Here is a 56,366-nt window from a genome sequence, read left to right on the forward strand (position 1 = left end):
CCCATGCGAGAGTAGGGAACTGCCAGGCATCAAATCAAGCACGAGGCCATCCGCAAGGATGGCCTTTTTGCTTTGGGATAAATTTATAAGAAAGCTTAAGCTCAGGGTACAAAACCATTAATCCAGCAGGCATAGTTAACTGTCAGGCAGGAAAGCCTGTGTATAAAAACGCATACTATCCTCCTCCTTTCTGATCTTTTCCCTTTCCTTCCTGTTACCGGCCTTATACAACCACGGCATTTCGGCAAATCTATGACTTTTCAGTTAACCAGCGCAGGATAAAAGCCGCGATATGCTGCGGCTGATTAAGATCTAACTCAGGAATGCCAGCCGTTACCGACCTGTTGCTTGCAAGTGCAATAACATGTTGATCAATAAGATCATCTATTGGCTTACCCACCTCAGCGCGGTAAAGGGCAATTTTGGGAACAGGCTCGTGTTTGAACCCTTCCACTAAAATGAGATCGATCTTGCTGCTGTCAAAACGGCTGGCGAGAGAGAAGAGATCCGGCTCCGTAGCCTCCTCTGGCGTCTCCGTCATCAAGGCCCAGCGCTGGGAACTGGCAACCATCGTTTGTAAGGCACCCGCCTTACGCAGCTCATAGCTGTCTTTGCCTGGCGTATCGACATCCACATTATGATGGCTATGTTTAATCAACCCTACCCGGACTCCCTGTTGCGTCAGTAAAGGGATCAGTTGTTTGAGCAGTGTTGTTTTTCCTGTGCCGCTGTAAGCGACAATACCCAATAACGGCACTGTCATCGTGTTCTTTCCTGTAGATCTGAAGGCGTATTGATATTTTGAAACGCCTGCGGCTGCTCGCGGAAATAAACGGCCTGTGCTTCAGCTTGTTCAAAAAAGAGCATCAGCTTACGGTCGCCCCGTTGAAGGAATTGCTCAAGGGGTTGTGCAATGCGCCGATGCAACAGGCATAACGTCGGATGCGCGCGTACACCATCATGGGCATAAACGGCTGCTGCCTGCTGACGCCCCGACCATAAACGCGCAATCAAATCGGTTGGCAGAAAAGGGACATCACAAGGCACAAAAGCGACCCACTCCGTCTCACTCTTTTGTAGCCCGGTTAATATGCCCGCCAGCGGCCCCGCAAAGCCGGGAAAGGTATCGGTATAGGCAGGATAAGCCTGGCGATACTCAGCCAGATTGCGGTTAGCACTGAGGATGATTGTTGTCAGCTGCGGCTGCAGGCGGTCTGCGACGTGCTGATAAAGGGGTTTGCCATGTAGAGGGAGTAACCCTTTATCATTTCCGCCCATGCGGGTCGCCTGCCCGCCGCAAAGTATGACCCCGGTGATCGCTGTTGGTATCACGTCATCGCCTCCTGTTCACTGATATTACAATTGTAACGCCATGCGGGTCAGGGGGAATGATTTACTTTTATTGACAACTCCTGCCCTTTTACTCGAAGGGCATCCCTGCTACTTTGTCCGTTTCCTCCAGAGAAAGGGCATTGTCATGAATAGCCATCGGATCAATGAACTGATTGCGTTGCTTCAGCCGGCATGGGAAAAAGACGCCGATCTTAATTTGCTGCAATTCCTGCAAAAGCTGGCACAAGAGAGTGGTTTTCAGGGCAAAATAACCGATATGACAGATGACACCTTAATTTATCATCTTAAAATGCGGGGCAGCGCGCAGACTGAGGTTATTCCCGGCCTGAAAAAAGACTACGAAGAGGATTTTAAAACAGCTATTTTGCGGGCCCGCGGCGTCATTAAAGAGTAATGACAGTGCCTTTCCCTATTAAACGTTTCACCCCATGAGCCTATGACGACAACCCCTGCCTTTAATTTCCATGCCCTGACGCCGGATCTCATTCTGGATGCATTACAGCATGTGGGTCTTTATGCCGAATCCGGCCTGACTGAACTCAACAGCTATGAAAACCGGGTTTTCCAGTTTATGGGAGAATCCCGTCAGCGCTACGTCGTAAAATTTTATCGGCCGGAACGGTGGAGCGAAGCGCAATTGCGTGAAGAGCACGCCTATGCAGCAGCGTTAAATGAGGCGGAAATCCCGCTCATTGCTCCATTGTCTCTTGCCGGTGATACCCTGAACGCTTATCACGGTTACTTTTTTGCGGTGTTCCCCAGCGCAGGCGGCCGGCAATATGAAGTAGATAATCTCGATCAGCTGGAGATGGTAGGGCGTTATCTTGGCCGTATCCATCAGATTGGCAGCCAGGACGTGTTCAAGGCGCGCCCAACCCTGGGGCTGGATGAATATGTGATCCATCCCCGGCAGGTACTGGAAACGTGCGCACTTATCCCCGATGGTCAGCGCCACGCCTTTCTGGCGGCAGCAGACAACCTTATCAACGCGATTCAGCAGCACTGGCATACCCAGTGGCAGCCATTGCGTCTGCATGGGGATTGCCACCCCGGGAATATCCTGTGGCGTGACGGCCCCTGTTTTGTGGATCTGGATGATGCGCGTAACGGGCCTGCGGTACAGGATCTCTGGATGCTATTGCATGGGGATAAGGCGGAGCAACGGATCCAGCTCGACATCCTGCTGGAAGCCTATGAAGAATTCAGCGGGTTTGATCAGCGTGAACTGGCACTGATTGAGCCGCTGCGTGCCATGCGGATGGTGCATTATCTGGCCTGGGTGGCGCGTCGCTGGGAAGATCCTGCGTTCCCACGCAGCTTCCCGTGGATGACAGAGGGAAGTTTCTGGGAGCGCCAGACGGCGGTTTTCAGGGAGCAGCTTAACCAATTGCAGGAACCGCCTCTGCAATTAACGCCTATGTATTAATAGTCATATCAACGGAGAACAAGGAATTATGAAGAAGATATTTTTAGCGTTGGTGGGAATGGTGCTGGCATTCAGTGCTTCGGCCGCGCAATTTTCAAATGGGGATCAATTCGTCACCCTGGATAAGCCGGTTTCGGGAGAGCCGCAGGTACTGGAGTTCTTCTCGTTCTATTGCCCGCACTGCTACCAGTTCGAAAAGATTTATCATATCTCTGACACCATTAAAAAGAATCTTCCTCAGGGCACCAAAGTGACCAAATATCACGTTGAGTTCCTTGGCCCGTTGGGTAAAGAGATGACGCAGGCGTGGGCAGTGGCAATCGCCCTGGGCGTAGAAGAGAAAGTTGCCCCGCTGATGTTTGATGCCGTGCAGAAAACCCAGGTAGTACAGACGCCGGATGATATTAAAAAAGTCTTTATTCAGGCCGGTGTGACCTCAGAAGAGTATGACTCTGCCTGGAACAGCTTTGTAGTGAAATCCCTGGTTGTACAGCAGGAAAAAGCCGCAGCTGACATGGGCCTTCAGGGTGTGCCTTCCATCTTTGTTAACGGCAAATATATGGTCAAAAATGATGGCCTGGATATGAGCTCGATGGATATCTACAGCAAGCAATACTCTGATGTTGTGAACTTCCTGCTGACGCAAAAATAATATCCCTGTGATGACATTGAAAATGCCGGATTATCCGGCATTTTTTTATGGCGTCATAACGTTGCCCTGACTCGCTATTTTTATACGCTTCCCGCTCATCCCTCTGTTCCCGTAACCCGATTGCCGCCTGCTGCTGTGTTGATAAATAAGCCGTGTTAACAAGAGCCACAACAGAAAGAAAATATGAAAAGGAGTGTCTGCGGCTGGGGAAAAGCGCATTAATTGCACCGGCGCTTATTTAACCGTTTCAGGCAAAACGGAAATCTGTATAAAGTTATATCCACATTGGCTATAACGCTAAAAAAAGCGATCCTGGCGTTTTGATCTCACATAGTTTTATGATTTATAAGCTAAAAAACCAAATAACGCCGGGTAAAATACCCGGTGTCGCATTTGCGTGATCTTTTATGCACAAAGTTATCCACAATATTGATCCTGCGGATCAGTGCGCAAATGATCGGATTGATCGGGGCGTCAGGCCGCCAAAGGTTCGCCTTTCTCGCCAGCTATGGCATCCTTAGTAGATTGACCGATGACGAAAAGAGTCGCTATGGCACATATTGCAGAAAATCCCCTGATCCTGGTTGATGGGTCCTCTTACCTCTACCGCGCCTATCACGCCTTCCCACCGTTGACCAACTCCGCCGGTGAGCCGACGGGCGCGATGTATGGCGTGATCAACATGCTCAAGAGCCTGTTGCAGCAGTACCAGCCCAGCCATGTCGCCGTGGTGTTTGATGCCAAGGGCAAGACCTTCCGTGATGAACTCTTTGCTGAGTATAAATCGCACCGCCCGCCGATGCCGGATGACCTGCGCGCCCAGATCGCCCCGTTGCATAATATGGTGAAAGCGATGGGGCTGCCGTTGCTGGCGGTCTCCGGCGTGGAAGCGGACGATGTGATCGGCACGCTGGCCCTGCAGGCGGAAAAAGCCGGCCATGCAGTGCTGATCAGTACCGGGGACAAAGACATGGCCCAGTTGGTCACACCGAATATCACGCTGATCAACACCATGAATAACGCGATCCTCGGCCCTGAAGAGGTGATCACCAAATACGGCGTGCCGCCGGAATTGATCATCGATTTCCTGGCGCTGATGGGCGACTCCTCCGATAACATTCCGGGCGTGCCGGGCGTGGGTGAGAAAACAGCACAGGCGCTGCTGCAAGGCATCGGTGGGCTGGATGCGCTCTACAACAATCTGGAGGGCATCGCCGGCCTGAGCTTCCGTGGCGCGAAGACCATGGCGGCGAAGCTGGAGCAAAACAAAGAGGTGGCCTACCTCTCCTACCAACTGGCTACCATCAAGACCGATGTGGAACTGGATGTCACCTGCGATGAGCTGAATGTCATGGCCCCGGCCACGGACGAACTGCGTGCGCTGTTCCAGCATTATGAGTTCAAACGCTGGGCCAGCGATCTGGATGCCGGCAAATGGCTGATTAACAAAAAAGCCCCAACGTCAGGCAGCCGTGGCGCGGATGAAATCGACATCGATGTGCCGGTGCCGGAGGTAGAACGCGCCCAGCTGGCGCAGGATGAGTACGTGACCCTGCTGACCGAGGCGGAACTGGATGCGTGGCTGGAGAAGCTCTCGGCGGCAGAACAGTTCGCGTTTGATACCGAGACCGACTCCCTCGATACCCTGACCGCGAATCTGGTGGGCTTGTCTTTTGCTATCGAGCCAGGAAAAGCGGCTTATCTGCCGGTTGGCCACGATTACATTGATGCGCCCGATCAGCTTAATCTCGACCTGGTGCTGCAAAAGCTCAAGCCGCTGCTGGAGAGTGAAAAAGCGCTGAAAATTGGCCAGAACCTGAAGTTTGATCAGGGCGTCCTGAAGCGCTACGGCATTGAGCTGCGCGGTATCGCCTTCGATACCATGCTGGAATCCTACGTGCTGGACAGCGTCTCCAGCCGCCATGACATGGATACGCTGGCCGATCGCCATCTGGGCCATACCACCGTCAGCTTTGTTGAGATTGCCGGCAAAGGTAAAAATCAGCTCACCTTTAACCAGATTGCGCTGGAAGAGGCGAGCCACTACGCCGCGGAAGATGCGGATGTCACTCTGCAACTCCATCAGGCAATGTGGCCCAAAATTGAAGCCAGCGAAGGGCTGCCGAACGTCTTCCGTGAAATCGAGATGCCGCTGGTGCCGGTGCTGTCCCGCATGGAGCGAACCGGGGTATTAATCGATAAGTCGATTCTGGCAGCGCATTCGGTGGAGCTGACCGGGCGCCTGGGCGAGCTGGAAAGCAAGGCGCACGAACTGGCGGAAGAGCCGTTCAACCTGTCGTCCACCAAGCAGTTGCAGGCGATCCTGTACGACAAACAGAAATTGCCGATCCTGAAAAAGACGCCGGGCGGCGCGCCGTCCACCAATGAAGAGGTACTGGCCGAACTGGCGCTGGATTACCCGCTGCCGAAAGTGATTCTCGAATACCGCAGCCTGGCGAAGCTCAAATCCACCTATACCGACAAGCTGCCGCAGATGATCAACCCGGCCAGTGGCCGGGTGCACACCTCGTATCATCAGGCGGTCACGGCCACCGGGCGGCTTTCATCCAGCGATCCGAACTTGCAAAACATTCCGGTGCGCAATGAGGAAGGGCGGCGCATCCGCCAGGCGTTTATCGCGCCGGAAGGGTACAAGATCGTGGCTGCGGACTACTCCCAGATTGAGCTGCGCATCATGGCGCACCTCTCGCAGGACAAAGGGCTGCTGGAGGCCTTTGCGGCCGGTGAGGACATCCACCGTGCCACGGCGGCGGAAGTGTTCGGTATGTCACTGGAGAGCGTCACCGGTGACCAGCGCCGCAGCGCCAAGGCGATTAACTTCGGCCTGATCTACGGCATGAGCGCCTTCGGCCTGTCGCGCCAGCTGAACATCCCGCGCAACGAAGCTCAGCGTTACATGGACAAATACTTTGAGCGCTATCCTGGCGTACTGGCCTATATGGACCGCACGCGTAAACTGGCTGCGGACAAAGGGTATGTCACCACGCTGGACGGCCGCCGGCTCTACCTGCCGGACATCAACTCGAAAAACGCCATGCGCCGTAAAGGGGCGGAACGTGCCGCGATCAACGCCCCGATGCAGGGCACCGCCGCTGACATCATCAAGCGTGCGATGATCGACGTGGACGCCTGGCTGCAACAGCAACAAGACCCGCACGTCCGGATGATCATGCAGGTGCACGATGAACTGGTATTTGAAGTGCATGAGTCTGTGCTGGACGAGGCGTCAGAGAAGATCCGGTCGCTGATGGAGCAGAGCATGCAACTGGACGTGCCGTTACAGGTCGAGGTTGGGGTAGGGGAAAACTGGGATCAGGCGCACTAAACGGCCATAACCTAAGCATTTTTTGTAATTAAGCTACATCATAAGCAGAAGATATGACGATATATGCCGCAAAAACGCCGGATATTGTGTAAGTAAACTACAAAAATTTCTTTTGCCCTTTGAAAAAATGTTGTAGAGTTAGCGGTGTAGGGTACAGAGGTAAGATGTTCTATCTTTCAGACCTTTTACTTCACGTAATCGGATTTGGCTGAATATTTAGCCGCCCCAGTCAGTATTGACTGGGGCGTTTTTTATTGGGCAAAACGCAGCCCGCCTGCCTTTTTCCGGCAGCTATAAAAAAAGACAGCACACCGGCTGTCTTTTTTTGTCTCAGGGCTTTTGCAACTACGCTTCTTCGTCACCCATTTCATCGGCAACGGCCGGCGGCAGCTCGCTGAACCAGGTGTCCAGTTTCTGGCTCAGTTTATCGACGCCAATCTTCTTCAGCGACGAGAACGCCTCTACCTGAATATCACCCATGAACGCCAGTACCGCTTCGCGCACCATGTTCAGCTGCGCCTTACGCGCACCGGATGCCAGCTTATCCGCTTTGGTCAGCAGCACCAGCACCGGCAGATCGACCGCCACGGCCCACTGAATCATCTGCTGATCGAGGTCTTTGAGCGGGTGGCGGATGTCCATCAGCACCACCAGGCCTTTCAGGCAGTTACGCTTTTGCAGGTATTCACCCAGCGCTTTCTGCCATTTACGCTTCAGCTCTTCCGGGACTTCGGCATAGCCATAACCCGGCAGGTCAACCAGGCGCAGGCCCGGCTGTAGCTCAAACAGGTTGATCAGCTGAGTACGGCCCGGCGTTTTACTGGTACGCGCCAGGCTCTTTTGGTTGGTCAGGGTGTTCAGCGCGCTGGATTTCCCCGCGTTGGAACGCCCGGCAAATGCAACTTCAATGCCTTCATCCGCAGGCAGGTGCCGGATGTCCGGAGCACTGGTGACAAAGTGGGTCACCTGATAGTTATAAGTTCGGCTGGTCAAAATGTGGTCTCCGTAAGGCTAAATATCTCTGGCTGGCGATTATAACTGCATCGTTACTAAAAGCGGCATGTTTGTGGGTTTTAATCCCTGTGGGCGGCGTAAATGCAGGCATTTTGCGGGTGGGCTGTAAGCGATCGGCTATCCGGTGTGGCAGCATTCGCTGATAATAGCGAGAGCGTTAAAGATAATGTTAATAGTTTCATAGAATTAGGTAAAACACCTGAAATAGCAGCCATCCAGGTGGGGTGGAGACAGGAAGCGTTTGCCGTAAAGTATCCGGTAACAGGACGCGCAGGCGCGCAGCCTTCCCATCAGGAAGCGGGGAGGCCAGGGAGAGCAGACAAGGCGTGTCACCTGTTGCCGGGAGGGCAGCATCAGAGGGAAGCGCACCGGGATGTGCAGGCAGGATGCAGTGGAAACGGCCGGTAAAGGATGATGCCGGTACGGGGAGCACGCAGGGACGGGGCGTAACAGGGAGGTGCCTTCTGCCCGGATAAAAAGGAATTTTGCCGGGCGGCAGGGCAAAAACAGCGCTTCCCTGATAAGGAAGCAGATAAAAAGGCGCCGGGACCTCCTGCCGCCTTTTTTCTTTGCCCGCTTTCTGCTAGATTCCGCCGCAATTCTATACTGAAATGATTTCCCCCTGAGAGCAGAAGCCATGAACCAGCCATCCAAAATGCCCCGTGCAAAAGCCGCGGCCCCGAACAGCAAAAATAAGAAAAAAAGCCGTGCCGAGCTGGATTTAGAAGCCCGCGATCGTAAGCGCCAGAAAAAGCGCCGCGGCCACGCGCCCGGCTCTCGCGCAACCGGGGAGACCGAACAGAAAAAAACGGCCACCCAGGAAAAACGTGACCCGCGTTTAGGCAGCAAAAAAGCGGTGCCGCTGGTGGTCGAGACGGTGTACGGCAACACGCCGAAAAAAGCCGCCAGGCCGCAGAAAGAGGCCAAACCGCGCCTGTCACCGGAAGAGGAATTGACGCTGCTGGAGAACGACCCGCGTCTGGATGCCCTGCTGGATAAACTGGACGACGGCGAAACCCTGAACGCGGAAGATCAGGCATTTGTCGATCAGACCCTGGATCGTATTGATGTGCTGATGGAACTGCTGGGCATTGAGCTGGGCGACGACGACGATGACATCATCGACGAAGACGAGCCGAAAGAGGACATGTACCAGCTGCTCAAGCGTGGAACCCCGAAAGACACTCACTGATTCATGGCCTGGATTATCCCGGTAATAACCCTGCTGCTTATGTGTTATATGGTGGGGTTATTGGGTAAACTGTGGCGGCTCTCGCAACGTAAAGCCCGTTTGCGCAGCGCTACCGCGGCCAGGCAGGTGAACCGCTCACCGCTTCCCCGACCCGGTAGGCAACGATACCGGAAGGAGTGAATGAGATGTCTGAGCAGGCTGTTATCTGGGATTCCGCCCTGATCCAAAAGTATAACCAGTCAGGGCCGCGTTATACCTCCTACCCGACGGCGCTGGAATTCCATCAGGATTTCGGCGCCGCTGATTTTCAGCGTGCCGCGGCACGTTACCCCGATCGCCCCCTCTCGCTGTACGTCCATATCCCGTTTTGCCATAAACTCTGTTATTTCTGCGGCTGCAACAAAGTGGTCACGCGCCAGCGGCATAAAGCTGAACAGTATCTGGTGCGGTTAGAACAGGAGATCCGCCAGCGCGCGCCGCTGTTCCGGGGCCGCCGGGTCAGCCAGTTGCACTGGGGCGGCGGCACGCCGACCTATCTCGACAAGGCGCAAATCAGCCGCCTGATGGCCCTGCTGCGTACTCACTTTACCTTCCTGCCGGAGGTTGAGCAGTCGCTGGAAGTTGACCCGCGCGAAATTGAGCTGGATGTGCTGGATCACCTGCGGGAAGAGGGCTTTAACCGCCTCAGCATGGGCGTACAGGATTTTGACAAACAGGTGCAGCGGCTGGTTAACCGCGAACAGGATGAAGCCTTTATCTTTGCACTGGTGGCGCGGGCGCGTGAACTGGGCTTCCGCTCAACCAACATCGACCTGATCTACGGCCTGCCGAAGCAGACGCCGGAGAGCTTCGCTTACACCCTGCAACGGGTAGCGGAACTCAGCCCGGATCGCCTGAGCGTCTTTAACTATGCCCACTTGCCGTCGCTGTTTGCCGCCCAGCGGAAAATCAAAGAGACCGATCTGCCGGATGCGGCGCAGCGCCTGGCGATCCTGCAACAGAGCATCGCCTTCCTGACGCAGTCGGGCTATCAGTTTATCGGTATGGATCATTTTGCCCGGCCGGATGATGAACTGGCGATCGCCCAGCGCGAAGGCAAGCTGCACCGCAATTTCCAGGGCTACACCACCCAGGGCGATACCGACCTGCTGGGGCTGGGGGTGTCGGCCATCAGTATGCTGGGGGACAGCTACGCGCAGAATGAAAAAGATCTCAAAGCCTATTATGCGCGGGCAGAAGCCGGGGGCGAGGCACTGTGGCGCGGCCTGACGCTGACGCAGGATGACTGCCTGCGGCGGGATGTGATCCGCACGCTGATCTGTAACTTCAGCCTGGCGTTTGCCCCGCTTGAACAGCAGTACGGCATAAGTTTCCGGGATTACTTTGCCGAGGATCTGGCGCTGCTGGCACCGCTGGCCGGGGATGGGCTGGTGGCGCTGCGGGAGGACGGGCTGAAGGTGACGCCGCGCGGGCGGCTGTTGATCCGTAATATCTGCATGTGCTTTGACCGCTACCTGCGCCGGCAGGCACGCCAGCAGCAGTTCTCACGGGTGATCTGACGCCTGCCGGATAAAAAAACAGCCGCATCAGCGGCTGTTTTTTCATGTAAAGAGGTTTACCCGCGCGTCACACAACGCCGCGCGGTGCGCTTACTCCATGCCCAGCTCTTTCAGCTTGCGCGTCAGGGTGTTGCGGCCCCAGCCCAGCAGGCGCGCGGCCTCCTGTTTATGCCCCTGGGTATGGCGCAGGGCGGTGGTCAGCAGGGTGCGCTCCATCTCCGGCTGCGCCTCAGAGAGCAGGTTCTGGTGGCCGGAACGCAGGGCGCGATCGGCCCACTGTGCCAGCAGCGTGGCCCAGCTGTCCGGCAGGCTCTGGCCGCCGCTCTCCGGAGGGCTGGTTTCAAACAGCTCACTGGGCAGGTCCTGAATCAACACCTCCTGCCCGGCGGCCATCACCGTCAGCCAGCGGCAGGTGTTCTCCAGCTGGCGGACATTGCCCGGCCAGGGCAGGCGCGTCAGGGCCGTTTCCGTCTCGGGGTGCAGGTTTTTGGCCTCCACCCCCAGCTCTTTGGCGGCATCCTGCAGGAAGTAACGCGCCAGCCGCGGAATATCCTCACGGCGGTCGCGCAGCGGCGGCAGATGCACGCGGATCACATTCAGGCGGTGGAAAAGGTCTTCACGGAATTTCCCTTCCTGAACCCGCAATTCCAAATTCTGGTGCGTCGCGGCGATGATACGTACATCCACCTTGACCGGCGCATAGCCGCCGACGCGGTAGAATTGCCCATCCGCCAGCACGCGCAGCAGGCGGGTCTGCACATCCAGCGGCATATCGCCGATCTCATCCAGGAACAGCGTGCCGCCGTCGGCCTGTTCAAAGCGCCCCTGACGGATCTGGTTAGCGCCGGTAAACGCCCCTTTCTCATGGCCGAACAGCTCGGACTCAATCAGGTCTTTTGGGATCGCCGCCATATTCAGCGCGATAAACGGCAGCTTGGCGCGCGGGCTGTGGCGGTGCAGCGCGTGGGCCACCAGCTCTTTGCCGGTGCCGGATTCGCCGTTAATCAGCACGCTGATCGACGAGCGTGACAGGCGGCCGATAATGCGGAACACATCCTGCATCGCCGGCGCTTCGCCGATGATGTCTGCCGTCGGGCCGCTCACCGGCTGGCTGCGCGCCGGCTGTTGCTGCTCCTGATAGTGGCTGATGGCGCGCTCAACCAGTGCCACCGCCTCATCAATATCAAACGGCTTCGGCAGGTAATCGAATGCCCCCTGCTGATAGGCGCTGACTGCCGCATCCAGGTCGGAGTGGGCCGTCATGATAATCACCGGCAGCATCGGGTGGCGCTGTTTAATCTGTTTCAGTAATGCCAGCCCGTCCATGCCGGGCATCCGGATGTCAGACAGCAAAACGTCAGGGGTTTGGGTGGCGATGGCATCCAGCACATCGTTGCCGCTTTCAAAAGTGGTGCAGCTTAACCCCGCTCCAGTGAGCGCGCGTTCAAGCACCCAGCGGATGGAGCTATCGTCATCGACGATCCAGACTATCCCTCGTTGCATAGCAAACCTCACTGGCGAATAGGCAGGAACACCGAAAATTCGGTATGTCCCGGCCAACTGTTAAATTCAATCTTCCCTGAATTCTGGTCAACCAGATTCCGTGCAATGGAGAGGCCAAGGCCGGTGCCGCCTTCGCGGCCGCTTACCATTGGATAGAACAGCGTATCCTGCAACAGGGAAGGCACACCGGGGCCGTCATCTTCAATATCGATACGCGCTGCCAGGCGGTAACGCACGCCATGCAGAGTGATCTGGAAGGCGGTACGGGTGCGGATGGTAATGGTGCCGCCCTCTTCACCCAGTGCCTGAAGGGCATTGCGGGTGATATTGAGCAGCACCTGTTCAATCTGGTCGGGGTCGTGCGCCAGCTCCGGCAGGCTGGGGTCATAATCTTTGATCAGGGTGACGTTGTCCGGCTTCTCCAGCGACACCAGCTGGCAAACGCGCTCCGCCACCTGATGGATGCTCTGGGTAATGTGCTGCCCCGGCCGTTGCGGCCCCAGCAAACGGTCCACCAGATTCCGCAGGCGGTCGGCCTGTTCGATAATCACTTTGGTGTACTCATTGAGGGCGGGGTCGGGCAACGCTTTTGACAGCAGCTGTGCCGCGCCGCGTAAACCGCCGAGGGGGTTTTTAATCTCATGGGCCAGCCCGCGGACCAGATCGCGCGCGGCAACCTGTTGGGCGTGCTGGAGCTGTTCCTGGCTCAGCCGCCGCAGGTTGTCCATCGGGGCGAGTTCCAGCAGGATAAAGCCTTCCGGTAACGCCTGGGCGGTCAGCGAGAAGATATGTGCGCGACCATCCACCACCAGCGTGGCTTCATTATCGGTGAAACCTTGCCCGGCATTCAGGCTTTCGCGCATCAGGTCGATATTGAGCGAGAAGTAACCCAGTAAATCCGGCAGGGGGGTACCAAAAAGTTTGCGCGAACTCTGCGCCAGCAGTTGCTGGGCGGCGGGGTTGGCGTAATGAACGGCTAACTCTTCATCCAGCAGCAGAATGCTGTTGATAAGAGAATTCAGGATCTGCCCAGCATCGGGCAGCTTGCCAGTTGCCATAAAGCAGTCTCCTGCATCGGTATAGGGCGCGTCGCCTGACCATGAGGTAAAAGGTTACCGGATGGCGGCGCGTTGCGGGAAAGAGCGTGGAGAAAAAAGCCCATCCGGAGATGGGCTGAAAGTTTCCACGGCAACAAAAAATCGTCTTACTCAGCGTGGTTAAACGCAGTCGTTTTTAAACGCTGTAATAGAGTTCGAACTCAACCGGGTGCGGCGTCATGCGCACGCGGTCCATCTCTTCTTTACGCAGGTCGATGTACGCATCGATGGAGTCATCGGTGAATACGCCGCCGCGGGTCAGGAATTCGCGGTCTTCGCTCAGGCAAGCCAGCGCTTCTTCCAGAGAACCGGCCACTTTTGGAATTTCTGCTTCTTCTTCCGGCGGCAGGTCATACAGGTTTTTGTCCATCGCGTCGCCCGGGTGGATTTTGTTGATGATGCCGTCAAGGCCGGCCATCAGCAGGGCAGCGAACGCCAGGTACGGGTTGGCAGCCGGGTCCGGGAAGCGGGCTTCGATACGGCGCGCTTTCGGGCTGGCCACTACCGGGATACGGATAGAGGCAGAACGGTTACGGGCGGAGTACGCCAGCATCACCGGTGCTTCATAACCCGGGACCAGACGCTTGTAGGAGTTGGTGGTCGGGTTGGCGTAGGCGTTGATCGCTTTTGCGTGTTTGATGATGCCGCCGATGTAGAACAGCGCCATTTCAGACAGGCCGCCGTACTTGTCGCCGGCAAACAGGTTGTTGCCGTTTTTGGACAGCGACATGTGGCAGTGCATACCGGAGCCGTTATCACCGAACATCGGTTTCGGCATGAAGGTTGCAGTCTTGCCGAAGGCGTGGGCCACGTTGTGTACCACGTATTTGTAAATCTGGATCTCGTCCGCTTTCTTGGTCATGGTGTTGAAGCGGGTTGCCACTTCGTTCTGACCGGCGGTCGCAACTTCGTGGTGGTGGGCTTCAACCACCAGGCCCATCTCTTCCATGGTCAGGCACATGGTGGAGCGCAGGTCCTGAGAGGAGTCAACCGGCGGCACCGGGAAGTAACCCCCTTTCACTGCCGGGCGGTGGCCTTTGTTGCCGCCTTCGTATTTGGTCGCAGAGTTCCACGCGCCTTCGATGTCGTCGATCGCGACATGGGAGCCGGAGATGCTGCTGCCGAAACGCACGTCGTCAAACAGGAAGAATTCCGGCTCCGGCCCGAACAGCACGGTGTCGGCAATGCCGGAGGAGCGCAGGAACTCTTCCGCACGCTTGGCGATGGAACGCGGGTCGCGGTCATAGCCCTGCATGGTGCCCGGCTCAAGGATGTCGCAGCGAATAATCAGGGTAGATTCTTCGTAGAACGGATCAAGCACCGCAGTGCTGGCATCCGGCATCAGAACCATGTCTGACTCATTGATGCCTTTCCAGCCACCGATGGAGGAACCATCAAACATCTTACCTTCTTCGAAGAAGTCGGCATTCACCTGGTGGGATGGAATGGTGACGTGCTGTTCTTTACCCTTGGTATCAGTGAAACGCAGGTCTACGAATTTCACTTCATGCTCATTCAGCATCGTCAAAACGTGTTCAGCGGACATACTAGTTTCTCCCGGATTTTTTTGTCGTCGTGGAACGAATACCGTAACAGACTGGCGGCTCACCTTTTGTAAGGCGTTTTCACCCTGATCAGACTTTTTTCGCTCTGCCTGAATCTAAGCGAGAAGTGTGCCAACTTTTCCAAGTGCCGAAATATCCCTCTTTTCGTGCCTTTCTGCTCCGGGAAGTATGCACCATAACGGGTTTTTTGCACTAAAATAGTGCATATGAGCAAAAATCGTGCGCTGTTTTGGTGCGCAATCGGCTCATTTTGCGATCATTGCACCGTGAAAGGGATCACAAACTAACCGGACTCAGGTTGTTTTACACAGAGTGCTGTGATCTTGTTTAGTAGCTCGCTTAATACGTGTACAATAGCGCGTTATTTCTAAATGCCTGAGGCAAAGCTGTGATCGAAAATTTGCGTAACATCGCCATCATCGCGCACGTTGACCATGGAAAGACCACCCTGGTTGATAAACTTCTGCAACAGTCCGGTACCTTTGATGCCCGTACCGAAGCGACTGAGCGCGTGATGGACTCCAACGATTTGGAGAAAGAGCGTGGGATTACCATCCTCGCGAAAAACACCGCCATCAAATGGAATGACTACCGTATCAACATCGTTGATACCCCAGGGCACGCCGACTTCGGTGGTGAAGTAGAGCGCGTCATGTCCATGGTGGATTCGGTGCTGCTGGTTGTAGACGCGATGGATGGCCCTATGCCGCAAACCCGCTTCGTAACCAAGAAAGCCTTTGCCCATGGTTTGAAGCCGATTGTAGTTATCAACAAAGTTGACCGTCCTGGCGCGCGTCCTGACTGGGTTGTGGATCAGGTGTTCGACCTGTTCGTTAACCTCGACGCGACCGACGAGCAGCTGGACTTCCCGGTGATTTATGCGTCTGCGCTGAACGGTATCGCCGGCCTGGATCACACCGACATGGCTGACGACATGACCCCGCTGTACCAGGCGATTGTTGACCGTGTATCCCCACCGCAGGTTGAAGTTGACGCGCCGCTGCAGATGCAGATCTCTCAGCTGGACTACAACAACTACCTGGGCGTGATCGGCATCGGCCGTATCAAGCGCGGTAAAGTGAAGCCGAACCAGCAGGTCACCATCGTGGACAGCGAAGGCAAAACCCGCAACGCGAAAGTCGGTAAAGTGCTGGGCCACCTGGGCCTGGAGCGTATCGAGACTGACGTGGCTGAAGCCGGCGACATCATCGCGATCACCGGCCTGGGCGAGCTGAACATCTCTGACACCATCTGTGACACGCAGAACGTGGAAGCGCTGCCGGCACTGAGCGTGGATGAGCCGACCGTGACCATGTTCTTCAACGTCAACACCTCACCGTTCTGCGGTAAAGAAGGTAAGTTTGTGACGTCGCGCCAGATCCTGGAGCGTCTGAACAAAGAGCTGGTGCACAACGTGGCACTGCGCGTTGAAGAAACCGAAGACGCTGACGCATTCCGCGTATCCGGCCGTGGTGAACTTCACCTGTCGGTACTGATCGAAAACATGCGTCGTGAAGGTTACGAGCTGGCGGTATCCCGCCCGAAAGTTATCTTCCGCGAATTCGAAGGCCGTAAGCAGGAGCCGTTCGAAAACGTGACCCTCGACATCGAAGAAACCCACCAGGGTTCTGTGATGCAGGCGATGGGTGAGCGTAAAGGCGACCTGAAAAACATGGACCCGGATGGCAAAGGCCGCGTACGTCTCGACTACGTGATCCCAAGCCGTGGCCTGATCGGCTTCCGTAACGAATTCATGACCATGACTTCCGGTACCGGTCTGCTGTACTCCACCTTCAGCCATTACGACGACGTGCGTCCGGGCGAAGTGGGCCAGCGCCAGAACGGCGTACTGATCTCTAACGGCCAGGGTAAAGCAGTGGCCTTCGCCCTGTTCGGCCTGCAGGATCGCGGTAAGCTGTTCCTCGGCCACGGTGCGGAAGTCTATGAAGGCCAGATCATCGGTATTCACAGCCGTTCCAACGACCTGACCGTGAACTGCCTGACCGGTAAGAAACTGACCAACATGCGTGCGTCCGGTACTGACGAAGCGACCACCCTGGTTCCACCGCAGAAAATGACGCTGGAACAGGCTATCGAGTTCATCGATGACGACGAACTGGTAGAAGTGACGCCGCAGTCAATCCGTATCCGTAAACGTCACCTGACCGAGAACGACCGTAAACGCGCCAGCCGTGGCCCGAAAGACGCGTAAGCGTTCGCCACTTCAGCCGTTACAGTAAACACAGGGCACCTTCGGGTGCCCTGTTTTTTTTGTGCGCGGCCCCGCCCGGGCAAACTTTCCCCGCTTCTGCCACACCGGTGCCTGTTCAGGTCTACACTTTCCCGCTACAGTGAGAAACCGCATCGCAACATCAGGAGTGTGCCATGTTGTATATCTTTGATTTAGGGAATGTGATTGTTGATATCGACTTCAGGCGTGTACTGGGGGTGTGGAGTAATCTGAGCGGCGTGCCGCTGGCATCACTGAACGCCAGCTTCTCAATGGGCGACGCTTTCCACCGCCATGAACGCGGCGAAATCAGTGATGAGGACTTTGCCGTCCAGCTCTGTAACGAAATGGGTATAGCCCTGAGTTATGAGCAGTTCGCTACCGGCTGGCAGGCGGTGTTTGTCGGGCTGCGCAAAGAGACCATCGCCATCATGCACCGGCTGCGCAGCGAGGGCCACCGGGTGGTGGTGCTCTCCAACACCAACCGCCTGCACAGCACCTATTGGCCGGAGCAGTACCCGGAAGTCCGCGCCGCGGCCGATGCCATCTACCTGTCGCAGGAGATCGGTATGCGCAAGCCGGAGCCGGGCATCTACCAGTATGTGTTACGCCGTGAGGCGGTGACGCCGGAGCAGGCGGTCTTCTTCGATGACTCGCTGGATAACGTCGAGGCCGCCCGCGCGCTGGGTATTGAGGGTGTGCTGGTCACCGATGCCGGCACCGTCCCGGCGTACTTTTCCTGAGGCGTGCTGGCCTACTGTCCGGAGCCATAAGGCCTATGGTGAAGTTAAGGTTTAACCCTGCGCGCACGCTGGCGGCCTTTCGCTTCAGCGTGCGCTACCTGAAAATCCTGATCAAACGCATCGAGCATGATGACCTGCTGCTGCTGTCGGGTCATCTGGCTTATGTCTCGCTGCTGTCACTGGTGCCGCTGATCACCGTGGCCTTCTCCCTGCTCTCGGTCTTCCCGGTGTTTTCGCAGATCAGCGCGCAGGTCAGAAATTTCATTTTTGCCAACTTCATGCCCGCCGCCGGCAATAACCTCCAGCGTTATCTGGAGCAGTTTATGTCGAACACCAGCCAGATGACGGCCATCGGGGCCTGCGGGCTGATTGTCACCGCCCTGTTGCTGATTGCGGCGGTGGACAGCGTGCTGAACAAGATCTGGCGCAGCGAGAAGACGCGGCCAATCGTCTACTCCTTCGCCGTCTACTGGATGGTGCTCACGCTGGGGCCGCTGCTGGTGGGGGCGAGCGTCGCCATCAGCTCCTATCTGCTCTCACTGAACTGGATGAGCGCCGAGGGGATGCACAGCGTCATTGATCAGTTGCTGCGGGTGCTGCCGCTGCTGCTCTCCTGGGGATCGTTCTGGCTGCTCTACAGCCTGGTGCCGACGGTGCGCGTCGCCGGGCGGGATGCGCTGATCGGCGCGCTGGTGGCCGGCATCCTGTTCGAGCTGGGTAAGAAGCTCTTTTCGCTCTATATCACCCTGTTTCCCACCTACCAGCTGATTTATGGCGTGCTGGCGGTCATCCCGATATTGTTCCTCTGGATCTATGTCAGCTGGTGTATCGTGTTGGTCGGGGCAGAAATCACGGTATCGCTCGGCGAGTACCGTAACCTGCGCCGCAGGCGGGACAGCGAAGTCATGGTTTTCAAAGAGGAGAAGTAGGGCGTTATGATTGCATTGATTCAACGGGTGTTACAGGCCTCGGTCACCGTAGAAGGTGAGGTGTGCGGCGAAATCGGGCCGGGCCTGCTGGTGCTGCTGGGCGTGGAGCAGGGCGACGATGAGCAGAAAGCCGCGCGCTTGTGCGAGCGGGTCATCGGCTACCGCATCTTTGGCGACGAGAACGACAAGATGAACCTGAATCTCCGCCAGAGCGGCGGCAGCCTGCTGGTGGTGTCGCAGTTTACCCTGGTGGCCGACACCCAGAAAGGGATGCGCCCGAGCTTCTCACGCGGCGCGGCACCTGCCGAGGCGGAGCGGCTCTATCACTACTTTACCGGCCAGTGCCGGGAGCAGGGTATCCCGACCGAAACCGGGCGCTTCGCCGCAGACATGAAAGTCGCGCTGGTGAACGACGGGCCGGTAACCTTCTGGTTACAGGTATAGCCCTATCGATCGATAACAACAAGAGACCGGGCAGCCGGCGGTTCTGATTAGCGAATTCAATGAGAGACTGTGTCTATGTATCACCTGCGAGTACCTGTTACTGAACAGGAATTGAAAGAGTACTACCAGTTCCGCTGGGAGATGTTACGCAAGCCGCTGCATCAGCCGATCGGCTCGGAAAAAGATGCCTACGACGCGATGGCCCACCACCAGATGGTGGTGGATGAGCACGGGAAAATCGTTGCTGCCGGGCGGCTCTACATCAACGCGGACAATGAAGCCTCGATCCGTTTTCTGGCGGTAGACCCGGGCGTTCAGAGCAAAGGGCTGGGCACGCTGGTGGCGATGACGCTGGAGTCCGTGGCGCGCCAGGAGGGCGTAAAGCGGGTGGTGTGCAGCGCACGCGAAGATGCGGTCGAGTTCTTCGCCTCGCTGGGCTTTGTGAACCAGGGCGAAATCATCGCACCGCAAACCACGCCGGTGCGCCATTTCCTGATGATCAAACCGGTGGCGACGCTGGATGACATCCTGCACCGGCCCGACTGGTGTGGGCAACTCCAGCAGGCGTGGTATGAACACATTCCGCTCAGTGAAAAAATGGGCGTGCGCATCAGCCAATACACCGGCCAGCGCTTTGTGACCACCATGCCCGAAACCGGCAACCAGAACCCGCACCACACCCTGTTCGCCGGCAGCCTTTTTTCCCTGGCGACGCTCACCGGCTGGGGGCTGATCTGGCTGCTGTTGCGTGAGCGCCACCTGGGCGGCGCGATTATCCTGGCTGACGCCCATATCCGTTACAGCAAACCGGTCAGCGGGCGGCCGCGGGCCGTGGCGGATCTCGGCTCCATCAGCGGTGACCTCGACCGCCTGGCGCGCGGCCGCAAGGCGCGGGTGCAGCTCGACGTGGCGCTGTTTGGGGATGAGGAGCAGGGGGCAGTGTTTGAAGGCACCTACATCGTGTTACCGGCCAAACCCTATGAACCGCTGGAAAAAGGCGGGTCGGAGCTGGGCGCTCCCTGAGGCGCAGGTATAGCAGGTATAAAAGAAAACGGGTGGCGCAGGCCACCCGTTTTACGTTGTGTCACGCCATCAGGGTGACGGCGTCAGGTTCTGCGGCAACAGCAGGTTTTGCGGCAGTGGTTCTGCTGCCGGGGCGGCCGGGGCCGGGGCAGCGCCGGTAACGGTGCCGTTGACCATCTGCTGGGTGATCTGCTGCCCCTGGGCGTCAGTGGCGGACAGGCGGCCGTTCAGCCCCGCTTTCAACGGCGTGCCGGCAGCGAGTTGCCCCTGTAACTGCACCTGGAATGAGCCGTCACCGCCGGCAGGTGCTGACGGCCAGCCCCAGTTCTGCACCAGCGACAGCGGCACCGCGCGGCCCGTCAGCGTGGCGCTGAACAACCGTTGCGGCTGCTGGCCCAGCGTGGCGGTAGATTCCAGCAACCCCGCCTGGGTAAAGGCGCTCAGCTCCGTCACGGCGATCTGGTCAGCATCTGCCGTCAGGCTCAGGGAGGGGCGGCGGACATCAATCTTATTGAACGTCGCCTCGCTGGCATTCAGCGTCAGTTTTCCGCCCCAGATCCCCCACTGGTGATCGCGCGCCAGCACCAGATCGTTGCCGGTGCTGTCCAGCGCGGTCAGCTGGAACGGGAAGTCCGGCGACACATCAATAATCAGGTTGCGGTTGGCGGTCAGCTTGCTGACGGAGACCCCGGCCAGCCAGCCCGGCAGCGGCTTCATCCACAAGGCCTGCCAGTCGCCGGGCAGGGTATATTCCAGCGCGGCCACCACCAGCTCATCCAGCTGTAACTGCCGGTCGGTGCGCGACCAGTGGCCGGTGGTGCGCAGCAGGCCATTCTGCCAGCGGGTGCTCAGCTGTTTCAGGGTAATGCCCTGCTGGTCAAACGCCAGGTCCACAATCGGGTCAGTAAAGTGCAGGCTGCCGTTAATCAGGTCACTGGCATTAAAGGCAATGGAACCGTCCTCGCTCTGCCAGTCGCCATGATCAAAGGTCATATTCTGCAGGGTGACGTCGAGATCGTTAAAGGCCCAGTCCGGCCCCTGCAGGCGCGCGTCGATCACATCCAGCCGTTGCAGGGTGATTTTCGGCAGCGCCTCAAAATCCTGCTGGAAAGTCGCCAGCGGATGCGGGGATTGCAGGCGGATGTTGCTCAGGCGCAGGTTGTTGATATTCCAGGAGCCGTCCGCTTCGCGGCTGGCGTTGGCGGTTAACTGGCCGCGGGAGAAATCCGCACCAACATTATTCAGCAGCAACCGGTTCTGCTGGATGCGCCCCTGCACCAGCACCTGCGAGGCGGGGATATCATTGAGGGTCAGCTCACCGGCGCTCAGCTGGAACTCCGCATCATTGCCGAGCACCTGGCCCGGCGCGGGGTGCCACGGGGCGATACCGGCGTCAACCTGCCGGGCCGTCACGGAAAGCCGGTCAATCCCGGCCACCAGTTGCATATTACTGAGTTGCAGCAGATTGGCCTGCACCGGCAACAGGGCATTGGGGTTGCTGAGGTTCAGGCTGCCGTTGCGCAGCGTCAGGCGATCGAAATAACCCGGCTGGCTGAACTGTTGCCAGTCGAGGCCAAGGCTCACCTCACCGGCGTTCAGCATCTCCGGCTGGTTGGCACGCGCCAGCCGGACATCTTTCAGCGTCAGGGCCGACGGTGCCGACCATGAGTGACTGATTTTCCCTATTGTAAGCCGGTAGTCACTGTTCGCGCTGACCCAGCGGCTGACCCACCCCGCCGCCCACTGGGTCTGCATCACCACATACCCCAGTACGATCACCAAAACACACAGCAGCAATACGGTCAGCAGCAGCTTTCCGAGAAATTTCATCGCCCAATCCACGTCGCCCAAAAAGTTAACCCTGTTTATGCCGTAATCAGCCGGTTATCACAAGAGCGCCGCGAAACACAATTCATAAAAAACGGCCGATGTGTGAACACACCGGCCGTAGAGAGGCGGGCAGGGCGGGGCGTTATTTTTCCTGCGGGAAGATCAGGTTCAGGACAATCGCCGTGATACCGCCGGCGGCAATGCCGGAAGAGAACAGGTTTTTCACCCAGTCCGGCGCGAACTGCAAAATCAGCGGTTGCTGCGAGACACCCAGCCCGACCGCCAGCGACAGCGCGATAATCATGATCGCCCGGCGGTTCAGCGGCTCGCGTGACACGATGCGCACACCGGAGGCCGCGATGGTACCGAACATTACAATGGTCGCTCCGCCCAGCACCGGCTCTGGAATGTGCTGCACCAGCGCACTGACGCCGGGGAACAGGCCGAGTACCACCAGCATCAGCGCCACCACAAAACCGACATAGCGGCTGGCGACGCCGGTCAGCTGGATCACGCCGTTATTCTGGCCGAAGCAGGAATTTGGGAAGGTGTTAAACACCGCCGAGAGCAGGGAGTTCAGGCCGTTTGCCAGTACCCCGCCTTTGATGCGCTTCATATAGAGCGGCCCGGACACCGGTTGCTCAGAGACATCTGACGTCGCGGTAATGTCCCCGATGGTTTCGAGCGACGTCACCATAAAGATCAGCATCAGCGGCAGCAGCAGGCTCCAGTCAAAGCCCAGCCCGTAGTAGAGCGGCATCGGCAGCACCACCCAGGCGGAGGGCGCGCTCGCGGCTGCGGTGGCCGGCAGCATATCCATTGCCCAGGCCAGCAGGTAACCCACCAGCATGGCGATCACCAGCGACGCCACCCGCAGGTAAGGGTTACGCTGGCGGTTAAGCAGGATAATCACCGCCAGCACCGCCGCCGCCAGCAGCAGGTTTTTCGGCGCGCCGAAGGTGTGGTCACTCATCGCGCTGTAGCCGCCGCCAATCGAGGTCAGCCCCACCTGAATCAACGACAGGCCGATGATCATCACCACAATGCCGGAGACCAGCGGCGTGATGATCCGGCGCGCCAGATGCAGGAAGCGGGAGAGCACAATCTCGGTGCAGGAGGCGACCATCAGCGTGCCGAACAGCGCCGCCATCATGGTCGGGACATCCGCGCCGCCGTTTTTCAGCGCCATACCGCCCATGATCAACGGGCTGACGAAGTTAAAGCTGGTGCCCTGAATCGATAGCAGCCCGGAACCCACCGGCCCCCAGGTTTTGATTTGCAGAACAGAGGCGAGGCCGGAGGCAAACAGCGACATGCTGATGATGTGCTGCGTATCCTGCGCCGGCAGGCCGAGCGCCTGGCAGATCAGCAACGCCGGGGTGATCACCGCGACAAACATCGCCAGCAGGTGCTGGCAGGCGGCAAACAGGGTTTGCGGCAGCGGCGGCCGGTCTTCAAGCCGGTAGATCAGTTCACTGTTACGGGAGGTGGCGGCAGCGGCGTTATCCCGCTCAGCGGTTTGCAGGCTCATCATGGTTTCCTGGGCGGCAAAGGGGGCATTTTAATGATCCCGCCCGGCAAAAAGCAAACGTTTGCCATGCAGCGCAGAGGAAATTTTCCCCGCCTGAGCCGGTGGGTCACCGGGCATTACCCTTGCTTTTAGCGTGGCTTTGGGTTTTTAATCCCTGCGGCTTACCCCTCTCTTTTTGTGGGTATAACAATAATAGATTGATATAGCGAATATTTATCATTTCCCGGGAGCGCTTTTATGATTGAACTTGATACCTTCGGCACGTTGGTTGCCGCCACGCTGGTGTTATTGCTGGGGCGCAAATGCGTCCAGTCTGTGCCGTTGCTCAACCGCTATACCATTCCTGAGCCGGTGGCGGGTGGGCTGGTGGTGGCGCTGGCACTGTTGGCGGCCAAACAGTGTTTTGGCTGGGAGCTGACATTCGATAACGCCATGAAAGAGCCGCTGATGCTGGCGTTTTTTGCCACCATCGGCCTGAATGCGGACATCAGCAGCCTGCGGACAGGCGGCAAAGCGCTGTTCTCCTTCGTGGGTGTGGTGGTAGGGCTGCTGCTGGTGCAGAATCTGCTGGGCATCGGGCTGGCAGCCCTGATGGGGCTGAACCCGTTGACCGGGCTGCTCTCCGGCTCGATTACCCTCTCCGGCGGCCACGGCACCGGTGCCGCCTGGGGCAAAGTCTTTACTGAGCGCTACGGGTTCAGCAGTGCCACGGAAGTGGCGATGGCATGCGCCACCTTTGGGCTGGTACTGGGCGGGCTGATTGGCGGCCCGGTGGCGCGCTACCTGGTGAAACACTCCGCCACGCCGGAGGGCTGCCCGGAAGATCTCGCCACACCCAGCGCCTTCGAAAAACCGCTGGCCGGCCGCCTGATTACGCCGCTGGTGCTGATCGAAACCATCGCGATGATCGCCATCTGTCTCTCTGCCGGCAGCTATCTCGCCCGGCTCCTGCACGGCACGCCCTGCGAATTGCCTACCTTTGTCTGCGTGCTGTTTATCGGTGTGGTGCTCAGCAACCTGCTCGCCGCGACCGGGCTGTACCGGGTATTTGACCGCGCCGTCTCGGTGGTGGGGAACGTCAGTTTGTCGCTGTTCCTGGCGATGGCGCTGATGAGCCTGAAACTCTGGGAGCTCTCTGCGCTGGCGGTGCCGATGCTGGTGATCCTGACGGTGCAGACGCTGGCGATGGCGCTCTATGCGGTGTTTGTCACCTACCGGGTGATGGGGAAAAATTATGATGCGGCGGTACTGGCGGCCGGGCATTGCGGTTTCGGGCTGGGGGCGACGCCCACGGCGATCGCCAATATGCAGGCGATCACCGGGCGGTTTGGCCCGTCCCATCTCGCTTTTCTGATTGTGCCGATGGTAGGCGCATTCTTTATCGATATCGCCAATGCGCTGGTGATTAAACTGTTTCTGATGCTGCCGGGGATCTGACCCCCGGCTCAGGCGTTGGTATAGCGGGCGCGCGCCGGCAGCCAGCGCTCGATCAGTGCTTTGGCATGTTCCGGGTAGCGCTGGTGGATGTGGCGCGCCACGCGCTGCACTTCCGGAATCATCGCCTGATCGCGCAGCAGGTCAGCGACTTTGAACTCGGCGCTGCCGGTCTGGCGGGTGCCGAGCAGCTCACCCGGCCCACGGATTTCCAGATCCTGCTGGGCAATGACGAAGCCGTCATTGCTGTCCCGCAATACCTGAAGGCGGCGCTGGGCGGTTTTGCTCAGCGGCGTTTTGTAGAGCAGCACACAGTGGGAGGCCACCGCGCCGCGGCCCACGCGGCCGCGCAGCTGGTGCAATTGCGCCAGCCCCAGCCGCTCCGGGTTTTCGATAATCATCAGGCTGGCATTCGGCACATCCACGCCCACTTCAATCACCGTAGTGGCGACCAGCAGCTGAATCTCACCCTGTTTGAACGCCTGCATCACCGCCTGCTTCTCTTGCGGCTTCATCCGGCCATGCACCAGCCCGATGTTCAGGCCGGGCAGCGCCTCTTTCAGCCCTTCCCAGGTTACTTCCGCGGCCTGCGCTTCCAGCATTTCGGACTCTTCAATCAGGGTACAGACCCAATACGCCTGCCGCCCCTCCTGCTGACAGGCCCCTTTCACCCGCTGAATAATCTCCTCACGGCGGGTATCGGGAATGGCCACGGTCGTTACCGGCGTCCTGCCCGGCGGCAGCTCGTCGATCACCGAGGTGTCGAGGTCGGCATACGCTGTCATTGCCAGCGTCCGCGGGATGGGGGTAGCGGTCATGATCAGCTGGTGCGGGTGGAAGCCCTGTTCCAGCCCCTTTTCCCACAGCGCCAGCCGCTGGTGCACGCCAAAGCGGTGTTGCTCGTCGATAATCACCAGCGCCAGGCCATTGAACTGTACCTGCTCCTGGAAGATGGCGTGGGTGCCCACCACCATCGACACCTGTCCGGAGGCGATCGTCTCCTGCTGGGCCTGGCGCGCCTTGCCTTTCTGCTTGCCCGCCAGCCAGCCCACCTGGATGCCCAGCGGCTCAAACCAGTTGCGGAAGTTAGTGGCGTGCTGCTCTGCCAGCAGTTCGGTCGGGGCCATCATGCCCACCTGTTTGCCCTGGGCGATCACCTGCAAGGCGGCGAGCGCCGCGACCAGCGTTTTACCGGAGCCGACGTCACCCTGAACCAGCCGCATCATCGGGAAACCGCGCGCCAGATCCTGCTCAATCTCTGAGACCACCCGCCGCTGCGCCCCGGTCGGGCTAAAGGGCAGGGACGCCAGGAAACGCTGCGTCAATTGGGTGTCGTGGGGGATCGGTAACGCCTGATAGCTCTGCGCCCCGGCACGCACATCCAGCATACTGAGGTTATGCGCCAGCAGCTCTTCCATAATCAGGCGGCGCTGGGCCGGGTGCTGCCCCTTTTCCAGATCTTCGAGGCGGATGTCCGGCGGCGGGCGGTGCAGCGTATGCAGCGCCTGCGGCAGGGAGATCATCGAACGGCGTAACTCTTCCGGCAGCAGCTCGGCAATCGGCACCGTCTCCAGCAACTCCAGCGCCTGATCGGTCAGCTTGCGCAGTGTCGCCTGCCGGATGCCTTCCGTCGCCGGGTAGACCGGCGTCAGCGACGTCTGCAGAATCACTTCGCTGTTCTCGCCCTGAATACGGTACTCCGGGTGGATAATCTCTGCGCCGTGGTGGCCGCGTTTGATCTCCCCATAAGCCGTGACCCGGCGGCCGTTGGCCAGGCTGTTTTTCATGGCCGCATTGAAGTTGAAAAAACGCAGGGTCACGACGCCGGTGCCGTCGCTGATTTGGCAGGTCATCATCCGGCGGCGGCCGAAGCTGATGTCCGTGCGCAGCACTTCCCCCTCTACCGTGGCAAAAATGCCGGGCAGCAGGTCAGTAATCGGGTAAAGGTGGGTACGGTCTTCATAGCGTAACGGGAGGTGCAGCAGCAGATCCTGAAGCGTTTCCAGGCCGAGCTTTGCAAGCTTGCCCGCCTGGCTGGCGCCAACCCCGGAAAGGGAGGTGAGCGGAATGGCATCCAGCAGGCGGCCTTCCATTCAGCGCTCCGTGGACTGCATCGCGGCCCACCAGGCGGGGTCTGCCACGATCTGGCCGGTTTCATCCAGCGCCGGGCGCGGCAAGCCTTTGCGCTTTGCCACATTTGCCAGCACCGGGTAGCCGCCTTCAAACAGCAGACGCTGCTGTTCGTCGTCATCCAGCATACAGGTGTCGCGGTGGTACATACCGGCGTTCTGGCGCTGACGCTGGGCCTCATAGAGGATTAACGCCGAGGCCACGGAGACATTCAGTGACTGCACCATACCGGCCATCGGGATAATGATGTCGCGGTCGGCCAGGGCCAGCGCTTCCGGCGTGATGCCGGTTTTCTCCTGGCCCAGCAGAATGCAGGTCGGGCGGGTGTAATCAATCTCGCGGAAATCCACAGCGTGGTCAGAGAGGTGGGTGGCCAGCACCTGCATGCCCTGGCTTTTCATGCAGGTCACAGCGTCGGTAATGGTTTTGTGGGTTTGCACCTGCACCCAGCTGTTACTGCCGGCAGCGGAAGAGACCAGCGTGCGCATGCGGTCGGTGGGCCAGACCGCATGAATCTGATGCACACCCACCGCATCGGCCGTGCGGATCACGGCCGAGACGTTGTGGGGCTTATGAACCTGCTCCATACATACCGTGAGATCCGGTTGTCTGGCAGTCAGCATTTCGCGGATTCGCGCGTATCGTTGTGGGGTCATCAGCCTTAGTTTCGGTTTCGGTTTACTCTGATCACATCCGGCATAATACGAATCTTACGCATCACATTCGCCAGATGAATACGATCACGCACGGTCAGGCGGATAAAGGCGCTGTAAACCCGGCCATCACGCTCTTCGGTGCTCAGGCTCTGGATATTGGACTCCGCCGCGTTAATCGCCGCCGTGAGGTTCGCCAGTGCGCCCTGATGGTTGAACATATCCACTTTGATTTCAGTGATAAATTCCTGATCCAGCTCCTGATCGTCCCACTCCACCGCCATGAATTTCTCAGGCTCTTTCTGATAGCCGCGGATGTTGCGGCACGACTCATGGTGGATCACCAGCCCTTTACCGGGGCTGACGTGGGCGATGATCGGGTCACCCGGGATCGGGCGGCAGCATTTGGCAAAGGTAATCAATACCCCGTCCGCGCCTTTGATCGGCAGGTTGCGCATACCGGTCGGGCCGATGGTGGTGTGGTCACCCAGCAGATTGGTAGCCACCACCACGCTCATGGCGTTCCCGAGGCCGATTTCCGCCAGCAGATCATCCATAGAGGCAAGGCGCATCCGCTCCAGCTCGCGCTGGATATTCTCTTCCGGGATGTCCGACAGCTTGCGGCCATTGCCGAGGGCATGGTTCAGCAGGCGGCGGCCCAGCGACACGGAGTCGTCACGCTTGAGGTTCTTAAGCATCTGGCGGATTTTGGCGCGCGCTTTGGAGCTCACCACAAAATTGAGCCAGGCGGCATTCGGGCGGGCGCCCGGTGCGGTGATAATCTCAACCGTCTGGCCGCTGCTCAGTGACTGCGACAGCGGGTAAGGCTGCCGGTCAACGCGCGCGCCCACGCAGGCGTGGCCGATATCGGTATGCACGGCATAGGCAAAGTCCACCGGCGTCGCGCCGGCCGGTAACTCCACAATGCGCCCTTCCGGGGTGAAGACGTAAATCTCATCCGGGAAGAGATCGGATTTCACGCTTTCAATGAATTCAAACGAACTGCCTGCGCTCTGCTGCAACTCCAGCAGGCTTTGCATCCAGCGCTGCGCCCGGATTTGCGCCGTGGTGCCGGATTCGCCCTGTTCCTTATAGGCCCAGTGCGCAGCCACCCCCATTTCGGCCATCTGATCCATATCCTCGGTGCGGATCTGAACCTCAACCGGTACGCCGTGCGGGCCGATCAATGAGGTATGCAGGGATTGGTAGCCGTTGGCCTTGGGAATGGCGATATAATCTTTGACCCTGCCGGGGCGCGGCTTATACAGGCTATGGGCCTGGCCGAGCACGCGGTAGCAGGTATCAACTTCTTTCACGATGACGCGGAAGGCGTAAATGTCCATGATGGAGTGAAAACGCTGCTCTTTCAGGTGCATTTTGCAGTAGATCGAGTAGAGGTGTTTTTCACGCCCGCTCACGCGGCATTCGATGCCGGCTTCCGTCAGCCGCCCTTCGATTTCAGCTAAAATCTTCTGAATCATCTCCTTACGGTTGCCGCGGGCCGCTTTGACGACCTCTTTAATCACGCGGTAACGGTTCGGGTACAAGGCTTCAAAACCCAGCTCTTCCAGCTCGGTTTTCAAATGGTGGATACCCAGCCGGTGGGCCAGCGGGCTGTAGATCTCCAGCGTTTCACGCGCGATGCGGCGGCGCTTGTCCGGCCGCAGCGAACCGAGGGTACGCATGTTGTGCGTCCGGTCGGCCAGCTTGATCAGGACGACGCGGATGTCCTGCACCATCGCCATGATCATCTTGCGGAAGTTTTCCGCCTGCGCTTCTTTCTTATCGCGGAATTTAAGCTTATCCAGCTTAGAGACGCCCTCAACCAGTTCAGCCACGCTTTTGCCGAACAACTGCTCCATATCCTGATAGGTCGCAGGCGTATCTTCGATGACGTCATGCAGCAGGGCCGCCATCAGCGTTTCGTGGTCGAGGCGCATTTCCGCCAGAATGCAGGCGACCGCCACAGGGTGAGTAATGTACGGCTCACCGCTGGAGCGGGTCTGACCTTCATGCGCATCACGCGCAACGAGGTATGCCTGTTTGAGGCGCTTGATCTGCTCCTCGGGCAGGTATTTTTGAATCAGCAGATTCAGGCTTTCAAACAGGTACAAGGTCTTTTACAACTCCGATTAACGGCGGCCTTCGGCGATGGCGGTCACAGCCTGAATTTCAGCGGCTTCCTGCTCTTGCTGTTCCTGACGATCGCGCACATCGAGAATCTGGTTATTGATCAGACCTTCTTCGATTTCACGCAGGGCGATAACGGTGTACTTGTCGTTCTCTTCCGGAACCAGCGGATCTTTACCGCCTACCTGAATCTGGCGCGCCCGACGAGCAGCGACCAACACCAGGTCAAAACGGTTACCAATTTTCTCTACAGCGTCTTGAACAGTTACGCGTGCCATATAAGTGCTACTCCACAGGTGACGAAATGACTGGGCATAATACTGAAAGTGACTTCAGTCTGCCAATAATTTGGTGATTAAACCGTCATACTTGAGCTTTTGGCGGCCCAGACGCAGACGTTCAGCGCGAATAATGGTTTTTAAATCCAGCAGGGCCAGATCAAAATCATCATTAACGATCAGGTAATCGTATTCGGCAAAGTGTGTCATCTCCGCGACGGCTTGCGCCATGCGTTTGGCGATGACTTCTTCGCTGTCCTGGTTGCGGCCACGCAGGCGGCGCCCCAGCTCCTCTTTCGACGGCGGCAGAATAAAGATGCTGCGCGCGTCCGGCATTTTTTCCCGGATCTGCTTGGCACCCTGCCAGTCGATATCCAGAAACACATCAACACCCGTTTTCAGGACTTGCTCAATCGCGGCCCGTGAGGTGCCGTAATAGTTGCCGAACACCTGCGCATGCTCAAGAAAGTCATCTTGCTCAATCATGTCGCAGAATTCTGCTTCAGACACGAAAAAGTAGTGCTCCCCGTGCTTTTCGCCCGGGCGCATGGCGCGGGTGGTATGGGAAACAGAAACCTGGGTGTCGTAAAGCGGTTGTGTTTTCAGCAAAGCCTGAATCAGGCTGGATTTCCCTGCGCCGCTGGGGGCAGAGACAATATATAACGTGCCTTGAGCCATAGGTGATGTTTCAGCTGTAACGGTTGATATGTTGATGCGGAAGAGAATGTCTCCGCACAGTATACACGGCTACCCGCCCGGATGCAGCGTTCGCGTTTATTTACCGGAAACTCCCGGTTTGCGCTATCGGTTCTGCCGGATAGCCGAGGCATCCCGCAAATAAAATATCCCCTTTGCAGGATGGCATTTATTGTTTCGGCCCCGCTTCCAGAACCGCCCTCTGCTGCTCGCCCTTTTGCCGTAACGGGCGTTAACTCCCGGCAAAAGGAGGGCGCTATGCGTTTATTATTGATACTGATAGGAATAGGGCTGGTGTATGGCGTGGTACCGGCGCGCGCCTCTGTGGATTGCCCGGCGTGGGACAACGCACGGCTGACCCGGGAGATCGCGGCGCTGAGCAGCCGGCTGGCGGCGTGTGACACCGCCTATTACCAGCAGGGCATCAGCCTGATAGAGGATACGCTTTATGATCAGTTGCGCCAGACGCTTGGGGAGTGGCAGCAGTGCGCGGGCAGCCCACCCGATGCCCCCACGCTGGCGGCGGGTAAGGTGCCCCACCCGATAGCCCATACCGGCCTGAAAAAAGCCGCGGACGCCACGGCCCTGAAAAAGTGGATGGACGGAAAACAGGGGTTATGGATTCAGCCCAAAATAGATGGCGTGGCGGTGACCCTGATTTACCGCCACGGCAGGCTGGTGTCCGCTATCAGCCGGGGTGACGGCCTCCGGGGTCAGGCATGGACGGCGCAGGTGCGCCGGATGGGCAGCGTGCCGCTGACCCTGCCGCCCGGGAGCCGCTGGCAGGATGTCACCCTGCAGGGTGAAATTTTCCTGAAGATGACCGGTCATCAGCAGTCGGCACGAGGCGGCCTCAATGCCCGTAACCGGGCGGCCGGGTTATTAATGCGTCGTGAGGCCGCGCCGGAACTGCAGCAACTCGGCTTTTTTGTCTGGGAATGGCCGGACGGCCCGGCAGAGATGGCGGCGCGCCTGCATGCATTGGCGGAACTGGGTTTCCCGCTGACAGCCCGTTATACCCTGCCGGTTACCGGCTTCGCGCAGACAGAGGCGCAGCGGGAGCAGTGGTTTAACGCCCCGTTGCCCTTTGTCACCGACGGCGTCGTCATCCGCGAAGGGCAAAGCCCGGCAGGGCGCTATTGGCGTAATCAGCCTGCGGGCTGGGCCCTTGCCTGGAAATACCCTCCCGCCCGCCAGACGGCAGCGATCCGCACCATTGAGTTTGCCGTCGGCAGAACCGGGAAAGTGGCCGCGATTCTTAACCTCCACCCCATACAGCTGGATGACAAGCGGGTCAGCCGCGTCAATATCGGTTCACCATCACGGCTGAAACAGTGGGATCTGGCAGAAGGGGATCGGGTGATCATTGCGCTGGCGGGGCAAGGCATCCCGAGGCTGGAAGGGGTCGCTTGGCGGGTAAAGGATCGCAAACCGGTGGCGTACCCCGATCCGCACCGGTTCACGCCCTTCACCTGCTTTACCCTGACGCCGGAATGCCGGGAGCAATTTCTGGCGCGGCTGGTCTGGCTCAGCGGGCCGCATGGCCTGGCGCTGGCCGGAATGGGGCCGGAGAGCTGGCGAAAACTGCTCGACAACGGAAAGCTGGCGTCGCTGACAGGCTGGCTGCAGCTGAGCCGTGATGATCTGGCCGCAGGGGCCGGGTTCAGCCTTAAACAGGCGGAAAAAATGTATGCCAGCCTGCAACTGGCCCGGCAAAAAAGCCTGAGGCAGTGGCTGAGTGCGCTGGGGTTGCCGCCCTATGCGTTGAATGCCCTGAGCGGCGGCAGCTGGGCGTCGATCTCCCGGCGCACGGAAGATGACTGGCATGCCCATGCCGGGATTGGTAAAAAACGGGCCGCGCACCTGTGGGCGTTTCTGCATCACCCCCCGGTTACGGCCCTGATTGCCGGGCTACAGCAGCAGGGTGTCACGGCATTTATGCCGGAAACGCCTGACAGGCCGCGGGTGACAGTTAATAGGGGCTGGCCACCGGGCGGACCACCAGCTCACTGACGTCCACATCGTCCGGTTGTTCAATGGCGTAAGCGATCGCCCTTGCAATGGCATCGGGTTTAATGGCCACGCTGCGGAAAGTGTCCATCGCCTGCCGGGCGGTGTCATCCGTGATGGTGTTCGCCAGTTCCGATTCCACTACGCCGGGGTAGACCACGGTCACGCGCAGCGTATCGGTCTCCTGCCGTAAACCGTCAGAGATGGCGCGCACGGCATATTTCGTGGCGCAGTACACGGCGGCAGTAGGGGACACACTCAGCCCGCCAATTGAGGAGATGTTAATAATGTGGCCGCGCTGTTGTGCCTCCATCACCGGCTGGGCGGCGGCAATACCGTGCAACACGCCGCGGATATTGACGTCAATCATCTGGTTCCACTCATCCACCTTACGTGAGGAGAGCGGCGACAGTGGCATGACGCCGGCGTTGTTGATCATGACATCCAGGCGGCCAAACGTGCTCATCGCCAGCGCCACAAATGCTTCGACCTCTTCCAGGCGGGTGACGTCCAGCGCCTGGCCCCAGGCCTCACCGCCTTGAGCGCGAATCTCATCGACCAGCGTGTTCAGCCGATCCATACGGCGTGCGCCGACAATGACCCGCGCGCCGCGTTCCGCCAGCAAACGTGCCGTTGCTTCGCCGATGCCGCTGCTCGCGCCGGTGATGGCAATCACTTTGTTCCTGATACCGGTCATAGGTGTCCCCTTTCAGAAAATGGAAAAAAACAGACGTTGACGCTGTGTCAACAGGGGGGATGATAGGCGCGCCGGGCTGGCTGAAAAATACCCATACCTCTCTGCCTGTTGCCTATTCCTCTCAGGCTGACCGGGCGCGGATACACATGGCTGCTATGCTTTTTGCATCAATGACCTATTTCAACAGAGAGACATCAATGAGTAATCACGCACGTGTGGCAGTTATTACAGGGGGATCGGCGGGTGTTGGCCGGGCCACCGCTCTCCATTTTGCTCAGGAAGGGTTTGATGTCGCCATACTTGCCCGGGGGGAAGAGGGGCTGCGCAGCGCCGTTGAAGAACTTGAGGCTTACGGTGGCCGGGTGTTGGGGCTGCCGGCAGATGTTTCTGATGCTGCGCAGGTGGAACGTGCGGCCGATCGGGTTGAAAACGAACTGGGTCCTATCGATGTCTGGGTAAACGTTGCCATGAATACGGTGATCGCCCCGGCCAACGAGATGACGGCTGACGAATATAAGCGCGTCACTGACGTCACCTACCTTGGGGCGGTCAACGGCACGCTCGCCGCCCTGAAGCGGATGAAACCGCGCGACCACGGCACGATCGTGCAGACCGGCTCCGCGCTGGCCTACCGCTCTATTCCGCTGCAATCCGCTTATTGCGCTGCCAAAGCGGCATTACGCGGCTTTACCGATTCGCTGCGCAGTGAGCTGATCCATGACAAAAGCCGGGTGCGCCTGACAATGGTGCACCTGCCGGGCATCAATACCCCGCAGTTTGAATGGGCACGTAATAAACTCAGCCATCGCGTGCAGCCCGTTCCGCCGATTTACCAGCCGGAGGTGGCCGCACGCGCGATTTTTGACGCCGCCAGACGTGCGCCGCGCGAGATCTGGCTCGGCAAAGCGACGCTGCAATCGATCCTCGGCAACATGTTATTCCCCGGCATGCTGGACAAACTCCTGGCGAAACAGGCCTACAGCGGGCAGATGACGGAAGAACCAGAGACCCCCTTGCGCCCGGATTATCTGTATGAACCGGTGGAGAACCTGCACCGTACCCACGGCCGTTTCAGCGGGCAGGCCAAAAACAAGGCGATCTCCGTGGATTCCCATATGGTAGGGGTAACGGTGCTGGCGCTGGCCGGGCTGGGCATCGCCGCCCTGACGCGACGCCGTAAAACCAGACGCTGATCTACAGCAGGCAATAAAAAGCCCGCCGGGGAGGCGGGCTGGTGCGGTACGTAAACGTGCGGGTTACCTTCAGGAAGGTTACTCGATGTTCTGAATCTGATTATTGAGTGAACATCCTTAGGGCGCTTGAAGAAAGGGATTGTAATTTTGGTTATTCTCAAGAGGTACACTCATGTGTACACCAAAAAACCGTGTGCATGTTAAATTTTATCTTTTCCTAGCAGACCCTGGTGAAACATGGCTAATACCTGCCTACGTTCATCAATTCGTTGTACTGTCTCTCTGAGATAAGAAATGGGATTCCAGCTATTCCATGTCCTTTGAGGCAGACCAGCCCTGTCTCGTAGATCTGACGCAATAGCGTAAGCTTTTAAACCTAACCTTGCATATTCGTATTGGCGTGTCTCAAACGACAAGTTGTCATCAGGTGGGGAAGACTCTTCAAAATCGTTTCTAATGGTTTGGTCAGCGTAAGTTTGCTGTAAAGCTAAATCATGAACTTGGTATATTAAGTTAGGCCATAATGACTTCCATTCGCCTTTTATGCCTGAATAATCTAGCTTAGGTTCATCTACTTGAGCTCGCAATCCTCCATCCTTGTCGCGCTGCCCGAGCCATGTGCCATCATCACCGGCAACTGAGGCGCATTCTGAAGCAAATTGGTCTAAAAGCAAAACTAGCTGCACAGTAACATGAGCCCTTTCGGCTTTCCGTTTTAAGAACGCCGATATTGCCTCCTTTAAGATGGTAACAATTAACGTAATTATCACCCCCAGTAGTACCGCACCGCCTTTCTCCCAGCTCATTAACGATCATCCTTTAATGGAAGGTAAGCCATTATCAATGCTCACATATATATAAGCAAAAACATGTCGTTCAGTTGGTTCAGTTGGTTCAATTTGTAAATTTTATTGTTTTGTAAGGATTAATTATAAAAAAATGAACTAACACAACCCAGAATTGAACCAACAAAGCCTATCAGGTGAACCAACAAAAGTGAGTGTCTTACACCGTCTTACGGTGATAAAATGTTCACCTCTCCTCTGATTCTGGTGGCCTATGAGCAAATCCCTTTCCGTGACCTTCCGTCTGCCTGCCGAGCTAAGCGAGGATTTTACCGATGCTGTTAGCGCTGCTGGTGGTGATAAAACCGCATGGCTTGTCGATGCCATCAGGCAAAAGCTTAGCCGGCCAGAGAATAACTCTGACGCGCGCATAATGGCGCTGGTGGAGAGAATGGAGTTGGCTGCCGCAGCACTTATTGGCGGGAAGCAGGGCATACCTCCTTTGCCGTACGATGAGCCAGCTGTAATTAGTATCGTCGAAGAAGCTATCGCGCAGGGGTTCGATAACGGGCGTATTATCGCAGAACGTATTAACGAGGCTGGGTATCAGACGAAAGCAGGAAAAGCATGGGATAAGGACATTTACAGCGCTTGGAAGAGAAGATGTAGATAGTAAAAAAGCCCTCAATTGAGGGCCTTAGTGCATATGGGCTAATTCTTTTACCAATTCAGGTATGAAACCAGCTTTCACTGGCTGGCCCTCTAATCCCAATTTTGGGTAAACCTCTCCACCAATCCCAGGCGTGACTTCCCCTGTAGATTTGTCTTTCACGGAATCCTGAGCAAAATAAACAAATTTAAACTTTTTGCTTATGTTTGACGGAAATTCACTTATCAGAGAGGCCTCAGAATTTTTGTGCATAACTGGAGAAACGATGTAGATCGTTTTGGCTTTAACTTGTTCAATGACCTCAAGAAGGTTCGTCCTTACAACACAGCTTCCCGAAATAATTGATTTTACAACCACGAGTTGATTAGCTTTTTCATAGCCTGGCTCCAAAAATTTATGAACGATTGGAGCCACGCTAGTGCCGTTCTCAAGCGAATAATGGTTGTTCCAAAAAACCGCCGTCTTTGCAATGTGGCCATGCTTGAGTTCGCTCAGCACGCCGCGGGAAAGGTAATCGGCATCTTCAGCAGTCGATACGACTAAGCATTTTGCTGAGCTTGGAATCAATGGAGAAATAATCTCGCCCAGCATCGAGCCCAGCTGCGTCATCGCAGCTTGATACTCTTCCGGATTGACATCACTTCTCAAAAGGCTTTGAAGCGCAGCTTTAGCACCATCATTGGCGTATTGGCTAAAGCTTCTGTTTTCGGGAGTGGCCATATGTCCCTCCTCACCTCATCTCAGTTCCAGTTTCAAAGCTTCAAACAAAGCTTTGCTTAGTAAAATCAGTAAGCGACTGCAAAAACACTTCCACTTTCTTAGTGCTTAGTAAAGCTTCCTGCAACTCACGATCGATATCCACAGCATTTGGCACAGATATCTTCAATCCATTGTAGCTTACGTAAACGACGCCGGATTCTACACTAGCGTAACAGCCATTGAAAGTCGCACATTTTTCCATCAACCAACCCGGCACTTCCCGTTCTGGTAACAATGCATGGAAGATGTTCGGGCGAGACATTCTTTTTGCCTCTCCTACAATATCGCCCACTGTACGCTGTGCTTTAGAGCTGCTAGTTGCCCATGCACTGTGAATGATTTTAAAAGCGGTATCAAGTGTCTGAAGATTATCATCTGCACAGATTGCTTTTAAATCGTCACGTAAGGGCTTATGGGCCAGTATGAGCGAACTAGAACTTTCAAGATATGGGAAGTGTTCGCAAAAACAGTACTCACGCATACTCAAAGGTATCTTTTTGATGTTGTTTTGCCGCTTAGCCCTCGAACTAACTAGCAAGACATTTTTAGATGTTTTTGCGCCGTGATAGTCCAAGTCAATAATTTTTTGATATGAACAGCGTTCTTCAATGTCCTTTGTCCATGATGCCGTAGGGCCAGATGAATTTTTTGCTTGGTAGTTGGTTTTTTCATGTAAATCATGAATTTTGTAGCAAATGTCGTCTACAAAGGCGACTTCTTGAGCGGATACTGAATAATTATCGAAATTCGAATTATGGATTGAAGCTGCTACAGCTGAGCAGATTTTTGCAACTGCAAAGTAAGATTCATATCTGCTTCCTTTTTCGTTACTGGCACCACCAGTTCCAATCTTCTCTAATTTTTTTCTCAAATCAGAGCCCAGACTATCCTCGACAAAATCAGCAACAGACAATTGTTCACCTATGATTGCGTAAGAGGTTAAAGGAGCGCTCATTAAGACATATGAGGCCTTAAACAGCTATCATAAAAGTATTCGTTTAGTGATAGTTATTAACTATAGACTGACATCAAATCATGTATTTACACAATGATTAACATAACCTTAGAGTAACCTATAGTAAACGCAGCCGATATTTTTTATCGTCACATAAAAGCACAATATACACATGTATATTTCACTACTGGTATCGTTATCGCCTGGCTACAGGTCTTCTAGTAATACTCTGCTTATGACACTTTTTAGCCTATAGGACTCGTCCAGCTCCTATTCTGACATAAATTTGATTAGTAATCAGTATGTTAAACTCATCTCGGCATTGGCTGGCGGTTTAGATAACTGAGACTTGCTGGAGTATGAGAGCAGCCAGCCAAGGGCAACCCATAAGCCTCCAGTCCCCGCTTCAATAACTGAGCTACTTCATCGTTATGTAGGTCATAGAAGGCTTGCACTATCTCGCCTGGTTCTCCAATGGCGGACATAGCTTTGAAAGAGAGCCAAAAGAAGTAATCTGTCTGGCCAGTTGTAACCACACACTCGCCGAAATCTTTCAATGGTGCCATCTGATCTCTCATTAATTTTCTGTTTTCACTGTGTAGTCATTCAAAAAATCATTTCTGCAAGTTTTCAGCCTTTTCTCGCTGCCAGCGCCTGTAGCCTTCCAGTTGGCGGGCTTTTCCTTCCGACGTTAATGCGCCAGTACTATGACCGCCGTGATATTTGCAGCGACCATTGGTGCTGATGTCAGTGCGTTTGCACGGCGTTCCTGCTCTGGTCTTAGCTCCGCATGGTATGTGGCGTATTTCTTCAGGCATCGGCTCATAATGGGGCTTCATATCATGCCTATAGCCTGACGCCCGCCAGCGTTCAAAACGCTCCCTGCTGCGTTGATGGTACGCTTTCAGCTGCTTCAGGAGTAACGCTCTACTCTCCATCTCGTTTCATCTCAAAGTTAACTTTTGTCAGGTATGCATGGGGTAGGGCAAGCAATGCGACCTACAGCCGCGAACCCAGTGCGAACTCAGGAACTTTCACGAGCCAGTTTTTCTGCGATCGCCTGGCGTACGAACTCTGCCCGGTTACCAAAGCAGGGATGGCTGTAATCGCCACCACGGCGTTTAATCATGCTATCCACCTTATCTACCAGTTCATTCTCCACGGTGACTATCAGGCGGCTAGTGGGCGCACCGTTAAAGTACCGGTTAACCTGTTTTTTCGTACTGACTGGCATCTCTCGCTTACTCCCTCGCGTGTGCGCGCGTATTGGTGTGTTAATCATCAAAGTTCATCGCTATCAACTTGACTAAACTCAACAGGATCGCGTCCCTGCGATGCTAGTGAATGTCATTTTCTAGGCTGAATCATTCCCTTGGGCCGCGTGCTTTGCTCTTTAATCTCATAGAGCGCAACCTGTTTCATATTTTTGATGATCCAAGCCTTTGTAGCGTCATCAATTCCGCCAGTGGTCGTGATGTGGAAATGATTTTCCTGCTGAATGTTGGTCCCACTTCCACCAGCGCCGGACAAATCGCGATTGCTGATAACAGAGCCGTTATCACCCGGAATCATGTACTGGCTGCCATTGCTGGCTTTGAAGATTTCGGGCTTGCCTCCTTCACCAACGCGATACATTGAGTTGGCCTGGACAGGGCCGCCGTGCTCACGGGCTCCAGCCACTGCTAAACCTTTAGAAGCCATCAATGCTGTGGAGTAAGCTGTTGTGCCCACGGTTGAAGCAGTGCCCATAGTAGCGATCGAGGCGCTCACCGCTGCCGGCCCCCACATGCCTGCGGCGGCAGTAGCCTGCGTTGCTGTTGCCCCGAGTGCTGCTGAAGCTGCCACCTGTCCCATCAGCATGTTTTTCACATACTGTAGGCCCATCTCCACCAGCCCACTGACAACGCTATTGAGGATTGTGCTGCCAATATTGGCAAACGCTTCGCTAAGATTCTGTGTGCCGTTCAACAGGCCAGTAATGGCATTTGTAGCCCCACCTTGAAGAGAATCCACTGCGTCTGCCAAAAGGCTATTGGCGGCGTTCTGGTTGCGGTATAGCTCCCACTGCGCGTCTGTCCGCTGTTGCTCATATTGAACATTGGCCGCATTCATCAGAGCTAATCCTTGCTGCTCTGTGATTACTTTCTGTGCAGTGAATTGTTTGATCAGTTCAAGTTTTTCAGCGTTTTGGTTTGCGAGCTGTTGGACCGGATCGACCTCACCAACGGCCTGTTGGGCTGGCGAGACAGTTTGTTGTGAGCGAATTTTTGCCAAATTAACTTGGTGCTGTTGCTCAAGTCTCTCTGACGTAGCGTTGTATTGCGCCTGAGTCGTTTTCTTTGCTGATAAAGCAGCATTAAGGTCATCTACATCCTGCTTATAACTCACATTCTCTTTCGTCTCTGGAAGGAGTTTTTCTGCTGCTGCCTGAGCTCTAATAGCATTAGCGGTGTCCCATATTTCACCTCGATACTTACCAGCCAATGCGATCTGCTCTTTTGTGGCATTCTTACCCAATGACTGCTGTGCGGTCAAAATGGCTTGTTCGCGGCTCAATGCCTGTGTTGAGTCAGAAGTCAGTAAAGATTGCTGCCTCAGGTTTTCAAGCTTTTGAGCGATCGACTCAGTTTGTGTTTCTGCCTTCTTAGATTCGCGATTGTTTTCCTGGCGGCTTGCAGTGTTGCGCTCTGTTTCTGCGTACTGAGCCTCCAAGACTCCCACCAGCTTATTACCCTTCTCAATGCCAGCATCCTCAGCATCATACTGGGCCTGTAACTTGGCCCTGGCTTCTCCCTCAAGCTTGGATAATGCTAAGCGCCTCTCTGCATTTTTTATTAGCTCTTTAGCTTGGCTGGAGATCTCTGGTTCTTGCGGCTTGGGAGTATCGCTAGCTTTTGATTTAAGCTGCTCGAGCACTTCCATCGTGGAGACCATCGCTGTAATAGCTGCCGAGCTAGCGTTAGGTATTTTCTCCATGAGGTTGTGCGCAAGCACCTTAAAAGCAGCATTCGACTCCCTAACTTTCTGATTTAATTCTTCCTGAATTTGCCCCTGCTTCTTGAGCGTCGAGCCAAGTAACGTTGAAGTGCTATCAACATCAGATGACGCTTTATCCAATGCTCTCATAGAGTCAGTCAGTCGCTTTTGCGCATCATTAACCACTTCGAGTGGCGCGCCAGAATGCCTCAAACCATTAAGTTGGCGCTGGAACTCAGAAACACTATTTCTCGCTTTATCTTGTTCCTTTGTCTGGTCAGCAAGCTTTTCTTTCAATGCGTCTACTGCCTCGGCAGTTTTTGCAAGATTGCCTTTCAGCTGTACCTGACTCATTTCTTTCATTTTGGAAATGACTGTATCCAGTGTGCTGGCGAATTCGATGCTTTCCTGACGTGCCTGCTGCGCTTTCTGATAAAAATAATAGAGACCCGCCGCCGCAATAACAGCCACACCACCTGGCCCACCAATCAAAGCCAGAGCGCCTCTTGCAAGCCCTCGAATCGTTGTTGTAGCTGCTGTCGCTGCCGCTGTGGCTGTGCGTGTCGCCGCCCCCTCAGCAAGCTGGGTTTCCGCGTGGGTGGCTGACATCTGAATAGCTATTGATTTCTTTGCAATCAGATTATCGAGGGCAAATGCTTCTGCCGCTGTTCCCTTAGCAACGTTGTATTCGGTCTGAGCCAACGCCAGATTCGATAATGCCTGTTCCTTATCAAGCTCCGCCTTCAGAGCCGTAACGCGCGCGGCGTTGGCTGTAGCGGCAGCGTTCTCGGCTGTTGCTTTGGCCTGTGCTTTCGCCGCCAGCATGTCATCAATACGTGCTTTCGTTGCCAGAGCCAGCGCGCCAACAAATCGGCCGCCAAAAATAACTGCTGCGGCGGCGATCGCATTCGTGACAATATCGAGGTTTTGGCTAAGAGTGATGACGGCATCGTTAAACAACCGGATAGTGGTAGATACGCTTGAACTTTCACCAACGAACTTAGTGATGTTGTTGGTGGCGATCGTGAATGCCTGGCCCATTGTAACGGTGGTGTTTGCGAACTCCCTGGCAATCTCGTCACTCTGTTTAAGCAGTCCGTTTACCACGACTTCAGTTGTCAACTTTCCTTGCGCGGCCATCGCGCGTAGCTGCCCAATGGTCACCCCCAATGAATCCGCTAACGCAACCGCCAGACGGCTACCGTTTTCAGATATAGAGTTGAATTCTTCACCACGCAGAACGCCTGATGCTAGAGCCTGAGAAAGCTGTGTCATTGTTGAGCTAGCTTCTTCGGTGGTGGCACCAGATACGGCTAGGCCTTTGTTGATAGTTTCGGTCAGGGTGATCAGGTCTTTGGTGCTGGTACCGGCACTACGGGTTGCTCGCTCAAGACGACCGTAAAGCGTGGCCGTGGCGGTTAAGCTGCTCATCGTATTCTGTGAAATGTCGAACACGCGCTGAGTTACTTCTGCCAGCTGCTCATTTGCCCTTACTGAGTTCGCCAGTTTGTTGTTAACCGTTACCCACTCATTGCCATAAGCTGTTACCTGCTGAACTGAAATTGCCGCGATGACGCTGCGTGCTACTGCGCTCAGCCCAGACATTGTGCGTTGAAATGAAGCAAGAGACCTTTCAGCGCGGTTAACGCTAACGTCTAAGCGTCCAACAGTGCCTCCCAGCCCATTCAAGGCCGCGTCTATTTCACGCCTGGCATCTAGCAGCCTGCGAGTATCCATATCCACTTCATAAACGAGCCTGCCTGCGTTCATCGTGCCTGCCATATCAACCCCCTCTTAATGACTAACTCGCTTCACGCCTTTGGATAGGGCGCTGCAGCTCATGGTGTCGATAACGGCGTTACCGTGACGTGTAATCTGATATTCACGACCATCCAGGGAGATTAATTCACCAAGCATGATGTAGGCCTCGTGCTCAAAGTTTTCCCGGTTGCGGTTTTTAGCTGCATAAATACAGTTATCTACCAGCCCTGATGCCAGCTGCTCTCTTTTCACTTCGCCGGCTTGGTCGTTGTGGGTGATGAGGGCATTACCATGACTGCGGTTAAGATCGCGAATGTAGGTTTCTGCAATGGTTTCAGCCAGGCGTTGGAGTTGTTCCATTAAGCCTCCTGAGCCAGTTGTGCGAGCGCTTTATCCATCAGGCCCCGAGCAATAACATGAATGGTCGGAGCCACGCCTAAAGCGGATTTGGCGCGTTCCTGCTCCTGAATTTTTCGCAGCGCTTCGAGTTGTTTAATGCTGAGAAGTACGGGCTTAACGTGAGTCTGAATCATAGTCACCTCCTGATAAATATACAGTGATTATAATTGCATTTAATGAAATGATTAATGTTTATATGCCGATTAATGAAATGGCTATTTGATCGTTTCGATCGAATATTTTGCATATAAAAAACCTCGCCGGGGCGAGGTCTGATGCGAAGCAAGGGGGGGGAAGTTACAGGCCTGAAAGCGCCTTAGATGTGTTAGTCACGCACTGCTTGATAAATGTTGCCTGTGTTGCCGCTGTGTTCTTTTTAACACTTTCTACAAATTCTTTGTTATTCAGTGTCGCATTAATGGATGCGATGAATTGAGTGCGCATGGTTTGCTGGGTCTGGCTGTCCAGTGAAGGGTTTTTTATTTTAACTTTGTTAATCGCATTATCCGCTGAGCTTTCTGCTGACTTATTGAAAAGTACCACGTCCGTTATCTGACCCCAGGCCACGTCACACCCTGCTTTAGCCTGCTTATTAGCGAGCGCCAACTTCTCTAAATCGCCGCCGCCGCAACCGGATAGAGAAAAGAATTCTAAGTCATCCGCTGCTCGGTATGACCCATCAATTACCGCGCGCTCATTCCTGAATGCAAAAGGCTTATAGCCAACATAACCGCCGTAGGAGTTTTTGGCATTAACTTCACCACAAACGTACTTGGCACCTTGAGTGTTGGTGTTGCTTCTCATGTTTCTAAAGTTTGTACTGTCAGGATCTTTCATCAGATTTTTGACTTCATTTTGTGCTGCGGTGAAGTCAGTATTTGCAGCTATTGCTGAGAATGGCAAAAAGGCAAAGGCTATTGCGGCTAGTAAGTTTTTCATATCCCTATCCCATAAGTATTGGTAAGACTAATCCTATTGGCCCAAGCCATCCAATGGCAATGAAAACTGTCCATTCCTTCAGCATCGGTCACTTCGTTTTAAGCCTGAATGTCTCGCCGCCCGGTTTATCTAAGCCCATCCTGCGCGGTGTGTCTGCCGCCGCTCTGGTCACATCACCAAATGAATCGATAACCACAGCGCGCCTAACTCGCTTCACCAGGCATTCATTACGCCGGTTTCTGAGCCAATCACGCCTGGTTTCAGTATCGCATTGGTCGAACACCTCCAGCCAGCGAGATGCTGCTCTTCTGTACAGGCCTTTCGCCTCAAGCTCTTCTGCTTTTTTGTCATTTACCATGCGAGACGTCCTGAATAAACATGTTTTACGCTGAGTTTGTTGGTTCAAAACAGCTATTTGTTGGTTCAGTGTTGGTTCAATAATCAAAATAATTTCTTTATAAATCATGGCTGATAGAAAATTGAACCAACTGAACTAACTGAACCAACACTAAAATCCTCACATGTGAGGCTTACTCTTCCTCTGCCTCACCATCTGGCCGGTACTGAATCACATAGACGTTGTATTGGCGCTTATTAATCCTCGGTGACTTACGCTGGAAACCTCTGCCGCTGGCTGGTGGTGTCATCATTCCGCTTTCCACCAGCACGCGAGCGAACTGCTTCGGGTTGAAACCGCTGGCGATCTCCTGTTCAAACGTTGCAGGGAAGGTGTAGAAGATGATGGGGTCATCTTCATGGTTGCCGCTGGCACGAAAGCCCGCCATTTCACGGATAGGAAGCGACTGAGGGTCGTAAGGGAATGGCGCAAACCGGCTATAGCCATTGGCGTTAAGGAACGCTTCACACTGGGCGATAATCTGCTGATGTTCTTTGTTGCCAGTGCCGAACTCGCGCACCCAGGCGTTATAGCTGTGCTGAACGGCGTCCCGGCACGTTTGCTCATCCCAGCCAGTGATCACCCGACCAAGCAGGAGCGCAGCCTCTAGGATGGCAAAGCGTGCGCCTACGCGGTGAACCTGTTCACCATATTCTGCCGGTATCAAGCCGCGCCAGCGTGCCTCTGCCTCTCTGACAGCCTCTGCGGTCTGCTGCTGATTACTAGCTAACCATGTGATCCACTCTCGCCCCGCTGCGCCGTGATGATTCTGATAAGCATCCTTGAGGGCGTCGGCATGCTGTTTGCCGTTCGCGTGCTGGTGGAAGCGCACAGCCTTACTCAGTGGGATATTCAACAGCCTGACCAGCTGCCCGGCTTTGGCCTTTCGTCCAGCCATAGCGATGAAGGTTTCTAAATCCATTTCGCCGGTACTGATCGCCACGGTGCGCCAGCGTTTAAGGTCACGGTTTCCACCTTCTTTGGCTCCCTGCAGTTTCCCAACGCCATTAAACAGGGCGTAGGCAGACTGTGAAACGCTTACCGGGTCTGCGCCTTGTCCTACCTCATCCAGAGGCATCAGCGCATCGTTATGAGCAGCTGCTTCGTTAGCCAGCCCCAGCGCGGTTCCGTACCACGTCAGGCGCAACTGGTCGGGATTACCGTAGAGGCTGCTAGCAACGTTAGCTGTTGTGGTTTTACCGGCGCTTGATTGCTCATAGAAGTGAATGCCAAAACCATCAGCACCAGCCAGGCCAATTAGCGGGGCAGCCAGCGCGGCAGCTACACCGGTCATCATTGAGTAGTTACCGGCGACCAGCGCGCCAACATTGTTGCGCCAGCTCTCTGCGCTACCCCTGCAGGTGTAACCGGCAGCGGCTGAACTACGTCCGTTAAACAGCACTGGCTTATCAGGTGTACCGATGATCACCCCGTCTGGCATGATATACGCGCCGCATTGCCACCCTGTAGCGTGCGCCACTCTCCAGACTTCTCTCGACCCGTTCCGCTGAAGCCAGTCCGCCAGAATGGCTCTCAGACCGCTTTTGGTTGTGACGTTCACGCCACCAGCCTTGAGCGTTCGCCATCCTTCCCGCTCGCCAATGTCTGCTAACGGGATTGCCTGCGTGGTTTCACTATCTGAACCCCATGCCTGCCAGCGCAGAATCAGAAATTGGTCTTTATCATCACGCCCAGTGCCGATCACTTGCAGAGGAGAGCACAGCCAGCTTTCACGGTTGATGATTTCGCCGGTCTGCTTGTCAGTGTTTGGCTCTACCCAGTACACGCCATCTTTTCGGCTCTCAATGCGGGGCTTCAGTGCGTCGCGATCCGGCGCTGTAGTTTTTCCGCCTTCAATCACTTCCAGTTGAGCGCCCATGCTTTTCCCCTGCGGTTGATACAATGAATCGTTAAATGCTCTCGTGGCGTTATCCAGCCCGTTTTGCTGGCGGTAATCATCCCAGTCGGCCTTGTAACTGGTGGGCGGTAATGAAATTGCGCCATTGACGGCTTCAGCGGCCTTTTCAGCGAATATTTTTCCGCCGTTCACTTTCGGCTTGCCGTTATCATCGAGTTCGCCTGGCTCATGCCAGTCATTATCACCGGCAATGATGATCGAGGCTTCCGGGTACCGCTGGCGCATAGATTCTGCTACAGGCGGCAGATTGCCGGCATCGAGAGCCACAACAGCGAGCGCCGTGGGGCGTATCAGGTGAGCTGTGAGCGTTGTGGCCAGCCCTTCACCGATGATGATTTCAGACACTTCATGGGGCTGGTTAACGAGGTGCCACGCTCCGCGCTTGGCTGAGCCATAGAGCACCTTCTTTTCACCTTGTGGTGTGATGGTTTGTGCTGCGGCTACATCGCCGGATTCATCTACCAGCGAGAGAAGAATTGATCCATCGGGCAGGCATGGCAGAGTGAAGCCATCGAGCCCTTTGGCAATTAAATATTCACTTTCGCCTGGCGTGGTTTGCTCTGTGAGACTCCGGTAGTGGCTCACAAAGCTCGCTCGCCGCTGTTCTGCTTCTGCTGCTTCTTTCTGCTGGCGCTCCTGTTCATGCTGGTGGCGCTGTTCATCAAGCTGCTGCCTTCTCTGGCTGGCTGCTTTTTGGTCAATTTCTGTCACCCGGTAATCGATACCCAGCACATCAGCCGCCATACGGGCGGCCTCAGTGGTATCGCATTGATTAACCTTCTGGATGAGGTCTAAACCATCACCCGCGCCGCACTGGTTGCAGAAGAAGCTGCCGCGCCCTTGGTCATCGAAGCGAAAGCGATCTTTACCGCCACAGGCGGGGCATGGCGCGTGCTGGCGGGGTGAACGTGGCACATCAATTCCCAGCTGGCCCAACACCATCGGCCAGCGATTAGCTGCTGCGCTGGTAGTTTCCCGGATTAGGTCGTAATTACGCATGGAAGCTGCCCCCATCATTTGAGAGAGAAGCACTCATGTCGTTAACCATGCTCTGCCAGATACTTTTGCCTCGATCAGTGGGCTCGTTGCCGTCCACGCAAAGGATTAGCAGAGAGGTTGCCAGCTGTTCCCAGTATGGGTATTCCTGTTTCATTGGTTCAAGCAAATAACTGTCTACCAGCATTCTGATACCCGCTGAACCGTCAATAATGGCGACTTCCGCAAATTTCTCGTTCACTACCATGCGAAACCAATCGCCGCCATTCTGTTGCTTAATGTGATTGTAAATTGCCTTTGCATATCTGTTAGCCAGCGCATTCAGCCGAAAGTCTTTAGTGATAATGCTCATGCATTCTCGCTCCCTGAGTGTTGTGCGTGTAGATGGTGGTTAACCGTGTTATCCAGAGCTTCAATTACATCGTGGACAATGCCGAGCGCCGCAGAAATCGCCCACACACAATCTTCGTTTTCAGTTGTAACAGGCAGGGAGTCTGTTACCAGCGACAGCACTGCATGAGCCTTTCTCAGGGCAGCGGCCTGCTGATCAATCTCACTGAAGTTGATAGCCATCAAATAGCACCCCCTTGAGCAAGTTGGTTAGATAGCCTATTGATACGCATAGCCGCCCTGTCAGTGGTTGAACACAGCTCATAAAAAAGTGTTGCGATATGAGTGGCAGCCTCTGGATCATGCTTCATTAAGGCTGTGTGGACGTTACCTGTGTACATTTCAGCTAACAGCTTCGCGTACTTATCTGCGTTATGAATGTCGATCGACACAGAGTTAAGGGGCGATTGCTGCTGAGTAAGAACGGCAACCGGCTGAGGGTGCTGGATGGCTACTACGGCGTTGACGTGTTTCATGCTTTTGCCCCCTGCGCCTGACGCTCTTTAGTGGCATCACATTCTTCGAAGCGGGTGAGATTGTGGATGCCCTCTACGAGCAGGTACATTTCATGGCGCTGCTTCTCGTCCGAAATCTGTGGGATTACCTCGGTCAGCAGGTGGAGCAACCCAACCTGAGCGCGCAGCAGGCGATCACGAGAAATATTTTCGGGCGTGTTTGACGTTGGGGCCTTCTCATTACCGATGATGGCCTGCGTGCGCTTGAAATCTTCAGCGTGCGATTTGATATTGTCGTTATGCATGGGACACCTCCTGAACTGGCAGGCATGCGGCTAATGACAAAATGAAATGGGGTGCTAGAACACGGCGAGCTTCTTTCTCGTTTACGGCCTGAACGGATACGCGGCAAGGTTTGGCCATCATGTCAGCACGTGACAGGGCCAGAAAACGAAACTCAAATTTGGGCGTGGTTTGGATGAGGGTAGTAGCCATGGTGGCAGCCTCCTTGTACTGGGATTTGATCCCACCACCGGAAACGCCAATTTCGCTGGTGGTGAGCTGAACAGGGTTGGCGTAACCGGCGTACAAGGTAACCGGCGCGGATTTCTCCGCCCCCATCCAGCCCACCATTACTTCGTGAGCGACACGGATTATAACCATATCGCTGAAAAAAGGGTGAACAGATGCGAGGACACAAAAAAAGACGCTAGGCGCGTCGTGTGTCGCCTTGTACTTTGCCAGGACGCCAATCCTGTCACCGGATTTTGCCGATGAGACCTGAGCATAGTCCGAAAATTGAGAGCGGGGCAAGAGGTTTTTTAACTGTTTGTAATAGGCGCTGCCGACAGTGTAAGACACTGCCTTACGCATCATGGATTTACGCATCGTCAGGCACAAAGCCAAATTATTGGCTGAGCAGGCGTCAGATTTTGTGGCGCTGTTGATGTCGTCATTTGTCATCAACTGGCTAAGTTTGGCTAAGTTCTTCGGGCGTAAAGACGGGCCAGCCAGCGGATAGGCATTGCCCTGGGCGGCCATCATGGCTTTACCTCCGTGAACTTACGTATAAAGCGCTCTACAGGCTGTTTACAGGGCGATGAATAGCCATCGCGATAGAACGTCACGTGATTAGATAGCACGCTGTGTACCGTAACCAATGCGCCACTGGCGTCTTGATGGCACTGATTTGGTTCTGGCTGCCTGGTGGGCTTATACATGGCTCACTCCTACGGCCGGCGCAGGAGTCATCAAGCTGGCAAACATATCCATTCGGCGCGCCACCTCACGAACAGCCTCAGTTGGAGTCAGCCCGTTGCGGATCGCCTCCTCAAATGCCGCCTGCTCAATCTTCTGCATAACCACCAGCACGCCTAGCTGCTGCTCATTGGCATTACGGCGCTCACCATCTCCCAGACCTGCCACACGATTCTCTGCACGAGCCAGATTGATGTAGTGATGCTGTTTGGCACCCAACGCCTTTAATCCGTCACGGCTTTCGTGGTAGCCAGGCAGATATTCGCGGCGGATTGGCTCAGCAGCGCGGCGGTGTGCAAATGCTTTGGTAACGTCCAGCTTGAGGCGTTTCATGCCTGCTGCGTCGCGTCCACGGACTATGCGGCAGAGGTAATCGAATTGGTGCTCATTGAGAAGTGCATATTTCAGTGTCGTTGCGCCGGTGCTATGCGCGCACGTCTCCGTTTGAAACGGAAGTGTGCCTAGCTCTCGTAACTCTAATTTATGGTTTTGGATAAGGGCATAAAGGTTCTTATGCTTAATTCCGACGCGCTGCGCGAAGAGTCGGGAATCAACGCGAGATTCCTGTTTGTGTTGCGTCAATATAAGCGCCTGGCTGTTTTCAGGGTGAGCGATGCCCCGGCCATTATTGGCCGTATTTTTATGATTCATATTTCAGGCTCCGTTAAGTGGCGTGGAACGCGTCCGGGTAGAGGGAAAGTATGTCGTTAACTTCATGCTGAGATAGGCCGATATAACCACCAGCGGCAGCGTTATGATTAACCAACTGGATCACACGAATTACGTCAGCGCGGCAGGTGATGCGATATCGGAAATGGTTACCAATGCCGTCGCCGTTGGGCTCGTCGAGGCGCTCCAAGCGAATATCAAGCCTTCTTTCCAACTCAGTCGCATAATTTCTGGCGCTGGACAACCGGCAGTAATGTAGGATCTCATTCTCAGTGAAGCCATTAACGCCAGTGCGCATCATGTAGACGCGAGCTCGGTGTTTCTTGGGCGTTGGCTTAATTACTGCGGCAGGCGTAATATCAGGGCTGTCTGCATCCTGATTAGCCGCCTGTACTGGGCGGTTTTTCATTTCCATCACGCTACCTCGCGTCGTTCTGCCAGCCAGCGGTTGATTTCAACGGCATCAAACGCTGCTACTCGTTCAGAAAGCTTTACTGGACGAGGAAGTGTGCCATTTTTAGCCTTTCTCCAGATGGTAGACTCACTCACACCGAGCAATTCAGCTAAGCGCTTAGGTCTAATCATTCCGCTTGTTGGAATAGTTTCTTTGGCTATCACCTGTATTGCCATGATTTTCTATCGCTCCGTATGATTTGTTATGAGAGTACATGAGCGATAGTAGTGGCTAAAAACACAGTGTTCCATCAAGAGTGGATTCTATTGAAAGAAGTATTAAATCTATTAAGAAATTATCGATCCATTGAAATATGTAAAATCTTATATTGAAAGCATTTTATCGCAACTTATTGATAATTAATATTTTATTGTAAGCAAGGATGAGAAAGGTTAGGAAAGCTTGGGAACAGTTGGGAACGGAAGTGGACAGTGATGTACCGTAGCGTACTGATACGAACCACTGTGAGCATTTATGAGAATTTATAAGACAAAAAAGGGGTAGCCAAAAGCTTACCCCTTATAAATTATTCATCATCATAGAATGAATTTAAGGACGCTTTGCTTTTAGAGGCAAAAGTTGATCTACCAATGCCTTTAGTGGATACATTTTCTGTTTCAAGCAAAGACAACACATCTTTGTAAATTTCTGAAATTGTAGGCTTTTCGACAGAGCCATATTTTCCAGTTGGGTGCTTGGATGCCAGTAGCTTAATCAATGCGCCCATCATTTTTAATGTTCCATTTTCCTCGTCAGTTTTCCTGTGCTGACCGCGCCCTGTTTTTCTAACAGATGACATTGTGTCGACTAAGGAACGTCCGCCAAACGCGAACATGAATTTTTCCCAGTCGTTTCTATACAGGAAGGAGAGTAGGGCTTCTCGTCCACGTTGGAGAATAACTTCCGGAGTTATTCCCTCACGCATAAAATCGTGAGCGGCTGCGAATACTAAATCGGCATCAACTTCTTCGTTAACTGTATGAAGCCTTACATCTAAGCTACGAATGTTGCGAGTTATGGACTTACGAATATCTGACGTTTCTTCTGCTATATCGTCAGGCAACTCTCTTAATTTTGTATTTGGATTGATGCCGTAAAGCGTATTAATCACTTCGGCGATTGTGACTATCCTCTGTGATGCTATACGTTCAAACACGTCAATATTTAGCAATTTCATTATTGTCCCTTTTTCTTCACTAAAGGCGTCACGTTGTATTGCTCTCCGCGCTCCAGTGCCACCAGCAGATCAGCCCACTGGCTAAGCGCAGCTTTTCTCTCTTCAAAATACTGATGCCGGTTATAGATGCCCTCGACTCCTTTTATGCGGTGGTTTAGGCAGCGTTCAGCCACTACCGGATCACATCCTAGCGCAGCAAGATGTGTGCGCGCCGTGCGGCGGAAGTCGTGAATGGTAAAGTTGGGAACGTCCGCCATTTCAGCACGCACTTTTGCCAGCGCAACTGGCAGAGTGCTTTCCTGAATATGGGGGATCATGCGGTTTTGCATCTTACGTGCGGGTAGCACCCATTTGCTGTTACAGGAAAAGGTATGAAGCTCTTTCAGCCAGGCTAACGCTGGTGGCGATAATGGGATGTCAATCGCATCACCGTTCTTTGTGCGCTCGGCCGGCAGATGCCAGATACCTTCATTTAAATCGAACTCGACCCACTGAGCAGCGCAAAGCTCCATCTTCCTGACACACAGCGCCAGCAACAACTTAAAGGTGAGTTCATTCTGGCGGCTGAATCCTTTAGCTGTCTGCATAGCCTGAAACAGCTTTATCAGCTCATCACGGCTTAACCAGCGGTCGCGGCTAACCTCTTTGCCACCAGCATCGGAAATTTCAAAGGCAGAGCAGGGGTTAACTTCCAGAGCGTGGCGCTTGATGCCGTAATCAAATATACGGCGTGTCCAGCGCAGAACGTCAGTGGCAACTGTAGGCGCTCCACGGTCAACAATCGCTTTCAGCATGTCATCAATGTGGCGGGGCTTTACGTCCTCTACCTTCATTTTGCCGATACATGGGTTTATGTCTTTATCTATGCGGCGGCGCAGTATATCGGGATGCTTCCAGCGTGGCAGGATCTGACGCTCGAAGTATTCAGCAGCCAGCTGGAATACGCGTATTGCGTTCTTCTCTGCGTCAATCTTTGCCAGCGCATCAGCTTTGCGTTGCTGCTTTTCTCCGGCCACGTCATAGCCCAGCGCCACGCGCGCGGCTAACTCTTTAACCGTTTCCCTTGCCTTGGACAGAGATAGCTCTGCATAGGAGCCAATAAGCATGGCTCGCGCTTTGCCTGAGAACTTATAGCGGAAGCGCCAGACAGGCGTTTGATAGTTCTCGCGGTAAGACAGATAAAGGCCGTTCCCGTCCGATTTCCCCTCAAACCTTTCGCCGGCTTTAATCCATGCACGTATCTGTGCGTCAGTTAGCTTTGGCATCTCTGAATCCAGTGTTGATTAGTGGTGTACACCCAAGACATTCAAGTATGTGCTTTAGGTACACCAAGGTGTACACGCTAATCATGCGCTTTCCTGCGTCCTTATGCTAGCTCCTGATAACAAAAAAGCCCGACTCTATGCGGGCTTTTCTAGTAAGGTGCTGCTTAGTGATTTTTAGTGCGTCGTCACTCTATGTTCTGAATCTGCTCGCGCATCTGTTCAATCAGCACTTTCAGCTCAATGGCGGAGGTGGTGACATCCGCATTGATCGATTTTGATGCCAGGGTGTTCGACTCGCGGTTGAACTCCTGCATCATAAAGTCCAGACGGCGGCCCACCGCCTCTTCTTTCTTCAGGATTTTGTGCGTCTCTTTCACATGCGCTTCGAGGCGGTCCAGCTCTTCCGCCACATCCACGCGTTGTGCCATCAGCACCAGCTCCTGCTCCAGCCGGTTATTCTCCAGCTGTACTTCGGCCTCTTCCAGCTTGCTGACCAGCCGCTCACGCTGCCATTGCAGGATGTTCGGCATCTGGGCGCGCACTTTGGTGACTTCAGCACTGACGCCCTCAAGGCGCTGTTCAATCAGGGATTTCAGCGCGGCCCCTTCGCTCTCGCGGGCAACGATGAAATCATCCAGCGCGCCGTCCAGCGCGCTGAGCAACTCGGCGCTTATCGCGTCCAGATCCTGCTCCTCGGCGGACATCACACCCGGCCAGCGCAGGATGTCGACCGGGTTAATCTCGCCCTCGTCACTCTGCATTTTTACCCAGTTGGCGGCTTCCACCAGCTGTTTGGCCAGCTTCTCATTCAGCACCAGGCTGCTCTGGGCACCCGGGTCGAGTTCGAAACGCAGGTTGCACTCAATCTTGCCGCGGGTCAGCCGGGCGCGGATGCGTTCACGGATAACCGGCTCCAGGCCGCGGAACTGTTCCGGCAGGCGGATGTACGTTTCCAGGTAACGCTGGTTTACGGAACGGAGTTCCCAGGCGGCGCTGCCCCAGTTGCCCTTGATTTCACGCCGGGCGTAGGCGGTCATGCTGCGGATCATAGATGCGTCCCCATAATGTAAAGATGGGGGGATTATAGCCGCGGCCTATCCGTCATGATAGGCATTACCTCACGAAGCCCGTATAATGCGCAGCCAACTAAGATTTGCAAGCCGGAGATCAATCCATGCGTCCAGCAGGCCGTAATGCACACCAGATGCGCCCCCTCACGTTCACCCGCCACTACACCAAACATGCTGAAGGTTCAGTGCTGGTTGAATTTGGTGAGACCAAAGTTCTGTGCACCGCCACGGTGGAAGAGGGCGTGCCGCGCTTCCTGAAAGGGCAAGGTCAGGGATGGATCACCGCCGAATATGGCATGTTGCCGCGTTCAACCCATACCCGTAACCCGCGTGAAGCGGCCAAGGGCAAACAGGGCGGCCGTACCCTGGAGATTCAGCGCCTGATTGCGCGTTCGCTGCGTGCCGCGGTTGACCTGAAAAAACTGGGCGAGTTTACCATCACCCTCGACTGTGATGTCCTGCAGGCTGACGGCGGCACGCGTACGGCGTCCATCAGCGGGGCCTGTGTGGCGCTGGCGGATGCGCTGAACGCGCTGGTTGCAGCCCGTAAGCTGAAAGCCAACCCGATGAAAGGGCTGGTGGCGGCAGTTTCCGTCGGCATCGTGAACGGTGAAGCACTCTGCGACCTGGAATATGTTGAAGATTCCGCCGCAGAAACGGACATGAATGTGGTGATGACCGAAGATGGCCGCATGATTGAAGTGCAGGGCACGGCCGAAGGCGAGCCGTTCAGCCATGAGGAGCTGCTCTCCCTGCTGGCGCTGGCGCGTGAGGGGATTGAGACGATTTTCGCAGCGCAGAAAGCGGCGCTGGAACAATAAGATTTTTTAAGGCGACGATAAGTCGCCTTTTTTATGGCCCATTTGCGGGGCATGTGCGATCAGTCATTAACGAGGAGAGAGACCATGAAAGCCTATCAGCGCACATTTATTGAGTTCGCGCTTAATAAACAGGTTTTGAAGTTCGGCGAATTTACGTTGAAATCGGGCCGCACCAGCCCTTACTTCTTTAATGCCGGCCTGTTTAATACCGGGCGTGATTTGGCGCTGCTGGGGCGCTTCTATGCAGAAGCCCTGGTGGACTCCGGAATTGAGTTTGACCTGCTGTTCGGCCCGGCGTACAAGGGCATCCCGATCGCCACTACCACAGCGGTGGCGCTGGCTGAGCATCATGAGCGCGATGTGCCTTACTGCTTTAACCGCAAAGAAGCCAAAGACCACGGCGAAGGCGGCACGCTGGTGGGCAGCCCGCTGCAGGGGCGCGTGATGCTGGTGGATGACGTGATCACCGCCGGCACCGCCATCCGCGAGTCGATGGAGATCATCAATGCGCAGGGTGCGACGCTGGCCGGCGTCTTGATTTCGTTGGATCGCCAGGAGCGCGGCCGTGGTGAGATCTCCGCGATTCAGGAAGTGGAACGCGATTACCACTGCAAAGTGACCGCCATCATTACGCTGAATGATCTGATCGATTACCTCGAAGAGAAGCCGGAAATGGCCGACCACCTGGCCGCCGTCCGCGCCTATCGCCAGCAGTACGGCGTCTGATTCCGGCTTCTGCCGGGCATAAGGAAAGGGCCTTGCGGCCCTTTTCTTCTTTATTGTTTCAGCGTTACTGCAACTGGCTGACGATCAGCGGCCAGCGGTTATCGAAGTCCTGCGTGGGCAGGTAGCGGAAATCGGAGCGGACATAGCGGGAGAGCATCCCTTCGCAGAGCGCCAGCATCTGGCTCACCAGCAACGCTTCGTCACTGTTGAACGCGACCCCTTCACGCAGCTTGCGTTCACGCAGTACCTGCCGCAGCTGTGCCTCAATCCGCTCAAACAGCTGGTTAATCCGCGCTTGCAGCCTGTCCTGTTCAAACATCAGCGCGTGCCCGGTCATAATGCGGGTCAGCCCTGGGTTACGTTCTGCAAAGCCAAGAATTAATAGCAGGATCAGGCGCAGCCGGTTAAAGGTCTCTTTTTCATCCTGTAAAATCAGGTTGATACGGCTGATCAGGGTGTCTTCGATGAATTCGATCAGGCTGTCAAACATCTTGGTTTTGCTGGGAAAATGCCGGTACAGCGCCGCTTCGGAAACCCCCACCGTGGCGGCCAGCTTGGCCGTGGTGATGCGTTGGCTGCCGTCGCTGGATTCCAGCATCTGTGCCAGGGCCTGTAAGATTTCCTCGCGCCGGTTCCTTTTATTTTCTTTTTCTGCCATATCCAGAGAGATCCTTGCTAATAACGGCGATAATCAACGAAAACCCACAACCTTGCCGCATGAGTTCAGAAAACTCTGCGGCGTCGGGAAAAAAGAGAAAGTGGGTGGCAGGTAGTTATAGGTAAAGCGCTGTGGCCATCACGGGCGCGATGCGCAACAGGGCCTTATTGGCGGCCAGAGTGGCCGAAGCCGCCTTCGCCCCGTTCGCTGC

Annotated in this window: 58 protein-coding genes (1 of these 58 running past the window's edge); 18 read left to right on the forward strand and 40 right to left on the reverse strand. The window is 55.4% G+C overall.

The window, feature by feature from the left end; genetic code table 11:
• Window positions 1–250 precede the first annotated feature (250 nt).
• Window positions 251–763 carry a molybdopterin-guanine dinucleotide biosynthesis protein MobB gene (mobB, locus tag CYR32_RS14750; protein ID WP_101825739.1) on the reverse strand — a complete coding sequence of 171 codons (513 nt, stop codon included), beginning with the start codon at window positions 761–763 and terminating at the stop codon, window positions 251–253.
• Entirely contained in the window at window positions 760–1,332 is a 573-nt protein-coding gene (gene mobA, locus CYR32_RS14755) for a molybdenum cofactor guanylyltransferase MobA (protein WP_338152919.1), read from the reverse strand. The genes mobB and mobA overlap by 4 nt, the downstream gene beginning before the upstream one ends.
• 145 nt (window positions 1,333–1,477) lie before the next feature.
• On the opposite strand from mobA, the gene CYR32_RS14760 reads away from it, so the two are divergent.
• From CYR32_RS14760 to spfP, 5 genes are all read left to right on the forward strand, one after another.
• On the forward strand, window positions 1,478–1,747 hold the full coding sequence (locus CYR32_RS14760) for a YihD family protein (RefSeq protein WP_101825871.1): 270 nt from the start codon (window positions 1,478–1,480) through the stop codon (window positions 1,745–1,747).
• A 42-nt stretch (window positions 1,748–1,789) separates the two neighbouring features.
• Window positions 1,790–2,779 (forward strand): serine/threonine protein kinase, encoded by a 990-nt coding sequence (locus CYR32_RS14765; protein WP_101825741.1) that lies wholly within the window; start codon window positions 1,790–1,792, stop codon window positions 2,777–2,779.
• A 28-nt stretch (window positions 2,780–2,807) separates the two neighbouring features.
• Window positions 2,808–3,431, forward strand: a complete 624-nt coding sequence (gene dsbA / locus CYR32_RS14770; protein ID WP_101825743.1) for a thiol:disulfide interchange protein DsbA — start codon at window positions 2,808–2,810, stop codon at window positions 3,429–3,431.
• Window positions 3,432–3,981: 550 nt separating this feature from the next.
• The gene (gene polA / locus CYR32_RS14775) at window positions 3,982–6,777 is read left to right on the forward strand and encodes a DNA polymerase I (RefSeq protein WP_101825745.1); all 2,796 of its coding nucleotides are present in this window, start codon (window positions 3,982–3,984) and stop codon (window positions 6,775–6,777) included.
• 164 nt (window positions 6,778–6,941) lie between these two features.
• Window positions 6,942–6,989, forward strand: a complete 48-nt coding sequence (gene spfP, locus CYR32_RS22140) for a small protein SpfP (RefSeq protein ID WP_071892919.1) — start codon at window positions 6,942–6,944, stop codon at window positions 6,987–6,989.
• A 133-nt stretch (window positions 6,990–7,122) separates the two neighbouring features.
• Here the strand turns inward: spfP and yihA are convergent, their stop codons facing one another.
• A complete protein-coding gene (gene yihA / locus CYR32_RS14780; RefSeq protein ID WP_101825747.1) occupies window positions 7,123–7,770 on the reverse strand; it encodes a ribosome biogenesis GTP-binding protein YihA/YsxC in 648 nt (215 codons plus the stop codon).
• Window positions 7,771–8,428: 658 nt separating this feature from the next.
• Between yihA and yihI the strand changes: the two genes are divergently transcribed.
• Window positions 8,429–8,983: a Der GTPase-activating protein YihI gene (gene yihI / locus CYR32_RS14785; protein ID WP_101825749.1), complete on the forward strand. Its 555-nt coding sequence runs from the start codon at window positions 8,429–8,431 to the stop codon at window positions 8,981–8,983.
• A gap of 185 nt (window positions 8,984–9,168) precedes the next feature.
• Window positions 9,169–10,542: an oxygen-independent coproporphyrinogen III oxidase gene (gene hemN, locus CYR32_RS14795; protein WP_101825751.1), complete on the forward strand. Its 1,374-nt coding sequence runs from the start codon at window positions 9,169–9,171 to the stop codon at window positions 10,540–10,542.
• A 90-nt stretch (window positions 10,543–10,632) separates the two neighbouring features.
• Here hemN and glnG read toward each other — a convergent pair whose 3' ends face one another.
• The 3 genes from glnG to glnA all read right to left on the reverse strand — a co-directional run bounded on the left by glnG (window position 10,633) and on the right by glnA (window position 14,688).
• Window positions 10,633–12,045, reverse strand: a complete 1,413-nt coding sequence (glnG, locus tag CYR32_RS14800) for a nitrogen regulation protein NR(I) (protein WP_101825753.1) — start codon at window positions 12,043–12,045, stop codon at window positions 10,633–10,635.
• A gap of 8 nt (window positions 12,046–12,053) precedes the next feature.
• The gene (gene glnL, locus CYR32_RS14805; RefSeq protein ID WP_101825754.1) at window positions 12,054–13,103 is read right to left on the reverse strand and encodes a nitrogen regulation protein NR(II); all 1,050 of its coding nucleotides are present in this window, start codon (window positions 13,101–13,103) and stop codon (window positions 12,054–12,056) included.
• Between the two features lie 175 nt (window positions 13,104–13,278).
• The gene (glnA, locus tag CYR32_RS14810) at window positions 13,279–14,688 is read right to left on the reverse strand and encodes a glutamate--ammonia ligase (protein WP_101825756.1); all 1,410 of its coding nucleotides are present in this window, start codon (window positions 14,686–14,688) and stop codon (window positions 13,279–13,281) included.
• A gap of 407 nt (window positions 14,689–15,095) precedes the next feature.
• Here glnA and typA point away from each other — a divergent pair, with 407 nt between their 5' ends.
• From typA to fabY, 5 genes are all read left to right on the forward strand, one after another.
• The gene (gene typA / locus CYR32_RS14815; RefSeq protein ID WP_072931475.1) at window positions 15,096–16,919 is read left to right on the forward strand and encodes a ribosome-dependent GTPase TypA; all 1,824 of its coding nucleotides are present in this window, start codon (window positions 15,096–15,098) and stop codon (window positions 16,917–16,919) included.
• A gap of 173 nt (window positions 16,920–17,092) precedes the next feature.
• Window positions 17,093–17,680, forward strand: coding sequence for a glucose-1-phosphatase (gene yihX / locus CYR32_RS14820; RefSeq protein WP_101825758.1), 588 nt, complete (start codon window positions 17,093–17,095; stop codon window positions 17,678–17,680).
• Window positions 17,681–17,718: 38 nt separating this feature from the next.
• A complete protein-coding gene (locus CYR32_RS14825) occupies window positions 17,719–18,609 on the forward strand; it encodes a virulence factor BrkB family protein (RefSeq protein WP_479415227.1) in 891 nt (296 codons plus the stop codon).
• 6 nt (window positions 18,610–18,615) lie between these two features.
• Window positions 18,616–19,053 (forward strand): D-aminoacyl-tRNA deacylase, encoded by a 438-nt coding sequence (gene dtd, locus CYR32_RS14830; protein WP_101825762.1) that lies wholly within the window; start codon window positions 18,616–18,618, stop codon window positions 19,051–19,053.
• Between the two features lie 75 nt (window positions 19,054–19,128).
• Window positions 19,129–20,076: a fatty acid biosynthesis protein FabY gene (fabY, locus tag CYR32_RS14835; protein WP_101825764.1), complete on the forward strand. Its 948-nt coding sequence runs from the start codon at window positions 19,129–19,131 to the stop codon at window positions 20,074–20,076.
• Window positions 20,077–20,145: 69 nt separating this feature from the next.
• Here the strand turns inward: fabY and CYR32_RS14840 are convergent, their stop codons facing one another.
• Window positions 20,146–21,906 carry an AsmA family protein gene (locus CYR32_RS14840; protein ID WP_101825766.1) on the reverse strand — a complete coding sequence of 587 codons (1,761 nt, stop codon included), beginning with the start codon at window positions 21,904–21,906 and terminating at the stop codon, window positions 20,146–20,148.
• Window positions 21,907–22,048: 142 nt separating this feature from the next.
• Entirely contained in the window at window positions 22,049–23,437 is a 1,389-nt protein-coding gene (locus tag CYR32_RS14845) for a nucleobase:cation symporter-2 family protein (RefSeq protein ID WP_101825768.1), read from the reverse strand.
• A gap of 237 nt (window positions 23,438–23,674) precedes the next feature.
• On the opposite strand from CYR32_RS14845, the gene gltS reads away from it, so the two are divergent.
• Complete coding sequence (gene gltS, locus CYR32_RS14850) at window positions 23,675–24,874, forward strand: sodium/glutamate symporter (protein ID WP_101825770.1); 1,200 nt, start codon at window positions 23,675–23,677, stop codon at window positions 24,872–24,874.
• Window positions 24,875–24,882: 8 nt separating this feature from the next.
• Here the strand turns inward: gltS and recG are convergent, their stop codons facing one another.
• The 5 genes from recG to gmk are packed head-to-tail and all read right to left on the reverse strand — an operon-like array spanning window position 24,883 to window position 30,740.
• Window positions 24,883–26,964, reverse strand: coding sequence for an ATP-dependent DNA helicase RecG (gene recG, locus CYR32_RS14855; RefSeq protein ID WP_101825772.1), 2,082 nt, complete (start codon window positions 26,962–26,964; stop codon window positions 24,883–24,885).
• Window positions 26,965–27,657 (reverse strand): tRNA (guanosine(18)-2'-O)-methyltransferase TrmH, encoded by a 693-nt coding sequence (gene trmH / locus CYR32_RS14860; RefSeq protein WP_101825774.1) that lies wholly within the window; start codon window positions 27,655–27,657, stop codon window positions 26,965–26,967.
• A gap of 5 nt (window positions 27,658–27,662) precedes the next feature.
• Window positions 27,663–29,768, reverse strand: coding sequence for a bifunctional GTP diphosphokinase/guanosine-3',5'-bis pyrophosphate 3'-pyrophosphohydrolase (spoT, locus tag CYR32_RS14865; protein ID WP_101825775.1), 2,106 nt, complete (start codon window positions 29,766–29,768; stop codon window positions 27,663–27,665).
• An 18-nt stretch (window positions 29,769–29,786) separates the two neighbouring features.
• Complete coding sequence (gene rpoZ / locus CYR32_RS14870) at window positions 29,787–30,062, reverse strand: DNA-directed RNA polymerase subunit omega (RefSeq protein ID WP_101817459.1); 276 nt, start codon at window positions 30,060–30,062, stop codon at window positions 29,787–29,789.
• 54 nt (window positions 30,063–30,116) lie between these two features.
• Window positions 30,117–30,740, reverse strand: a complete 624-nt coding sequence (gene gmk, locus CYR32_RS14875; protein WP_101825777.1) for a guanylate kinase — start codon at window positions 30,738–30,740, stop codon at window positions 30,117–30,119.
• Between the two features lie 276 nt (window positions 30,741–31,016).
• Between gmk and ligB the strand changes: the two genes are divergently transcribed.
• Window positions 31,017–32,771 (forward strand): NAD-dependent DNA ligase LigB, encoded by a 1,755-nt coding sequence (gene ligB / locus CYR32_RS14880; protein WP_101825779.1) that lies wholly within the window; start codon window positions 31,017–31,019, stop codon window positions 32,769–32,771.
• Here ligB and CYR32_RS14885 read toward each other — a convergent pair.
• Window positions 32,731–33,465 carry an SDR family oxidoreductase gene (locus CYR32_RS14885; RefSeq protein ID WP_101825782.1) on the reverse strand — a complete coding sequence of 245 codons (735 nt, stop codon included), beginning with the start codon at window positions 33,463–33,465 and terminating at the stop codon, window positions 32,731–32,733. The two genes, ligB and CYR32_RS14885, sit on opposite strands and share 41 nt — an antisense overlap.
• Before the next feature lie 197 nt (window positions 33,466–33,662).
• On the opposite strand from CYR32_RS14885, the gene CYR32_RS14890 reads away from it, so the two are divergent.
• Complete coding sequence (locus CYR32_RS14890) at window positions 33,663–34,658, forward strand: SDR family oxidoreductase (protein ID WP_101825784.1); 996 nt, start codon at window positions 33,663–33,665, stop codon at window positions 34,656–34,658.
• Window positions 34,659–34,858: 200 nt separating this feature from the next.
• Here the strand turns inward: CYR32_RS14890 and CYR32_RS14895 are convergent, their stop codons facing one another.
• Window positions 34,859–35,464, reverse strand: coding sequence for a hypothetical protein (locus CYR32_RS14895; RefSeq protein WP_101825786.1), 606 nt, complete (start codon window positions 35,462–35,464; stop codon window positions 34,859–34,861).
• Window positions 35,465–35,717: 253 nt separating this feature from the next.
• Here CYR32_RS14895 and CYR32_RS14900 point away from each other — a divergent pair, with 253 nt between their 5' ends.
• Window positions 35,718–36,116 (forward strand): hypothetical protein, encoded by a 399-nt coding sequence (locus tag CYR32_RS14900; RefSeq protein WP_101825788.1) that lies wholly within the window; start codon window positions 35,718–35,720, stop codon window positions 36,114–36,116.
• 24 nt (window positions 36,117–36,140) lie between these two features.
• Here CYR32_RS14900 and CYR32_RS14905 read toward each other — a convergent pair whose 3' ends face one another.
• From CYR32_RS14905 to CYR32_RS15005, 23 genes are all read right to left on the reverse strand, one after another.
• A complete protein-coding gene (locus CYR32_RS14905) occupies window positions 36,141–36,833 on the reverse strand; it encodes a hypothetical protein (protein WP_101825790.1) in 693 nt (230 codons plus the stop codon).
• Between the two features lie 40 nt (window positions 36,834–36,873).
• Window positions 36,874–37,827: a hypothetical protein gene (locus tag CYR32_RS21460; protein ID WP_146000708.1), complete on the reverse strand. Its 954-nt coding sequence runs from the start codon at window positions 37,825–37,827 to the stop codon at window positions 36,874–36,876.
• Window positions 37,828–38,138: 311 nt separating this feature from the next.
• Window positions 38,139–38,393, reverse strand: coding sequence for a DUF6246 family protein (locus CYR32_RS14910; RefSeq protein WP_101825792.1), 255 nt, complete (start codon window positions 38,391–38,393; stop codon window positions 38,139–38,141).
• A gap of 48 nt (window positions 38,394–38,441) precedes the next feature.
• Window positions 38,442–38,765, reverse strand: a complete 324-nt coding sequence (locus CYR32_RS22050) for an HGGxSTG domain-containing protein (RefSeq protein ID WP_338152920.1) — start codon at window positions 38,763–38,765, stop codon at window positions 38,442–38,444.
• Window positions 38,766–38,851: 86 nt separating this feature from the next.
• Window positions 38,852–39,061, reverse strand: coding sequence for a ribbon-helix-helix domain-containing protein (locus CYR32_RS14920; RefSeq protein ID WP_101825877.1), 210 nt, complete (start codon window positions 39,059–39,061; stop codon window positions 38,852–38,854).
• Window positions 39,062–39,174: 113 nt separating this feature from the next.
• On the reverse strand, window positions 39,175–42,585 hold the full coding sequence (locus tag CYR32_RS14925) for a tape measure protein (RefSeq protein ID WP_101825795.1): 3,411 nt from the start codon (window positions 42,583–42,585) through the stop codon (window positions 39,175–39,177).
• Between the two features lie 12 nt (window positions 42,586–42,597).
• On the reverse strand, window positions 42,598–42,924 hold the full coding sequence (locus CYR32_RS14930) for a hypothetical protein (RefSeq protein ID WP_101825797.1): 327 nt from the start codon (window positions 42,922–42,924) through the stop codon (window positions 42,598–42,600).
• Complete coding sequence (locus CYR32_RS21710; RefSeq protein WP_165698251.1) at window positions 42,924–43,097, reverse strand: hypothetical protein; 174 nt, start codon at window positions 43,095–43,097, stop codon at window positions 42,924–42,926. Before CYR32_RS21710 ends, CYR32_RS14930 begins: the two co-directional genes overlap by 1 nt.
• 163 nt (window positions 43,098–43,260) lie before the next feature.
• Window positions 43,261–43,902: a hypothetical protein gene (locus CYR32_RS14935; protein ID WP_101825799.1), complete on the reverse strand. Its 642-nt coding sequence runs from the start codon at window positions 43,900–43,902 to the stop codon at window positions 43,261–43,263.
• Window positions 43,903–43,990: 88 nt separating this feature from the next.
• Complete coding sequence (locus tag CYR32_RS14940) at window positions 43,991–44,347, reverse strand: PerC family transcriptional regulator (RefSeq protein WP_420912842.1); 357 nt, start codon at window positions 44,345–44,347, stop codon at window positions 43,991–43,993.
• Window positions 44,348–44,432: 85 nt separating this feature from the next.
• On the reverse strand, window positions 44,433–47,216 hold the full coding sequence (locus CYR32_RS14945; protein ID WP_101825803.1) for a TOPRIM and DUF927 domain-containing protein: 2,784 nt from the start codon (window positions 47,214–47,216) through the stop codon (window positions 44,433–44,435).
• Window positions 47,209–47,565 (reverse strand): hypothetical protein, encoded by a 357-nt coding sequence (locus tag CYR32_RS14950; RefSeq protein WP_101825805.1) that lies wholly within the window; start codon window positions 47,563–47,565, stop codon window positions 47,209–47,211. The genes CYR32_RS14945 and CYR32_RS14950 overlap by 8 nt, the downstream gene beginning before the upstream one ends.
• Window positions 47,562–47,786 carry a hypothetical protein gene (locus CYR32_RS14955; RefSeq protein ID WP_101825808.1) on the reverse strand — a complete coding sequence of 75 codons (225 nt, stop codon included), beginning with the start codon at window positions 47,784–47,786 and terminating at the stop codon, window positions 47,562–47,564. Before CYR32_RS14955 ends, CYR32_RS14950 begins: the two co-directional genes overlap by 4 nt.
• Entirely contained in the window at window positions 47,786–48,079 is a 294-nt protein-coding gene (locus CYR32_RS14960; protein ID WP_101825809.1) for a hypothetical protein, read from the reverse strand. The genes CYR32_RS14955 and CYR32_RS14960 overlap by 1 nt, the downstream gene beginning before the upstream one ends.
• Window positions 48,076–48,363 carry a transcriptional regulator gene (locus CYR32_RS14965; protein ID WP_101825811.1) on the reverse strand — a complete coding sequence of 96 codons (288 nt, stop codon included), beginning with the start codon at window positions 48,361–48,363 and terminating at the stop codon, window positions 48,076–48,078. Before CYR32_RS14965 ends, CYR32_RS14960 begins: the two co-directional genes overlap by 4 nt.
• Window positions 48,356–49,102 carry a host cell division inhibitor Icd-like protein gene (locus CYR32_RS14970; RefSeq protein WP_241523831.1) on the reverse strand — a complete coding sequence of 249 codons (747 nt, stop codon included), beginning with the start codon at window positions 49,100–49,102 and terminating at the stop codon, window positions 48,356–48,358. The genes CYR32_RS14965 and CYR32_RS14970 overlap by 8 nt, the downstream gene beginning before the upstream one ends.
• Window positions 49,099–49,278, reverse strand: a complete 180-nt coding sequence (locus CYR32_RS14975) for a DUF4222 domain-containing protein (RefSeq protein WP_101825813.1) — start codon at window positions 49,276–49,278, stop codon at window positions 49,099–49,101. The genes CYR32_RS14970 and CYR32_RS14975 overlap by 4 nt, the downstream gene beginning before the upstream one ends.
• A complete protein-coding gene (locus tag CYR32_RS14980; protein ID WP_101825815.1) occupies window positions 49,271–49,966 on the reverse strand; it encodes a Rha family transcriptional regulator in 696 nt (231 codons plus the stop codon). The genes CYR32_RS14975 and CYR32_RS14980 overlap by 8 nt, the downstream gene beginning before the upstream one ends.
• A gap of 13 nt (window positions 49,967–49,979) precedes the next feature.
• Window positions 49,980–50,399, reverse strand: coding sequence for a hypothetical protein (locus CYR32_RS14985; RefSeq protein WP_101825817.1), 420 nt, complete (start codon window positions 50,397–50,399; stop codon window positions 49,980–49,982).
• A complete protein-coding gene (locus CYR32_RS14990) occupies window positions 50,399–50,614 on the reverse strand; it encodes a helix-turn-helix transcriptional regulator (protein WP_420912843.1) in 216 nt (71 codons plus the stop codon). The genes CYR32_RS14985 and CYR32_RS14990 overlap by 1 nt, the downstream gene beginning before the upstream one ends.
• A gap of 350 nt (window positions 50,615–50,964) precedes the next feature.
• Window positions 50,965–51,615 carry a hypothetical protein gene (locus tag CYR32_RS14995; protein WP_101825819.1) on the reverse strand — a complete coding sequence of 217 codons (651 nt, stop codon included), beginning with the start codon at window positions 51,613–51,615 and terminating at the stop codon, window positions 50,965–50,967.
• Complete coding sequence (locus tag CYR32_RS15000) at window positions 51,615–52,880, reverse strand: tyrosine-type recombinase/integrase (protein WP_101825821.1); 1,266 nt, start codon at window positions 52,878–52,880, stop codon at window positions 51,615–51,617. The genes CYR32_RS14995 and CYR32_RS15000 overlap by 1 nt, the downstream gene beginning before the upstream one ends.
• Before the next feature lie 185 nt (window positions 52,881–53,065).
• On the reverse strand, window positions 53,066–53,929 hold the full coding sequence (locus CYR32_RS15005; protein WP_101825823.1) for a YicC/YloC family endoribonuclease: 864 nt from the start codon (window positions 53,927–53,929) through the stop codon (window positions 53,066–53,068).
• A gap of 125 nt (window positions 53,930–54,054) precedes the next feature.
• Between CYR32_RS15005 and rph the strand changes: the two genes are divergently transcribed.
• Complete coding sequence (rph, locus tag CYR32_RS15010; RefSeq protein ID WP_101825825.1) at window positions 54,055–54,771, forward strand: ribonuclease PH; 717 nt, start codon at window positions 54,055–54,057, stop codon at window positions 54,769–54,771.
• Between the two features lie 84 nt (window positions 54,772–54,855).
• Entirely contained in the window at window positions 54,856–55,497 is a 642-nt protein-coding gene (gene pyrE / locus CYR32_RS15015; protein WP_101825827.1) for an orotate phosphoribosyltransferase, read from the forward strand.
• Window positions 55,498–55,561: 64 nt separating this feature from the next.
• Here pyrE and slmA read toward each other — a convergent pair whose 3' ends face one another.
• On the reverse strand, window positions 55,562–56,155 hold the full coding sequence (gene slmA / locus CYR32_RS15020) for a nucleoid occlusion factor SlmA (RefSeq protein ID WP_101825830.1): 594 nt from the start codon (window positions 56,153–56,155) through the stop codon (window positions 55,562–55,564).
• A gap of 164 nt (window positions 56,156–56,319) precedes the next feature.
• Window positions 56,320–56,366: the end of a dUTP diphosphatase gene (gene dut / locus CYR32_RS15025; protein WP_165698253.1), read on the reverse strand. Its footprint extends 412 nt past the window's final position; the window shows 47 of its 459 coding nt (coding positions 413–459); the start codon falls outside the window, past its right edge; the stop codon is at window positions 56,320–56,322.

The sequence above is a fragment of the Chimaeribacter coloradensis genome, assembly GCF_002858715.1.
Classification (GTDB): domain Bacteria; phylum Pseudomonadota; class Gammaproteobacteria; order Enterobacterales; family Enterobacteriaceae; genus Chimaeribacter; species Chimaeribacter coloradensis.

Excerpts from the sequence above, each read along its gene's own strand:
- mobB (WP_101825739.1), bottom strand. The coding sequence starts at position 763 with ATGACAGTGCCGTTATTGGGTATTGTCGCTTACAGCGGCACAGGAAAA.
- CYR32_RS14760 (WP_101825871.1), top strand. The coding sequence starts at position 1,478 with ATGAATAGCCATCGGATCAATGAACTGATTGCGTTGCTTCAGCCGGCA.
- CYR32_RS14765 (WP_101825741.1), top strand. The coding sequence starts at position 1,790 with ATGACGACAACCCCTGCCTTTAATTTCCATGCCCTGACGCCGGATCTC.
- dsbA (WP_101825743.1), top strand. The coding sequence starts at position 2,808 with ATGAAGAAGATATTTTTAGCGTTGGTGGGAATGGTGCTGGCATTCAGT.
- polA (WP_101825745.1), top strand. The coding sequence starts at position 3,982 with ATGGCACATATTGCAGAAAATCCCCTGATCCTGGTTGATGGGTCCTCT.
- yihI (WP_101825749.1), top strand. The coding sequence starts at position 8,429 with ATGAACCAGCCATCCAAAATGCCCCGTGCAAAAGCCGCGGCCCCGAAC.
- hemN (WP_101825751.1), top strand. The coding sequence starts at position 9,169 with ATGTCTGAGCAGGCTGTTATCTGGGATTCCGCCCTGATCCAAAAGTAT.
- glnG (WP_101825753.1), bottom strand. The coding sequence starts at position 12,045 with ATGCAACGAGGGATAGTCTGGATCGTCGATGACGATAGCTCCATCCGC.
- glnL (WP_101825754.1), bottom strand. The coding sequence starts at position 13,103 with ATGGCAACTGGCAAGCTGCCCGATGCTGGGCAGATCCTGAATTCTCTT.
- glnA (WP_101825756.1), bottom strand. The coding sequence starts at position 14,688 with ATGTCCGCTGAACACGTTTTGACGATGCTGAATGAGCATGAAGTGAAA.
- yihX (WP_101825758.1), top strand. The coding sequence starts at position 17,093 with ATGTTGTATATCTTTGATTTAGGGAATGTGATTGTTGATATCGACTTC.
- dtd (WP_101825762.1), top strand. The coding sequence starts at position 18,616 with ATGATTGCATTGATTCAACGGGTGTTACAGGCCTCGGTCACCGTAGAA.
- fabY (WP_101825764.1), top strand. The coding sequence starts at position 19,129 with ATGTATCACCTGCGAGTACCTGTTACTGAACAGGAATTGAAAGAGTAC.
- CYR32_RS14840 (WP_101825766.1), bottom strand. The coding sequence starts at position 21,906 with ATGAAATTTCTCGGAAAGCTGCTGCTGACCGTATTGCTGCTGTGTGTT.
- CYR32_RS14845 (WP_101825768.1), bottom strand. The coding sequence starts at position 23,437 with ATGAGCCTGCAAACCGCTGAGCGGGATAACGCCGCTGCCGCCACCTCC.
- gltS (WP_101825770.1), top strand. The coding sequence starts at position 23,675 with ATGATTGAACTTGATACCTTCGGCACGTTGGTTGCCGCCACGCTGGTG.
- recG (WP_101825772.1), bottom strand. The coding sequence starts at position 26,964 with ATGGAAGGCCGCCTGCTGGATGCCATTCCGCTCACCTCCCTTTCCGGG.
- trmH (WP_101825774.1), bottom strand. The coding sequence starts at position 27,657 with ATGACCCCACAACGATACGCGCGAATCCGCGAAATGCTGACTGCCAGA.
- rpoZ (WP_101817459.1), bottom strand. The coding sequence starts at position 30,062 with ATGGCACGCGTAACTGTTCAAGACGCTGTAGAGAAAATTGGTAACCGT.
- gmk (WP_101825777.1), bottom strand. The coding sequence starts at position 30,740 with ATGGCTCAAGGCACGTTATATATTGTCTCTGCCCCCAGCGGCGCAGGG.
- ligB (WP_101825779.1), top strand. The coding sequence starts at position 31,017 with ATGCGTTTATTATTGATACTGATAGGAATAGGGCTGGTGTATGGCGTG.
- CYR32_RS14885 (WP_101825782.1), bottom strand. The coding sequence starts at position 33,465 with ATGACCGGTATCAGGAACAAAGTGATTGCCATCACCGGCGCGAGCAGC.
- CYR32_RS14890 (WP_101825784.1), top strand. The coding sequence starts at position 33,663 with ATGAGTAATCACGCACGTGTGGCAGTTATTACAGGGGGATCGGCGGGT.
- CYR32_RS14895 (WP_101825786.1), bottom strand. The coding sequence starts at position 35,464 with ATGAGCTGGGAGAAAGGCGGTGCGGTACTACTGGGGGTGATAATTACG.
- CYR32_RS14900 (WP_101825788.1), top strand. The coding sequence starts at position 35,718 with ATGAGCAAATCCCTTTCCGTGACCTTCCGTCTGCCTGCCGAGCTAAGC.
- CYR32_RS14905 (WP_101825790.1), bottom strand. The coding sequence starts at position 36,833 with ATGGCCACTCCCGAAAACAGAAGCTTTAGCCAATACGCCAATGATGGT.
- CYR32_RS21460 (WP_146000708.1), bottom strand. The coding sequence starts at position 37,827 with ATGAGCGCTCCTTTAACCTCTTACGCAATCATAGGTGAACAATTGTCT.
- CYR32_RS14910 (WP_101825792.1), bottom strand. The coding sequence starts at position 38,393 with ATGGCACCATTGAAAGATTTCGGCGAGTGTGTGGTTACAACTGGCCAG.
- CYR32_RS22050 (WP_338152920.1), bottom strand. The coding sequence starts at position 38,765 with ATGGAGAGTAGAGCGTTACTCCTGAAGCAGCTGAAAGCGTACCATCAA.
- CYR32_RS14920 (WP_101825877.1), bottom strand. The coding sequence starts at position 39,061 with ATGCCAGTCAGTACGAAAAAACAGGTTAACCGGTACTTTAACGGTGCG.
- CYR32_RS14925 (WP_101825795.1), bottom strand. The coding sequence starts at position 42,585 with ATGGCAGGCACGATGAACGCAGGCAGGCTCGTTTATGAAGTGGATATG.
- CYR32_RS14930 (WP_101825797.1), bottom strand. The coding sequence starts at position 42,924 with ATGGAACAACTCCAACGCCTGGCTGAAACCATTGCAGAAACCTACATT.
- CYR32_RS21710 (WP_165698251.1), bottom strand. The coding sequence starts at position 43,097 with ATGATTCAGACTCACGTTAAGCCCGTACTTCTCAGCATTAAACAACTC.
- CYR32_RS14935 (WP_101825799.1), bottom strand. The coding sequence starts at position 43,902 with ATGAAAAACTTACTAGCCGCAATAGCCTTTGCCTTTTTGCCATTCTCA.
- CYR32_RS14945 (WP_101825803.1), bottom strand. The coding sequence starts at position 47,216 with ATGCGTAATTACGACCTAATCCGGGAAACTACCAGCGCAGCAGCTAAT.
- CYR32_RS14950 (WP_101825805.1), bottom strand. The coding sequence starts at position 47,565 with ATGAGCATTATCACTAAAGACTTTCGGCTGAATGCGCTGGCTAACAGA.
- CYR32_RS14955 (WP_101825808.1), bottom strand. The coding sequence starts at position 47,786 with ATGGCTATCAACTTCAGTGAGATTGATCAGCAGGCCGCTGCCCTGAGA.
- CYR32_RS14960 (WP_101825809.1), bottom strand. The coding sequence starts at position 48,079 with ATGAAACACGTCAACGCCGTAGTAGCCATCCAGCACCCTCAGCCGGTT.
- CYR32_RS14965 (WP_101825811.1), bottom strand. The coding sequence starts at position 48,363 with ATGCATAACGACAATATCAAATCGCACGCTGAAGATTTCAAGCGCACG.
- CYR32_RS14970 (WP_241523831.1), bottom strand. The coding sequence starts at position 49,102 with ATGATGGCCGCCCAGGGCAATGCCTATCCGCTGGCTGGCCCGTCTTTA.
- CYR32_RS14975 (WP_101825813.1), bottom strand. The coding sequence starts at position 49,278 with ATGTATAAGCCCACCAGGCAGCCAGAACCAAATCAGTGCCATCAAGAC.
- CYR32_RS14980 (WP_101825815.1), bottom strand. The coding sequence starts at position 49,966 with ATGAATCATAAAAATACGGCCAATAATGGCCGGGGCATCGCTCACCCT.
- CYR32_RS14985 (WP_101825817.1), bottom strand. The coding sequence starts at position 50,399 with ATGGAAATGAAAAACCGCCCAGTACAGGCGGCTAATCAGGATGCAGAC.
- CYR32_RS14990 (WP_420912843.1), bottom strand. The coding sequence starts at position 50,614 with ATGGCAATACAGGTGATAGCCAAAGAAACTATTCCAACAAGCGGAATG.
- CYR32_RS14995 (WP_101825819.1), bottom strand. The coding sequence starts at position 51,615 with ATGAAATTGCTAAATATTGACGTGTTTGAACGTATAGCATCACAGAGG.
- CYR32_RS15000 (WP_101825821.1), bottom strand. The coding sequence starts at position 52,880 with ATGCCAAAGCTAACTGACGCACAGATACGTGCATGGATTAAAGCCGGC.
- CYR32_RS15005 (WP_101825823.1), bottom strand. The coding sequence starts at position 53,929 with ATGATCCGCAGCATGACCGCCTACGCCCGGCGTGAAATCAAGGGCAAC.
- rph (WP_101825825.1), top strand. The coding sequence starts at position 54,055 with ATGCGTCCAGCAGGCCGTAATGCACACCAGATGCGCCCCCTCACGTTC.
- pyrE (WP_101825827.1), top strand. The coding sequence starts at position 54,856 with ATGAAAGCCTATCAGCGCACATTTATTGAGTTCGCGCTTAATAAACAG.
- slmA (WP_101825830.1), bottom strand. The coding sequence starts at position 56,155 with ATGGCAGAAAAAGAAAATAAAAGGAACCGGCGCGAGGAAATCTTACAG.